The 57671-nt window shown below is 35.4% G+C and carries 50 protein-coding genes (1 of these 50 cut by a window edge); 48 read left to right on the top strand and 2 right to left on the bottom strand.

Features of this window, described 5'->3' with window-relative positions:
* Position 1 carries a 1-nt sliver of a uracil phosphoribosyltransferase gene (gene upp / locus JRC48_RS08330; protein WP_235069137.1) on the top strand. The gene continues 629 nt to the left of window position 1, outside the view, so only 1 of the gene's 630 nt is visible here; the start codon falls outside the window, past its left edge; its stop codon straddles the left edge of the window (only 1 of its three bases is visible, at position 1).
* On the top strand, positions 1-234 hold the full coding sequence (locus tag JRC48_RS08325) for an AtpZ/AtpI family protein (RefSeq protein ID WP_370630362.1): 234 nt from the start codon (positions 1-3) through the stop codon (positions 232-234). Before upp ends, JRC48_RS08325 begins: the two co-directional genes overlap by 1 nt.
* Complete coding sequence (locus JRC48_RS08320; RefSeq protein WP_235069136.1) at positions 231-635, top strand: hypothetical protein; 405 nt, start codon at positions 231-233, stop codon at positions 633-635. The genes JRC48_RS08325 and JRC48_RS08320 overlap by 4 nt, the downstream gene beginning before the upstream one ends.
* A 130-nt stretch (positions 636-765) precedes the next feature.
* The gene (atpB, locus tag JRC48_RS08315) at positions 766-1449 is read left to right on the top strand and encodes a F0F1 ATP synthase subunit A (protein ID WP_235069135.1); all 684 of its coding nucleotides are present in this window, start codon (positions 766-768) and stop codon (positions 1447-1449) included.
* A gap of 57 nt (positions 1450-1506) precedes the next feature.
* Entirely contained in the window at positions 1507-1791 is a 285-nt protein-coding gene (atpE, locus tag JRC48_RS08310; protein WP_055242795.1) for an ATP synthase F0 subunit C, read from the top strand.
* A gap of 68 nt (positions 1792-1859) precedes the next feature.
* Positions 1860-2360, top strand: a complete 501-nt coding sequence (atpF, locus tag JRC48_RS08305) for a F0F1 ATP synthase subunit B (RefSeq protein ID WP_235069134.1) — start codon at positions 1860-1862, stop codon at positions 2358-2360.
* Entirely contained in the window at positions 2353-2895 is a 543-nt protein-coding gene (locus JRC48_RS08300) for a F0F1 ATP synthase subunit delta (RefSeq protein ID WP_235069133.1), read from the top strand. The genes atpF and JRC48_RS08300 overlap by 8 nt, the downstream gene beginning before the upstream one ends.
* A gap of 17 nt (positions 2896-2912) precedes the next feature.
* Entirely contained in the window at positions 2913-4412 is a 1500-nt protein-coding gene (gene atpA / locus JRC48_RS08295) for a F0F1 ATP synthase subunit alpha (RefSeq protein WP_235069132.1), read from the top strand.
* 21 nt (positions 4413-4433) lie between these two features.
* Positions 4434-5291, top strand: a complete 858-nt coding sequence (atpG, locus tag JRC48_RS08290) for an ATP synthase F1 subunit gamma (protein ID WP_235069131.1) — start codon at positions 4434-4436, stop codon at positions 5289-5291.
* A 16-nt stretch (positions 5292-5307) separates the two neighbouring features.
* Complete coding sequence (gene atpD, locus JRC48_RS08285; RefSeq protein ID WP_235069130.1) at positions 5308-6711, top strand: F0F1 ATP synthase subunit beta; 1404 nt, start codon at positions 5308-5310, stop codon at positions 6709-6711.
* 23 nt (positions 6712-6734) lie between these two features.
* Positions 6735-7136 carry an ATP synthase F1 subunit epsilon gene (gene atpC, locus JRC48_RS08280; RefSeq protein WP_235071020.1) on the top strand — a complete coding sequence of 134 codons (402 nt, stop codon included), beginning with the start codon at positions 6735-6737 and terminating at the stop codon, positions 7134-7136.
* 339 nt (positions 7137-7475) lie between these two features.
* Positions 7476-8783 carry an IS1380 family transposase gene (locus tag JRC48_RS08275; protein WP_235069129.1) on the top strand — a complete coding sequence of 436 codons (1308 nt, stop codon included), beginning with the start codon at positions 7476-7478 and terminating at the stop codon, positions 8781-8783.
* Positions 8784-9056: 273 nt separating this feature from the next.
* Positions 9057-9272 (top strand): hypothetical protein, encoded by a 216-nt coding sequence (locus JRC48_RS08270; protein ID WP_235069128.1) that lies wholly within the window; start codon positions 9057-9059, stop codon positions 9270-9272.
* 70 nt (positions 9273-9342) lie between these two features.
* Complete coding sequence (gene spoIID, locus JRC48_RS08265; protein WP_235069127.1) at positions 9343-10326, top strand: stage II sporulation protein D; 984 nt, start codon at positions 9343-9345, stop codon at positions 10324-10326.
* Between the two features lie 53 nt (positions 10327-10379).
* Complete coding sequence (locus tag JRC48_RS08260) at positions 10380-11087, top strand: M23 family metallopeptidase (RefSeq protein WP_235069126.1); 708 nt, start codon at positions 10380-10382, stop codon at positions 11085-11087.
* A 162-nt stretch (positions 11088-11249) separates the two neighbouring features.
* Positions 11250-12245 carry a rod shape-determining protein MreB gene (gene mreB / locus JRC48_RS08255; protein ID WP_235069125.1) on the top strand — a complete coding sequence of 332 codons (996 nt, stop codon included), beginning with the start codon at positions 11250-11252 and terminating at the stop codon, positions 12243-12245.
* 229 nt (positions 12246-12474) lie between these two features.
* On the top strand, positions 12475-13740 hold the full coding sequence (locus tag JRC48_RS08250) for a replication-associated recombination protein A (protein ID WP_235069124.1): 1266 nt from the start codon (positions 12475-12477) through the stop codon (positions 13738-13740).
* 35 nt (positions 13741-13775) lie between these two features.
* On the opposite strand, the gene JRC48_RS08245 is transcribed toward JRC48_RS08250, so the two are convergent.
* Positions 13776-14417, bottom strand: a complete 642-nt coding sequence (locus tag JRC48_RS08245; RefSeq protein WP_235069123.1) for a YigZ family protein — start codon at positions 14415-14417, stop codon at positions 13776-13778.
* Positions 14418-14674: 257 nt separating this feature from the next.
* Here JRC48_RS08245 and JRC48_RS08240 point away from each other — a divergent pair, with 257 nt between their 5' ends.
* From JRC48_RS08240 to rlmD, 20 genes are all read left to right on the top strand, one after another.
* A complete protein-coding gene (locus tag JRC48_RS08240) occupies positions 14675-15541 on the top strand; it encodes a DegV family protein (RefSeq protein WP_235069122.1) in 867 nt (288 codons plus the stop codon).
* A 25-nt stretch (positions 15542-15566) separates the two neighbouring features.
* Positions 15567-16418 carry a DegV family protein gene (locus JRC48_RS08235; protein ID WP_235069121.1) on the top strand — a complete coding sequence of 284 codons (852 nt, stop codon included), beginning with the start codon at positions 15567-15569 and terminating at the stop codon, positions 16416-16418.
* Positions 16419-16731: 313 nt separating this feature from the next.
* Positions 16732-17868, top strand: coding sequence for a YibE/F family protein (locus tag JRC48_RS08230; RefSeq protein WP_235069120.1), 1137 nt, complete (start codon positions 16732-16734; stop codon positions 17866-17868).
* 266 nt (positions 17869-18134) lie between these two features.
* A complete protein-coding gene (locus tag JRC48_RS08225) occupies positions 18135-19544 on the top strand; it encodes an IS66 family transposase (protein ID WP_235069119.1) in 1410 nt (469 codons plus the stop codon).
* 128 nt (positions 19545-19672) lie between these two features.
* Positions 19673-25093: a CehA/McbA family metallohydrolase gene (locus JRC48_RS08220; RefSeq protein WP_235069118.1), complete on the top strand. Its 5421-nt coding sequence runs from the start codon at positions 19673-19675 to the stop codon at positions 25091-25093.
* Positions 25094-25263: 170 nt separating this feature from the next.
* Positions 25264-26193, top strand: a complete 930-nt coding sequence (gene pfkB / locus JRC48_RS08215) for a 1-phosphofructokinase (protein WP_235069116.1) — start codon at positions 25264-25266, stop codon at positions 26191-26193.
* A 48-nt stretch (positions 26194-26241) separates the two neighbouring features.
* Positions 26242-27582: a DEAD/DEAH box helicase gene (locus tag JRC48_RS08210; RefSeq protein ID WP_235069112.1), complete on the top strand. Its 1341-nt coding sequence runs from the start codon at positions 26242-26244 to the stop codon at positions 27580-27582.
* Between the two features lies 1 nt (position 27583).
* On the top strand, positions 27584-27982 hold the full coding sequence (locus tag JRC48_RS08205) for a hypothetical protein (protein WP_235069110.1): 399 nt from the start codon (positions 27584-27586) through the stop codon (positions 27980-27982).
* 208 nt (positions 27983-28190) lie between these two features.
* On the top strand, positions 28191-28739 hold the full coding sequence (gene hpf, locus JRC48_RS08200; RefSeq protein ID WP_235069108.1) for a ribosome hibernation-promoting factor, HPF/YfiA family: 549 nt from the start codon (positions 28191-28193) through the stop codon (positions 28737-28739).
* Between the two features lie 331 nt (positions 28740-29070).
* A complete protein-coding gene (gene secA, locus JRC48_RS08195) occupies positions 29071-31596 on the top strand; it encodes a preprotein translocase subunit SecA (protein ID WP_235069104.1) in 2526 nt (841 codons plus the stop codon).
* A 137-nt stretch (positions 31597-31733) separates the two neighbouring features.
* Positions 31734-32831, top strand: a complete 1098-nt coding sequence (prfB, locus tag JRC48_RS08190; RefSeq protein ID WP_235069093.1) for a peptide chain release factor 2 — start codon at positions 31734-31736, stop codon at positions 32829-32831.
* A 212-nt stretch (positions 32832-33043) separates the two neighbouring features.
* Positions 33044-33523 (top strand): S-ribosylhomocysteine lyase, encoded by a 480-nt coding sequence (locus JRC48_RS08185; protein ID WP_235069091.1) that lies wholly within the window; start codon positions 33044-33046, stop codon positions 33521-33523.
* A 354-nt stretch (positions 33524-33877) separates the two neighbouring features.
* Positions 33878-34561, top strand: a complete 684-nt coding sequence (gene ftsE, locus JRC48_RS08180; RefSeq protein ID WP_235069089.1) for a cell division ATP-binding protein FtsE — start codon at positions 33878-33880, stop codon at positions 34559-34561.
* Positions 34548-35462 (top strand): permease-like cell division protein FtsX, encoded by a 915-nt coding sequence (ftsX, locus tag JRC48_RS08175; RefSeq protein WP_235069087.1) that lies wholly within the window; start codon positions 34548-34550, stop codon positions 35460-35462. The genes ftsE and ftsX overlap by 14 nt, the downstream gene beginning before the upstream one ends.
* A 79-nt stretch (positions 35463-35541) precedes the next feature.
* Positions 35542-36747 carry a murein hydrolase activator EnvC gene (locus JRC48_RS08170; protein ID WP_235069082.1) on the top strand — a complete coding sequence of 402 codons (1206 nt, stop codon included), beginning with the start codon at positions 35542-35544 and terminating at the stop codon, positions 36745-36747.
* 313 nt (positions 36748-37060) lie between these two features.
* Positions 37061-38485: a S41 family peptidase gene (locus JRC48_RS08165; RefSeq protein WP_235069081.1), complete on the top strand. Its 1425-nt coding sequence runs from the start codon at positions 37061-37063 to the stop codon at positions 38483-38485.
* Between the two features lie 181 nt (positions 38486-38666).
* Positions 38667-40640 carry an excinuclease ABC subunit UvrB gene (gene uvrB / locus JRC48_RS08160; RefSeq protein ID WP_235069080.1) on the top strand — a complete coding sequence of 658 codons (1974 nt, stop codon included), beginning with the start codon at positions 38667-38669 and terminating at the stop codon, positions 40638-40640.
* Positions 40641-40693: 53 nt separating this feature from the next.
* Positions 40694-41887, top strand: a complete 1194-nt coding sequence (locus tag JRC48_RS08155; protein ID WP_235069078.1) for an L-serine ammonia-lyase — start codon at positions 40694-40696, stop codon at positions 41885-41887.
* A gap of 542 nt (positions 41888-42429) precedes the next feature.
* A complete protein-coding gene (locus JRC48_RS08150; protein ID WP_235069077.1) occupies positions 42430-43209 on the top strand; it encodes a hypothetical protein in 780 nt (259 codons plus the stop codon).
* A 90-nt stretch (positions 43210-43299) separates the two neighbouring features.
* Complete coding sequence (gene rlmD / locus JRC48_RS08145) at positions 43300-44679, top strand: 23S rRNA (uracil(1939)-C(5))-methyltransferase RlmD (protein ID WP_235069074.1); 1380 nt, start codon at positions 43300-43302, stop codon at positions 44677-44679.
* Positions 44680-45441: 762 nt separating this feature from the next.
* Here the strand turns inward: rlmD and JRC48_RS08140 are convergent.
* A complete protein-coding gene (locus JRC48_RS08140; RefSeq protein WP_128446202.1) occupies positions 45442-46737 on the bottom strand; it encodes an ISL3 family transposase in 1296 nt (431 codons plus the stop codon).
* Between the two features lie 305 nt (positions 46738-47042).
* On the opposite strand from JRC48_RS08140, the gene JRC48_RS08135 reads away from it, so the two are divergent.
* The 11 genes from JRC48_RS08135 (at position 47043) to JRC48_RS08085 (ending at position 57139) form a co-directional block, all read left to right on the top strand.
* Positions 47043-47387, top strand: a complete 345-nt coding sequence (locus tag JRC48_RS08135; protein ID WP_176458991.1) for a GIY-YIG nuclease family protein — start codon at positions 47043-47045, stop codon at positions 47385-47387.
* The gene (locus tag JRC48_RS08130) at positions 47384-47848 is read left to right on the top strand and encodes a DUF6530 family protein (RefSeq protein ID WP_217810802.1); all 465 of its coding nucleotides are present in this window, start codon (positions 47384-47386) and stop codon (positions 47846-47848) included. The genes JRC48_RS08135 and JRC48_RS08130 overlap by 4 nt, the downstream gene beginning before the upstream one ends.
* Before the next feature lie 2 nt (positions 47849-47850).
* Positions 47851-49890, top strand: coding sequence for an AAA family ATPase (locus tag JRC48_RS08125; protein WP_235069073.1), 2040 nt, complete (start codon positions 47851-47853; stop codon positions 49888-49890).
* A gap of 33 nt (positions 49891-49923) precedes the next feature.
* On the top strand, positions 49924-50514 hold the full coding sequence (locus tag JRC48_RS08120) for a helix-turn-helix domain-containing protein (protein WP_068759113.1): 591 nt from the start codon (positions 49924-49926) through the stop codon (positions 50512-50514).
* 434 nt (positions 50515-50948) lie between these two features.
* Positions 50949-52175, top strand: coding sequence for a macrolide efflux MFS transporter Mef(A) (gene mef(A), locus JRC48_RS08115; RefSeq protein ID WP_235069071.1), 1227 nt, complete (start codon positions 50949-50951; stop codon positions 52173-52175).
* Positions 52176-52288: 113 nt separating this feature from the next.
* Entirely contained in the window at positions 52289-53752 is a 1464-nt protein-coding gene (msr(D), locus tag JRC48_RS08110) for an ABC-F type ribosomal protection protein Msr(D) (protein ID WP_235069070.1), read from the top strand.
* 231 nt (positions 53753-53983) lie between these two features.
* Complete coding sequence (locus JRC48_RS08105; RefSeq protein WP_235069067.1) at positions 53984-54853, top strand: nucleotidyltransferase domain-containing protein; 870 nt, start codon at positions 53984-53986, stop codon at positions 54851-54853.
* Positions 54834-55574, top strand: a complete 741-nt coding sequence (locus JRC48_RS08100; RefSeq protein WP_008766909.1) for a class I SAM-dependent methyltransferase — start codon at positions 54834-54836, stop codon at positions 55572-55574. The genes JRC48_RS08105 and JRC48_RS08100 overlap by 20 nt, the downstream gene beginning before the upstream one ends.
* A 37-nt stretch (positions 55575-55611) precedes the next feature.
* Positions 55612-56106, top strand: coding sequence for an HD domain-containing protein (locus JRC48_RS08095; protein ID WP_008981870.1), 495 nt, complete (start codon positions 55612-55614; stop codon positions 56104-56106).
* 128 nt (positions 56107-56234) lie between these two features.
* On the top strand, positions 56235-56600 hold the full coding sequence (locus JRC48_RS08090) for a GrpB family protein (RefSeq protein WP_370630361.1): 366 nt from the start codon (positions 56235-56237) through the stop codon (positions 56598-56600).
* Between the two features lie 44 nt (positions 56601-56644).
* Positions 56645-57139 (top strand): ATP-binding protein, encoded by a 495-nt coding sequence (locus tag JRC48_RS08085; RefSeq protein WP_235069064.1) that lies wholly within the window; start codon positions 56645-56647, stop codon positions 57137-57139.
* Positions 57140-57671 lie beyond the last annotated feature (532 nt).

The raw sequence follows: 57671 nt of genomic DNA, 5'->3' as shown, positions 1-57671 counted from the left end.
ATGAGTCAGCCACAAAAAGTTGTTAAAGCCATGAAGTGGATGACACTTCTTTCACAAGTAGGTATTACGATGATTGCTAATATTTTTGTTGGACTGTTCATCGGGAAGTATCTGGATCAATGGTTAAATACATCTCCGTTATTTCTATTATTATTTATATTTATCGGAGTCTTTAGTGGCATTAAAAGTGTCTATCTGTTAATAATTAAAATAGATAAGAGGGATAAGTCTTGAGTCAATTACAAAATGATCCAATTCGAGTCGTTCCAAGGCGAGTGATACAATTAGCATTAGTATTTACTTTCTTAATAGCAGTCATTACGATGTTATTTAAGTTGCCTATGGTTCATATTCTAATTGGATATTGGTTAGGTGTTATTGTAAATTTAATTAACTTCCGATTAATTGTCATCGGAACAAGGAATGCACTTGAACAGCAAGAAAAAGGTGCTAAATCTATGATGAAGACAAACTTATTTCTTCGTTTAGTGATTTATGCTGGTACACTTGTTGGAGTCGTTTTACTACTTGGAACAGAGGCATTCATTGCAGCTTTCATCGGGATTTCGATGGTACGATTTGCGATTCAAACTGACGGTTTCTTTACGTTTGGCTATGGAAAAAACAAGAAGTAATCGTCGTTGAATATATAACTGATTAGAAAATTAATCATTAATCTAATCAAGTCTCCGATGTTGTTATCGGATTAAAAAAGAAAATATGAGTCACCTTCAGCAAAGGAATCTCTAAGAAAGGAGGTTAAGAATGAGTCCACTACTGATGAATATCTTCATAGGAGATAAAGAGGGAAACATGATTGTTAATCCAACAGTGTTTAACTCAGTTGTTTTAGTTCTTGTGTTATGCGTGTTCTTTATTATTTGTGGAAATGCAGTTAAAAAGGCAGATCCTTCAAAGCCGTCAAAAGGTATTGTGTTGTTCCTAGAGATTTTAGTGACAACGATTGAAGGGTTAGTGGAGCAAACAATGGGTGTTAAGCACTTAAAATTTGCACCATTCATTGGAACATTAGCAGCGTATTTAATCTGTGCAAACTTATTAGGGTTACTCGGATTAAGTGCTCCAACATCGGATTACAACGTTACATTAGCCTTAGCGGTTATTACGATTGTTGTCATGATTGGATCAGGGATTAAAGCAAAAGGAATCGGAGGGTACTTATACGATACGTACCTTGGAGACTTTCCATTCTTATTACCTTTAAATATTACCGGGGAGCTTGCGAAACCAATCTCGTTATCTTTCCGTTTATTCGGTAATATTTTAAGTGGTGGTATCATTATGTCGCTTATCTATCAAGCGCTTGGATGGTTCTCACCATTGATTGCACCAGCTTTACATGGATATTTCGATGTCTTCTCTGGTGTTATTCAAACATTAATCTTCATCATGTTAACTATGATTTGGTCACAAGGAGCAATGGAATAGTTAATCTTGATAAACAAAAAAACAAGAAAATAACGTTCAATTAGGAGGAATTAAATTATGTTCTTACAAACAGTTGCATCTTCAATTTCAAGTGAAGCATTCGTATTAGGTATGTCAGCAGTTGGTGCTGGATTAGCCGTATGTTCAGGGATCGGTACAGGAATCGGACAAGGTAACGCAGCTGGTCAAGCAGCAGCAGCAGTAGGGCGTCAACCAGAAGCAAAAGGTGACGTAATGCAAATGATGATCTTAGGACAAGCAATCGCCGAAACATCAGCAATCTATGGATTCGTAGTAGCGATTATCTTATTATTCATCAACCCACTTGTTAGTTCTTTATAATTCGTAATACTATCAGCGGTTATTGTATGCAGTTATATTAAAGACAGATCAGAAAGGGGGCAACCTACTTGCAAATCTATATCATGCCAGACTTAGTCAATTTTACTTTACAAATTTTATCGACTTTAGTCTTATTCTTAGTGATTAAACGTTTTGCATGGGCTCCTATGAAAGAATTCTTACGTCAACGTCAAGAATTAGTTTCTAAAGAGATTAACCATGCAGAAATGTTAAAAGCTGATGCAATGGCTTTAAAACAGTCTGCTGAAGCACAAGTGCAAGTTGCACGCGACGAAGCACGTGAGATTGTTGAAAATTCTAAAAAACAAGCGCAACGTATGCATGATGAAATCGTGTCTAATGCTCGTAAAGAAGCTCAACAAAGACTATCAAAAGCATCAGCAGATATTGAGCAAGAACGTAAAGCCGTATATGCTCAAATTCGTCAAGATATCGTTGAATTAGCTGTCTCTTCAGCTGAGAAAATGATTGAAAAAGAAATTGATGCTAATGTTCATAATGAATTATTTGATCAATTTGTCGCTAAAGTAGGTGGAAGTCATGAGTAAAATCTCTTCCACTTATGCTCAAGCGTTATTTGATGTAGCACTTGAAGAAAATCTTTTAGAAAACATTAAAGATGACTTAAATGCGATTCGCTCTGTTATGAAGGAGCAGCCAAAACTTATGGAGGTTTTAACACTTCCTAAATTAGATAAAGCTGATAAAAAAGAATTAGTTAAGTCAGTTTTTGAAGCAAGTACATCAAAAGTTTTAGTTGATTTTTTAATGCTTTTAATCGATAAAGATCGTATTAACTTATTAACTGAAATTGTAATGGCTTATAATGAATTAGTGAATAAACACTTTGGTATTTTAGAAGGAACTGTTTATAGCGCTGTTCTTTTAAACGAAGGTCAATTAACTGAATTAACATATACGTTTACAAAAAAACTAAATCAAAAAGTTAAGTTAAATGTAGAAATCGATCCATCATTACTTGGGGGATATAAAGTTAATTTAGGTGACGTAGTTTATGATAATTCAATTAAATTACAACTAAAGAACTTAAAGAACAACTTATTAAATGTTGAGTTAAAATAGAATAGAGGTGAGCATTGATGGCCATCAGACCAGAAGAAATTAGTGCAATTTTACGCGATCAGATTAAAAATTATGATCAAGTATTAGACGTGACTGAAACTGGGACAGTTTTAACAGTTGGAGACGGAATCGCTCGTATTCATGGACTTCAAAATGTCATGTCTGGTGAAATTATTGAATTCGCCTCAGGTGCTGTAGGGATGGCACAAAACCTAGAAGAAGATAACGTAGGGGTTATTATCTTTGGTGAGTACCGTACAATCAGTGAAGGTGATGAAGCAAAACGTACAGGACGTATCATGTCTGTTCCAGTAGGAGAGGCGTTAATCGGACGTGTTGTTGATGCGTTAGGAAATCCAATCGATGGGTTAGGGCCAATCGATACAAAAAAATTCCGTCCAACAGAAGTAAAAGCAACAGGAGTAATGGAACGTAAGTCAGTTCATGAACCATTACAAACAGGGATCAAAGCGATTGATGCTTTAGTACCAATCGGTCGTGGACAACGTGAGTTAATCATCGGAGACCGTCAAACTGGTAAAACAGCAATCGCAGTTGATACAATCTTAAACCAAAAAGGTCAAGATGTTATCTGTATTTATGTTGCCATTGGACAAAAACAATCTACAGTAAACTCAGTCGTAGAAACATTAAAAAAACATGATGCAATGGATTATACAATTGTCGTATCTGCATCTGCTTCTTCGCCATCTCCAATGTTATACATTGCTCCGTATTCAGGGGTAACAATGGCAGAAGAATTCATGTACCAAGGGAAACATGTTTTAATTATTTATGATGATTTATCAAAACAAGCAGCAGCTTACCGTGAGTTATCATTATTATTACGTCGTCCACCAGGTCGTGAGGCATACCCAGGAGATGTCTTCTACTTACATTCACGTTTACTTGAACGTGCAGCGAAATTAAGTGATGAATTAGGAGCAGGATCAATTACGGCTTTACCATTTATTGAAACTCAAGCAGGTGACTTATCTGCATACGTTGCAACAAACGTAATTTCGATTACAGATGGACAAATCTTCTTAAAATCAGATTACTTCCACTCAGGAATCCGTCCAGCAATTGATGCCGGATTATCAGTATCACGTGTAGGGGGATCTGCTCAAATTAAAGCGATGAAAAAAGTTGCTGGGACATTACGTCTTGATTTAGCATCTTATCGTGAATTAGAATCATTTGCTCAATTTGGTTCGGACTTAGATGAGGCAACACGTGCAAAATTAGCTCGTGGAGAACGTACAGTTGAAGTTTTAAAACAAGGAGTAAATCAACCAATTCCTGTTGAAAAACAAGTATGTATCATCTATGCATTAGTTAATGGATTCTTAGACAGTATTGAATTATCTGACATCAGTCGTTTTGAAAAAGAATTCTATTTATTCTTAGAAAACGAGCGTCCACAAATTTTATCACACATTCGCGATACAAAAGATTTACCAGATACTGATTTATTAAACGAAGCGCTTGAAAGCTTTAAAGCCGTTTTTAATTAGTAAGAAAGGCGGTGGACAAGTATGGCTCAATCAATGCGTGATATAAAAGATAAGATTACTTCGACTCAAAGTACAAGTCAAATTACAAAGGCCATGCAAATGGTTTCAGCTGCTAAATTAACAAAATCTGAAGCTAAAACAAAAAACTATCACCATTATATGCAAACACTTGAAGAGATGGTGCGTAATATTTCTAGTTCATCTAGTATGCGCCATCATCCATTTTTCAAAGCTAAACGTGAGAAAAAATGTGTAGGTTATTTAGTTATTACCTCAGATCGTGGATTAGCTGGTGGATATAACGGAAATGTTTTGAAATTAATGCAAAGTGAAATCGATGCTTTAGCTAAAGACGAATATAAAGTTTATATGGTTGGTAGTAAAGGATTCGATTACGCTAAACGTGCTAATTTAACAGTTGAAAATGATTTTGTGTTCGTACCGGATGACATTGTGTATCAAGATATTAAACCAGTTGTTGATCATGTGATCAATGATTACATGGCTGGGAATTTAAGTGAAGTAGTCGTTATTTACAACAATTACGTCTCTAAAATTTCTCAAGAACCAACGACAAAACAAATCTTACCTTTAGAGCCGAAAAAAGCTGAAAAATCAAAAGCTCAGTATTCTTTCGAACCTAAAGAAGAAGATGTGATTAATGCTATTTTACCAAAGTATTTAGAAGGTACTATTTATGGATTAGCAATCACAGCTAAACTTTCAGAGCATGCATCACGTATGAATGCGATGCAAAATGCAACAGATAATGCACAAGAGATTATTAAAGATTTACAATTAGTTTATAACCGAGCAAGGCAAGCATCAATCACTCAAGAAATCACAGAGATTGTTGGTGGGGCTGCAGCTTTAGAATAAAAGGAGGTCATCATAAATGGCAACAGGTCGTATTGTAGCCGTAATCGGACCAGTAGTAGACGTAAAGTTTGATTTAGATCAACTACCTGCTATTTACAATGCCTTAACTGTTGATTATCAAGTTGATGGGGAACGTAAATCATTAACACTTGAAGTTGCTGTGCAACTTGGTGATGGTGTTGTACGTACTGTCGCAATGGATGCAACAGATGGGTTAGTCCGCGGATTAGAAGTTGTCGATACAGGAAGTGCAATCAGCGTTCCAGTAGGAGATGTAACTTTAGGACGTATTTTTAACGTATTAGGTCAACCAGTTGATAATAAAGGAGAAGTAGCAGCGGATGCTCCTCGTGAGGGAATTCATAAAGAGGCTCCTAAGTTTGATGAGTTATCAACAAATGTTGAAATTCTTGAAACAGGAATTAAAGTTGTTGACTTATTAGCACCTTATATTAAGGGTGGAAAAATCGGATTATTCGGTGGTGCCGGAGTAGGTAAAACTGTATTAATTCAGGAATTAATTAATAACATCGCACAAGAGCATGGTGGGATTTCGGTATTCGCAGGTGTAGGAGAACGTACTCGTGAAGGGAACGACTTATACCATGAGATGACTGAATCAGGAGTAATTAACAAAACTGCCATGGTATTTGGACAAATGAATGAACCACCTGGTGCACGTTTACGTGTTGCTTTAACAGGATTAACAATGGCTGAGTATTTCCGTGATGAAATGAAACAAGACGTATTATTATTCATCGATAACATCTTCCGTTTCACACAAGCAGGTTCTGAGGTTTCTGCCTTATTAGGACGTATGCCATCAGCGGTAGGATACCAACCAACATTAGCAACAGAGATGGGACAATTACAAGAACGTATCACATCAACAAAACAAGGATCAATCACTTCAATCCAAGCTGTATACGTACCTGCGGATGACTACACTGACCCAGCGCCAGCTACAACATTCGCTCACTTAGACGCAACAACAAACTTAGAGCGTCGCATTGCTGCGATGGGGATCTATCCAGCAGTAGACCCATTAGCATCAACATCACGCGCTTTATCACCAGATATCATTGGTCAAGAACATTACGATGTAGCTCGTCAAGTTCAGATGACTTTACAACGTTACCGTGAATTACAAGACATCATCGCTATCTTAGGTATGGATGAATTAAGTGATGAAGATAAGAAAGTGGTACACCGCGCACGTCGTATCCAATTATTCTTATCACAAAGCTTCCACGTTGCAGAACAGTTTACAGGATTAAAAGGGGCTTATGTACCAGTTTCTGAAACGGTTCGTGGATTTAAAGAAATTCTTGAAGGAAAACATGACGATTTACCAGAAGAAGCATTCCGCTTAGTTGGAACAATCGAACAAGCTATCGAAAAAGCTAATAAGATGAAATAGTGTGAGGTGGTACTGTGTCAGTAATGACGATTCGCGTAGTAACACCAGATAAACTTGTATTCGATGGAGAAGCAGAACGCGTCTTTGCTCGTGGAATTGATGGAGATTTTGCTGTTTTACACAATCATATTCCAATGATGACACCTTTAGGTGTTGGAGAGTTACGTATTGATATGAATGGAGAAAGTTCATATATTGCCATTGATAGCGGGATTTTTGAGGTATCTAATAACCACATTAATGTCTTATCAAATGATGCGATGATGGCTGAAGACATTGATGTTGCACGTACTAAAATGGAACTTGAACGTAATGAACGTCAAAAACAAAATGCTAAAACACGAGAAGATTTAATTCGATCTGAAATGGAAATTACAAAACTTCTCAACCAAATACGAGTTGGTGAAAAAAGAATCTCTGGATAAAAAAGAAGGCACTTGCCTTCTTTTTTTATTTACAAAAGACTCGTTTAATCTAATAAGAAGAATAGTTTTGAATCATCATAATCCTTCATATGAGGTGAAGATATGGTGTTAAAACAGATAGTTATAATTAGTTAAAATAGATTTTATACTAGAATAAATTCTAACCTAAATTATTCACCATAAAAATGTAAAAAGCGTTGAGTCCTTAGTGGAATCAACGCTTTTTATCTATTTTTTATTTCACCTTTTAAGTGAAGCATTTTGCTATGAAAATAATCTCTCATTTGATATCGTTTTAATTGCTAAACCAAAACATATTTAAGGAGAGATTACTTTTTTATGATACATCAAGACCAACTTCATTTCAATAAAAAGATTAAATTTAATTTTAAAGGTGGAGATTTAACGTCGGATGCAGGACTTTTATTAATCCAAGAATTTATGCATCACGTGAAGTTTCCAGAACTATTGAAACAACATTTTCATTTAGAAACTGATCAAGCGATTCGAACTCATACGAATCATGAGCTTTGTCTTCAACAAATCTTTCAAACGATTGCCGGTTACCACTGCGCTGATGATGCGGATGAATTGCGAGTTGAACCTTTATTGACAACTTTGCTTGATAAGCCCTCGTTAGCTTCTCAACCAACTTTATCTCGTTTTACTCATCGATTGACGCAGGAAACAAGTAAGCAATTTGAACTCATCAATCAAAAACTCCTTTCGCAATTTTATCAAGTCGAAGCTCCTAATCATTTTATTTTTGATGTGGATTCCACTCATTTTCAGACCTATGGTCATCAATATGGGAATGCCTTTAATGCTCATTATCAAGCCCAAGGGTTTCATCCCCTCATGGTTTTTGATGGAATGACTGGAGACTGTTTAAAAGTTGAGCTTCGTGCGGGGAATGTCTATACTTCAAGGAATATCGTTTCTTTTATTGGTCCCTTATTATCACGCTATCAAAAGGAGTTTCCATCGAGCTATCGACTCGTTCGCGGAGATAGTGGATTTGCTCATAAAGAACTTTATAAGTTATGCGAAACGTTAAACACAAACTATGTGATCCGTTTAAAGGCAAATGCCACTCTCTATCGTTTAGCTAAAGAAGTAACGGATGTTTTTTTCGAAGAGTGTTCGCTTCAATATTCTCAACAATTCTATGGGGAGTTTGACTATCAGGCAAAGAGTTGGAATCACCCAAGACGTGTCATTGTTCAAGTGAGACGAAAAGCAGGTGAACTCATTCCCGATTATTTATTTTTAGTGACGAACATGGAAACAAGACCAGAGATGGTTGTTAGCCTATACGCTAAACGTGGGACGATGGAAAACTATATCAAAGAGTGTAAAAATGGATTTAGAATGGATAAAGTGAGTCATAAATACTGGATGACTAATGTCAACCGAATTCAACTCGTGGTGTTAGCCTACAATCTCATCAACGGATTCAGACGATTAACGTTACCTCATGAGTTTTCTAAGATGCAGATTGAAACCTTACGCACTAAACTCATTAAAATCGCTGCAAAACGAGTGAAACAATCACGAAGAATCGTGTTCAAACTCTGTAGTCACTATCCCTACAAAGAAATTTTTCATCACTGTTTAAAAACGATCCAGTTGATTCAGTTAGAGTAAGTGAGTGGATTCGTTCTTTGAAAACGAAATATTTTTTAGAGAAACACATCACCAAGGGGGGAGTCTACCCTTTTTTAGGGAGCTGGAGTATTAATTTACCCAAATTTAAGATCAAAACGATAAAAAGCTGTGGTTTAGGCTAAAATTTAGTCTACCCACAGCTTTGTTTGAATGATCATGAATAATTCAGGTTCTAAATTTCTTTAAATAAACGAATCATACCTGTAAAATAAAACTTAAGAATAAAGCTCTATTGTTTAGGAGGGAAAGATGATGAATATTAAAGTTTATTTTATGATTATCTTCTATATTTTAATGTTACCGATTGTTTTTAAAGTTTTAATGTCTTTGAGGTTAGAACAACTTTTTAAAAGAGGAACAGGAAAAAGTGAAATGATTCTGTTGTATTTTATATTAACAGTCAGTATTAGTAAGTTATTTTTAGATTATTTTGTGGATATCTTTACTTTAATTAAAGAAATTTTTTAAGAATAAGCATATTACCTAATCTCGAACATACATTGAAATAGTATGTATTTCAAAAGAGATAGGTGATTATATGAAAAAAATTGTAGTAGCAGTCGTTATTTTTCTTGTAACATTAATTTCAATTCCACTCTCATTTCAAGTCATTTATCAAGCTAAGACAACGGGTGAATTAATTGAAAAACCAATAGGTTCATCTTCTATTGAGAAAAATCAGCAAAATAATACAGAAACAAGCGGATCAATAGCAAAAGAGCAAACGGTGACTGTTTTTCGAGAAGAAAAAAATGAGTATATTGATCTTCCGTTAGAAACTTACTTAATCGGGGTTGTTTCAGGAGAGATGCCAGCTTTATATGAACTTGAAGCTTTAAAAGCGCAAGCAGTGGCAGCAAGAACGTATACGATGCAGCTACTCAACTCTCAAGATGCTATTTATGATACCGTCAAACACCAAGTTTATTTAGATAATGAGCAGTTAAAGGAAAAATGGAAGGATAAGTTTGATATCTATTATGAAAAGGTGTCTCAAGCGGTGATGGAAACAGCTGGTCAAGTCATTACCTATGAAGAAGAACTGATTAAACCTTTTTATTTTTCAATCAGTAATGGATATACAGAAAATTCAGAGGATTACTGGTCAACTGCATATCCTTATTTAAAAAGTGTGAATAGTGAATGGGACACAACTGCTCCAAATTATGAGGTAGAAACTGAGTTTACAATCGATCAACTTCGTATTAAATTTGATAATAATAAGTTAACAAAAGATAGCTTTATCATTTTAAATAAAACAGAGGGGAATAACGTAGATGAGATTTTAGTAGGGGATAAAGTCTATTCAGGACGTGAATTTAGAGAAATTTTAAGTTTAAGATCAGCTGATTTTTCTCTTAATTTTTCTGACAATAAAGTGACAATTACGACATATGGATACGGTCATGGTGTTGGAATGAGTCAATATGGAGCCAATGAATTAGCTAAACAAGGCAAAACTTATGATGAAATCATTAGTCATTACTATCAAAATGTAAATATAATTGAAAAATATTACTAAAAATGAATAAGATGGTAAAAAAGTACTCATCATAACGGTGAGGTGATGACTATATGAAATTCAAAGAAAGAATGACAAATTTAAAAAACAAAAAATTATTCAAAAAAATCGATCCAATTAGTTTTGCGTTAGTCGTATTATTAGGAGCATCAGCAACGTTCGCAGGTGTTCAATTAGCACTAACTGGAATTAATGATCCAGCAGTATCTAATCCATCTGATGTTGTTTATACAAATGAAGATGGAACAACAACGGTTAATAAAACAACAGATGCTGAAACAGTTGCTTTATTACAAGAAGTAATTCAGTCTCCACTTGAAGGTGAAGATGTTATTGTAGCAAAAACATTCTATGATCAAACAGCAGATACATCTGTTCAAGTGAATAGTATTTTTTCTTACCAAGTAGGTGAGACAATGTATACACATGAATCTAAAGGTGTAACATTAAAAACTTCTGACAATGAAGCTACAAACGTTGTTGCAGCTTTATCTGGAACAGTTTTAAATGTAAAAGATGAAGTACTAAAAGGTACAGTTGTGACAATTGAACATAAAAATGGTGTTCAAACAGTTTATACTGGTGTTTATGATGTAGCTGTTAAAGCTGGAGATGAAATTAAACAAGGTGCTGTCATTGGTAAAACAGGACTTTCACAATTAGAACCTGATTCAGGTAATGTTGTGCACTTTGAAGTGATAAAAGATGAAGTTAAAGTCAATCCAGAGACAGTGATGGATAAAAAATTAGGTGATTTATAATAATAAAAAAGCACTAATGAAAATTAGTGCTTTTTTTGTTGAAAAATAATTTTTAGATTTTAAAATCTATAGTCGTACCTATATAATTGTGATAAAATATAAAATAGTGATGAATTATTTAGACATACTAATACTGAAAAATTAGTTTGGAGGAAGGAAAGTATGCTATTTTCGAAAGATATCGGAATTGACTTAGGTACTGCTAACGTATTAATATATGAAAAAGGCAAAGGAATCGTTCTTGAAGAACCATCTGTTGTATCAATTGATGCTCAAACAGGACGTATGATTGCCGCTGGTGAAGAAGCGCGCCAAATGCTTGGACGTACACCTGGAAAAATTGAAGTTGTTCGCCCAATGAAAGATGGAGTTATTGCTGACATTGAAGCGACAGAGATGATGTTAAAACATTTTATTAATTCATTAAATATTAAAGGAATGCTTTCACAACCTCGTATTATGATTTGTTGCCCAACTAACATCACATTAGTTGAAAAAAATGCTATTCGTGAAGCCGCAGAAAAATGTGGGGCACGTGAAGTTTTTATTGAAGAAGAACCAAAGATTGCAGCATTAGGGGCTGGAATGGACATTTCAAAACCATCGGGTAACATGGTAATTGACGTAGGTGGTGGAACAGCAGACATCGCTGTTTTATCATTAGGAGATATCGTAACGTCTGCATCAATTAAAATTGCTGGTAATCGATTTGACCAAGATATTGTAGATTACATTAAAACAAACTATAAGTTATTAATCGGTGATCGTACAGCAGAAGAAATTAAAATTAGTGTAGCTACTGTTTATCCAGAAGGACGCGAAGAAGAATTACAAGTTCGTGGACGTGATTTAGTATCAGGATTACCACGTACGATTACGATTTCATCAACAGAAGTTGAAGAAGCATTACGTGAATCAGTACGTATTATCGTTCATGCAGCAAAAAATGTACTTGAACAAACTCCTCCAGAATTATCAGCTGATATTATGAATAAAGGAATTGTATTAACTGGTGGTGGAGCTTTATTACACGGATTAGACCGTTTATTAGCAGATGAACTACATGTTCCTGTCTTTATTGCAGACAATCCATTACATTGTGTTGTTGTTGGAACAGGAATCATGCTTGATCATATTGATAAAATTCGCCGTCGTTAAGGTGATTAAAAAAGCTTCAGACACTCGTCTGAAGCTTTTTTATCATCAATAATATTTTATGAATGATATATAAGATCAGATTGATTTTTAAAGAAAACTTTTGACTTCAATTGATAAACATTCATTTTCTTTAAAAGGAATCATTATTTAAAATACTCATTTATTTTTGTATAAAAGAGATAAAAAGCAGGATGTTTACATCATAATAAATTAAAGAGAGGTGAGATAAGTGAAGCCGTTAGCTGATTTAATTCGTCCGAAAACATTAGACGAGGTCGTTGGGCAACAACATCTAATTGGAGAGAATCAGATTTTAAGAAAATTAATTGAAGTCAATCATATCCCAAATCTTATTTTTTATGGGCCTAGTGGGACCGGAAAAACAACTATTGCTAATATTATTGCGAGTCTTTCAAACAAAAAGATTTATAAGTTAAATGCGACGGATGCTAAAACAGAGGATATTAAACAAATCATTCAAAGCCTCAATACACTTGAAGGAATGAATGGAATTTTTTTATACTTAGATGAAATCCAAAATTTTAATAAAAAACAACAACAAACGTTATTGAAATATATCGAAACGGGTCAAATTACTTTAATTACAAGTACGACTGAAAATCCTTATTTTACGATTTTTAGTGCGATTTTAAGTCGCTCAACGATTTTAGAGTTTAAGCCGCTAACAAAAGAAGAAATCGTTGAAGGATTGAAGCGAGCAGTTGAACTAGTTGAATCAGAGTTTTATTTATATCCCTTAACTTATGAGGATGAGGCATTAAATTACATTGCTAATGTCGCAAATGGTGATTTAAGACGAGCACTTAATGCATTAGAAATTGCACTTTATCCAAACTGTCGTACAGAAGGATTTATTTTAGATTTGAAAGTAGCACGTGAGTGTACAGTAACAGCTGGATTTTCTTATGATCGATTTGGAGACCAACATTACAATACCATAAGTGCTTTTCAAAAATCGATTCGCGGGAGTGACCCAGATGCGGCGATTCATTACTTAGCTCGTTTAATTCAAGCAGGTGATTTGACTTCTATTTGTCGACGATTACTTGTTATTGCAGCTGAAGATGTTGGATTAGCTTATCCACAAGCAATTTCAATTGTCAAAAGTTGTACAGATGCAGCCATGCAGCTTGGGTTTCCTGAAGCTCGAATTCCGTTAGCTCAAGCCGTGATTTTACTTGCGAATAGTCCAAAATCCAATTCAGCGATTTCAGCAATTGATGAAGCATTGTCTGATTTAAAAACTGGAAACATTGGAGATATTCCAAATCACTTAAAAGACGCTCATTACGTAAAAGCTAAAGAATTAGGGCATGGCGTTGAATACAAGTTTCCACATGATTATCCTAATCATTATGTGAAACAACAGTATTTACCTAATCGTTTGAGAAATAAAACTTATTATGAACCAGCCCTCAATAAAATAGAGCAGGGATTTGTTGCTTATCAAAAATTTATTAAAAACGGTCATTAAAAAACCATTATCCAACGATTGTGGATAATGGTTTTTTATGCTTCACGATGATAGGGAACTTCTTTGAATGAGGTATCACCAGAAATAACTTCAACTTTACCATTTGTAATATCAATGATCCAAGTGGTAAACGTTTCTTCAGCATCTACATCAATGAGGACTTCAACTGAGACTTTATCCGTATAGTGTACTTGACTAATTAAAAAATCTGTTCCTTCTAATCGATTTTGAATCGTTCCAAGTAAATTGTAGTCTGCTTCTATAAACATCGTTTTCATCGTTTTACGTTCAATAACACCAAGTTCTTTAATCGCTTCTGAAACCGACTTTCCATATGTACGAATTAGTCCACCAGCCCCTAGTTTAATTCCACCAAAGTAGCGAGTCACAACGACCACGCAATTTTTAATTCCTTGTTTACGAAGAACCTCAAGCATAGGAACTCCTGCCGTTCCACTTGGTTCACCGTCATCATTTGCTTTTTGAATTTCATTGAAATCTCCGATTTGATAAGCAGAGCAGTTATGAGTGGCATTCCAATGAAGCTTTTTAATCTCTTTAATAAATTCCATCGCCTCTTGATCCGTATAAACCCGTTTGACATGACAAATAAAACGAGATTTATCGACAATAATTTCATGTTCACCATCTTGAGCGACCATTAAATAACGTTCCAAAGACATCACCTCAATTAGTTTGTTTTTATTATAACATAAAACAGTAAGTCCTTTGATATAACTTTAGACATGATTTTTATAAGGAGCATCCGTTAATCTATTAAATCTACATAGGTAAGTTGACATTTTTGATTTTTTCGCTAAAATATAAAGAAGGTTTGAAAATAAAACTATTTTTTGTCCATAATGATTAGTCGTACATTTTAGTGAAGTGAAAATATGCTATAATAATGATAGATAAAATAATGAGGTGGATTATGAAAGTCGCTATTGTAACAGACAGTCTTACTAACTTAACTTCAGTTGATTTAGAACGATATCCAGACGTATATTATGGATATTTAAATGTTATTGTTGATGGTAAAGCTTATGCAGAACAAAAAGAGATTGATAATGATCGATTATTTCGTATGATTGATGAAGGTGCCAACTATTCCACATCACAACCAGCACCGGAGGAGTTTGTTCAGTTATACACAGACTTAATTAAAAAGTATGACTATATTTTAGGATTATTCTGTACAAATAATGTAAGTGGAACGGTGAACTCAGCACGCATTGCAAGTACGATGATTGATGGAGCTGAAAATCGTATCACAGTCATCGATACGAATACAGCATCAATCGGAGTAGAAAATGTATTAATTCGTGTGTGCCAGCTTTTAGAAGAAGGGAAAAGTATTGACGAGGTTATAAAAGTCGTTGATTTTTATAAAACGCGTGGTCCTATGTACTTATACGTGGATGACTTGAATACATTAGTTCGTACAGGGCGTTTATCAAAAACAGCAGCTAGTATTGGAAATTTATTAAATATTAAACCTATCATCGGGTTATCGGATGGTAAATTAGACGTTTTTGATAAAGTACGTACGAAAAAGCGTGTGTTTAAGTGGATTGTTGAACGTTTACGTGCAGATGTTGAAAAATCAGGAAAACAAATTGTTCGTATTACACACGTTAATGCTATTGAAGGTGCTAACGAATTAAAAGCATTAATGGAAGAAGCATGTAAAGAATTAGTAGAGGTACATGTAGGAAACGAGATTGGGCCAGTTATGGCGATCCACTTCGGACGTGGTGGAGTAGGAGCCTGCTGGATGCCTGAACAATATAATATATAATTAAACTATCTTGGGAGGTAAAGATATGGTAAAAGTTGCAATCGTATCTGACAGCACAGGATGTATTCCTGCTGAAGAACTTAAAGCATTAAATATTCATATAAACTATATTTCAATTGTGTTTGGAACAGAGTCTTACCGTGAATTTATTGATATGACACCCGAAGAATTTATAGATCGTTGTGCAAACTATAGTGGATTACCAACTACATCACAACCTTCACCAGGGCAAACGATCGAATTATATGAATCATTATTTGCACAAGGATATGAAGATATTATTCACATTAACATTTCAAGTCAGTTAAGTGGAAGTCACCAAACAGCGAAAACATGTGCTGAAATGGTCAATAAAGATCATATTCATGTCTTTGATTCACGTACTGTCACGTATACACAAGGAATGTTTGCGGTTTATGCAGCGAAAAAAGCACAAGAAGGTGCTTCAGCACAAGAAATCCTTGAATACTTAGAAATGATCCGTGAAAATAATCAATTCTATGCAGCGATTAATGATTTAACGAACTTACGTAAAGGTGGACGTTTATCAAACGTTGAAGCAGCAATCGGAAGCTTACTACAAATTAAACCAATTTGTCAAATTCAACCTGATGGAACCTTACAAGCTATTGAAAAAATCCGTACGTTTAAGAAATCATTAAAACGTTTAATCGAAATTGGTAAAGAAGCTAATTTAACAGAAGATTATCAATTAGTCGTTATGCATATTGGAAATGAAGAAGGAGCAAAAATCGCTCAAGCTGAATTACAAGCAGCTTATCCAAATCATGAAGTTAAAATTTATCCAATCTCACTTGTTGTTGCCGTTCATGGTGGACCAGGTGCTGTAGCTATTGGATGGGTTAAACATAAATAAAAATGAGACTATCTCAAAAGAGATAGTCTCATTTTTTATTTAACTTAGTGTGTTACTTTTAAAAATGTGGAAAATTCTTAAAACATAGTAGATGATCCTCTTCAAATTTTTAATGTGCTTTAATGATTATTGATGTGGTAGATTTAAAAAATTTTAGGTCATACTTATTCGCAATAGACAGAGATAACTTTATCAAATATCAATAATTGCAATATTTTGTTATTTATTGTAGTGGTGTATACTTAATAGGTATAACATTCCATTTTTATTGAAATGTATGTTAGAGGATTAGACACAACTAGGAGGATTTTTAATGAGAAATTGGAGTAGAGAAGGATTACCTTTAGTATTGGTTATGATTGTTTCAGGATTTATTGTTTGGATTTCAGGATTAATTTTTGAAGGTGGATATTTACCGAATCGATTAAATCGTGACGTTCAATATTACGGTGCAACGGTATTAGAAGTTCAAGATGAAGATCTTGGGCCTGATAACTATACCGAAGAATTTATAGTTGGTATACAAGAAATACGTGTAAAGTTAACAGATGGGCCATATGAAGGAAACGAGTATACATTTAAAAATCATATTAGCCGCTTATATAACACAATTGTTAAACCGGGAACAAATATTATTGTCGGTGCTTATTTAGATGAAGGAGAAATTCTTGATTTGACTGTTAGTAGTTATAAGCGCCACCACGTATTAGTTTTATTAGGAGTTATTTTTTGTGCCTTAGTCACGTGGATTGGGAAATTTAAAGGTGTTAAGTCATTAGTCTCTTTATTCTTTACAGGAATTTGTGTGATTTTTTTAATGTTACCGTTAATGTTAGGAGGAATGCATCCTGTATTAGCTGCTCTTATTATTGTTGTTTTAAGCACATTAGTCACTTTATGGTTAGTAGCGGGATTAAACAAAAAATCTCTGACTGCTATTTTAGGAACATTAGCAGGTGTCCTAATTGCAACATTAATCGCTTATATTTTCAGTGACTTAGCTCATTTATCAGGTGGAACAATGCAAGATACTGAGGCATTACTTTATGTATCTGAAACGAGTAAGCTTCAGGTAAAAGGATTACTGTTAGCATCAATTTTAATCGCTTCTTTAGGAGCTGTAATGGATGTAGCTATGTCTATTTCCTCTTCGATGTTTGAATTAGTTTCTGTTAACTCAAAATTAACGATGAAAGAATTAATTCAAAGTGGAATGAATGTCGGAACAGATATGATCGGAACAATGACTAATACACTGATCTTAGCCTTAGCTGGAGGTTCATTAACTACTGCTATTTTAATTTACTCCGCAACAATTAGCGAAATGCAGTTAATTAACTTAGATGTTCTTGGAACAGAGTTAGTTCAGGGATTAGCTGGAAGTATTGGAATTGTTATTACTGTTCCAATCACAGTTTTAATTGCCGCCTATATGTATAAAAAAATATAGTTAAAGAAAGCTATCTCACAATGAGATAGCTTTTTAAATTCTATAATTTTACAAAATAATTAATTTATTACAAAAAAATAACAAAAAAATTGAGTTAATTTGGTATAATTTGTTTTAGTTGTGTAACTATTCAGCCACCAAGTAAATGAATTCCATTCCTTGGTGTTTTTGTTAATGATATGTAGCTCTCGTGAATAACTTACCTATTTGTAAGATTTACGTTATAATATCCTTACTATTCCAACTTTAGAAGAAGGTGTCATCTCATGTCAGAATCTGAAATCATCAAAGTTTATCAGGAGGGGATTCAATCCGTTATTAGTTTAGTTCAAGGACTTTCCACTCAAATCTCTGAGTTATCTCAGACTGTTTCAGATTTAGATGCTCGCCTTAAGAAACTTGAAAAACAATCAAATCAAACCAGTCAAAATAGTAGCTTACCTCCGTCAACCGATGGTTTTAAAAAGACAAAAAGTTTGCGTCAACCTTCAAATAAAAAACCGGGTGGTCAAGTCGGACATCAAGGTTCAACCTTAAAAATGATAAAAGATCCGGATCATGTCGTCACACATCATCCGAAAACTTGCCAAGGGTGTGGGTGTTGTTTAGAAAACGTTGAACCTCAAAAAACGATTCGACGTCAAGTTTTTGATTTACCGAGCTTAAGGCTTCAAGTGACTGAGCATCAATCCCAAATTAAAGTATGTCCTAACTGTCACTTTAAAAATGAAGGACTATTTCCGAAACATGTCACACAACCGACACAATATGGGCCACATTTAACAAGTGTATTAACTTATTTCAGTCACTATCAATTGATTCCTTTCAACCGTCTGAAACAATTGACTCAAGATATTTTCAAAGCGACCATCAGCCAAGGAACACTGGTGAATATGACGAAACGATGTGATGAGTTATTAGAAACGACTGAAGCCTCAATCAAAGAAAATCTTTTGGCATCAAATCATCTTCATTTAGATGAAACAGGCTGTTATGTCAATGGAAAGAGACACTGGCTTCACGTGACTTCAAATCAAAAATTCACGCATTACTTTGTTCATGAAAAGCGTGGCTCTCAAGCCATTGAAGCCAATGGCATTCTTCCCTCTTTCAAAGGAACCGTCATCCATGACCATTGGACCCCGTATTTTAAATATGATGATTGTACGCATGCTTTATGTAACGTTCATCATTTAAGAGAGTTTAAAGGAATCATCGATTTTGAGAACCAACAGTGGGCAAAAAACATGACGAAATTATTACTTGAAGCTAAAACTTATTCAGAAGAGACGGAATATCCTTTACCCTTATCTAAAATACAGGAGTTTGAGAAACGATACCAACAAATCATCGAAGAGGGTTACCGTGAGAATCCTTTAAAACTGCATGAAAAGAATACGGATTCCGTTCGATTACTCAATCGTTTATCGAAACGACAAGAAGAAGTATTAGAATTTCTGTATCAAGTTGAAGTTCCGTTTGATAATAATTTAGCTGAGCGTGATGTCCGAATGACTAAAACTAAACAAAAAATATCCGGATGTTTCCGAACAGAAAAAGGTGCTCATTGTTTCGCCCGAATCAGAGGTTTCATCTCTACTTGTCAAAAGCAAGGATTAAATATTATCGAAAGTATTGAAACCATTTTAATGGGAAATACGATTCAATTTTCATAACATTCACAAGGAGTACTTCACTAAATGAGCACTCCTTTTTGTGATACTCTTTTCTACTAGGCTGAATAGTTACTTAGTTGTTATAAAAGGCCAATCATATAACAGCAAATAAATAAGTGGAGGATCATATGAGGACAGTATTTTTTAAAAAGATGCTAAATAGTACGTTAGCTTTTAGTATCGTAACATCAGGAATAATTATTCCAAGCCCGAAAGTCTACGCACAGGAGATTTTTTCGGAAGTAGAACAATCTTTAATCTTTAAAGAAGGTTTTGATAACTACAAGGTAGAGATGCCTGAAGGTTGGGTGGAAGCTAATACAAAGGTAGAGCGTCCAATTTATAATAATATTGCACAAAGTGGTGAAAATGCACCTGCTGTAAAATTAGAACAAAGCGGACAGACATTAACATCACCCATCTTTAAATTGGAATCTCAAGGGAAATTATCGTTTTTAACAAAAGGAAATGGTGGAAACAATGGTTTCACATCACAACTTATTGTTGAAGTTTTAGAAAATAATGAATGGAAGATTATTTTTGAAGATGTTATTACCGAAGAAAAAGAGACATTAACATTTGATCTTTCACAAGCCGTTACTCAAGTTCGATTTGGAATTAAAAAATCATTAGGAAATATTTCAATCGATGATATTGCTATTTATGGAACGGGAACAATGGGAGAAGATTCAACAGAAGAAACACCAGGCAACGATTCAGAGTCTAAACCAGAAGTGGATGCTTATGGTGAATTAGTTGTATCTGGTGCCTCAACACTTGAAGTTGGAATGACTTCGACATTACAAGTGACAACGACTGAAGGAGAAGTAGTCTCAGATGTTACATTTGAATCAACAGAATCAAATGTTTTAAAAGTTAATGATGCAGGAAAAATGCAAGCGTTAGCGACAGGAGTTAGTCAAGTTGCTGCAACAACAATGATTGATGGTAAGAAATATGTCGGACAAAAACGTATTGAAGTGACAGAAAGTAAAGATTATCCTGTTACTGTTTTTAACGAAGGATTTAAAGATTTTCCTAAACTAGCTGAGGGATGGGAAACTAACTCAACAAGTGACGATAAGTATAATTCTGGAAACGTAGCAGCTCCTTCCGTTAAATTCTCTAAAAAAGGACAATACATTACAACTGAGGAGTTCCGTTTAGTTGAAAATGGATTATTGAAATTTGCAGCTAAAGGAAATAGCTCACAGGCAAGTGGTACAACAGTTTTACGTGTACAGTATCAATCAAATTTCAAAGATGAGTGGAAAGACTTAGCGATGTTTAACTCATTTGAAGCGAAATACGAAAACTACGGAGTTCGTATTCCAGAAGATGCAACACGTATTCGAATTTATATTGAAGAAAAAGGACAAATGAATATTGCCTTTGATGATATGAGCTTATATGCACAAGCATTAGGGGAAAAAGAAGAGGATACTGAAGCGCCAGTCATTTCGTTAGTTGATATCGTAGATTCAGGAAATTTAGATTATGATATGACTGTTAAAGCTAAGGTAACAGATAATCGTAAAGTGGGAGATGTCACGTTATTTTATCGCGTGATTGGAACAGAAGATTTTAAATCAGTTCCAATGGGATTGATAGATGGTGTTTATCAAGGTGTTATTTCTAAGAAAGAATTAGATGCTAAAGGAATTGAATATAAGATTGAAGCTTCTGATATTGAAGGAAATAAAGCAACCTCAGAAACAATGACAGTTAAAGTTTCATCAGATGATTACACGAAACCAGAAATTACATCAGTTTCACCTGCTGATAACGCAAACTTAGGTAAAAATAAAACACCTAAAATTTCAGCTAAATATTGTGATCGTTCAGGAATTAATATCGATTCAATTAAGTTATTCTTTAATGAAAATGATATTACCGATAAAGCAGTAGTGACTGAAACAGAACTAAGTTACCAAGTTGATGAAGCATTAGAAAATGGAACTTATACAGTGAAGTTACAATTAGCAGATAAAGCAGGTAATGAAACTGAAAAAGAGTGGACATTTAAGGTAGCGGATGTGGCACGAAACTTATACTTTGGTCAATTACACTCACATACTAATTTATCAGATGGTGCTGGATCAATTGATGATGCTTACACTTATGCTAAAGATAAAGCCGGTGTAGACTTCTTAGCTGTAACAGACCACTCAAACTCGTTTGATAATGATACAGAGGCAAATATTGCTGATGGATCAATGAGTGAGAAATGGCAAACTGGATTAAGTGCGGCAGATAAATATAATAAAGATCATGAGTTTACAGCTATTTATGCCTATGAGATGACATGGTCAGCAGGTACTGGAAAGTACGGTCATATGAATACATTCAATACACAAGGATTCGAAACTCGTACAAATGCTGCGATGAATTTACGTAATTATTACGAAGCTTTAAAAACCCAATCACAATCTGTTTCACAGTTCAATCACCCAGGGACAACATTCGGAGATTTCGTAGATTTTGGTTTTTATGATGAAGAAATTGACGAGTTAATTACATTAATTGAAGTTGGAAATGGTGATGGACCAATTCGCAGTAGTGCACACTTCCCATCATATGAGTATTATACACGTGCATTAGATAAAGGATGGCATGTTGCTCCTACAAACAATCAAGATAATCATAAAGGTTTATGGGGAAATGCCAATACAGCTCGTACAGTTATTGAAGCTGAAGAGTTAACACGCGATAGTTTATATGAAGCGATTCGTGAACGCCGCGTTTATTCAACGGAAGATGAAAACTTACACATTTCCTACGAGTTAAATGGGGCAACAATGGGATCAATTTTATCTGAACAAGATTCAGCTGAAGTTTACATCAAAGTAATGGATCCAGATGCTTCAGATACAATTGATAAAATTCAATTAATTACAGATGGTGGACGTGTTGCTCATGAAATTACGGATGTTGATGCAACAGAGAAAGAGTGGGCATTCTCATTTGAACCAGAAGTTTCATCAACATACTACTATGTTAAAGTAACACAAAATGATTTAGATATCGCGGTAACGGCTCCAGTGTGGATTGGCGAAAAAGAAAATGTTGGGATTTCAAGTGTAACAGCAAGTTCTTCAAAATTATTAGTTGGAGATGAGGTTACAGTTGATGCAGTTGTTTATAATAATGAACCAACTGCTATTACAAATGTAAAAGTAGAATATTTCTTAAATGGTTCAACAACAGCTGTAGCTAAAGATGTTTTAGCAAATATTGCTCCGTCAGATACAGCAACGTTAAGTGCTAAATTTCCACTAACTAAAAAAGGTAAAAACGTAATCGAAGCGGTCATTACATTAAACATTAATGGCGCAGAACGTACTTATACAGAGCGTATTGAAGTAAGAACATTTGATACAACTGAAGTTAGTCATGTTTTAATTGATGGAAGTAAGGAAAATGGCTATGTGACAGGAACTTATCCAGATAACATGAAATATGTAACGGAGCTAGTTGGTCAAGAAGGTGGAATTGTTAAAATCAATAAAGAGACGATTACCCCAGAAATATTAAACGGAATTGATGTATTAATCATTACGGATCCAAGTGATAAGTTTTATTATAGTGATGATGAAGTTTTGGCAATTAAAGCTTTTGTTGAAGCGGGTGGAGATTTAATTATTACGTCTAAAGCAGATTATAAAGATGCAGAAGGAGAATATCAAAACGCCACTCAAGGAAATAAAATTTTAGAATCAATTGGAGCAACTATTCGTTTTAATGACGATCAAGTCATCGATCCAGTAGAAAATGGTGGACAAACTTATCGTTTATACTTTGATGATTATAATGAAGAAAGTATTTATACTAAAGGAATAGACTTTGGTAAAATCGAGCAAGGAAATGCTAAGAATACGGACTATAAATTTAGTTTCTATAGTGGAAACTCAGTATTAATTCCACAAGGGGCAAAAAATATAGATGCTGTTGTGCGTGGACACGAAACAACACAAAGTGATGATGCAGATAAAAAAGGTGATAATACACCTGTTTCTGGAAATGATATTATTGCTTTAGCGGTTGAAACGTTGCCAAACGGTTCGAAAATTGTGGCTTCAGGTGTGACGTTCTTCTCAGATTTTGAAGCTGATCCAAACCGTGATTATTCAAATCGTACGATCATCAAAAATCTTATTAATGATTTAGCTCCAGCAAAAGCAGCACAAATTACACCGATTGCTGAGTTACATGTTGATGAAAACGGAGATAATGAACCGGATTTAAAAGGTGAAACTCGTACGATTGAAGGAATCGTAACAGCTGGAAACTCAAATCCATTAACATCATTCTTCGATGTTGTTTATGTACAAGATGAAACAGGTGGAATTACAATTCATCCGATTGCTAATACAAAGTTAAAATTAGGGCAAAAGGTACGTATTACTGGAGTCGTTGGATCATATGAAGGGGATACGCAATTAGGTGAAGTTCAAGAATTAACTGACGTAGAGATTATCAATGAATCGATTAACTTAGTTGACGCAACAGCTTTATCAACAGCAGACAGTATGTTAGAAAAGTATGAAGGATTACTAGTATCTGCTCAAGGAATTGTTAAATCAATTGATGTAAAAGCCGGAAACATTATTATTAACGATGGTTCGGGAGATGCTCGTGTTCATATCAACGGATATATTGGTGGTGGAACATCAGGAGATCAACCTGAAACATGGTCATCACGTATTCAAGTAGGTGATACATTATCAGTTATTGGTTTAGCAGCCGAAGATGCCGCTGGAAAACGAATTCGTGTACGCGATACAGATGAAGTTATTGTAGTTAACGAGTCACAAGATGCGGAAGTAAATGTTCCACAATCATTAAAAGATAAAATTGATACAGGTGTGTTATTGCCAGTCTCAGGAGATGCAACTAAGGAAAATCCACTAGTGTTGCAAGTAGCTGATAATGCAACAGTAGAATCAATTAAGAAGTTAATTGATGGATATGAAGTCATCGTAAAGATTGCTAACGCACGTCAAGAGATCACTTATAACTTAATATTAAAGAATTCACAAGACACGCATTATTTATCGTTAATGGTTTCACCAAGTAATACTGAAGTCATTAATTATTTAAATCAGTTATTAGACAATAATGAAAACGAAAATAATGGCGAAAACGGAAACAACAACGGAAACGGAAATAACAATGGAAACGGAAACAACAACGGAAACGGAAACAACAACGGAAACGGAAACAACAACGGAAACGGAAATAACAATGGAAACGGAAATAACAACGGAAACGGAAATAACAACGGAAACGGAAATAACAACGGAAACGGAAATAACAATGGAAACGGAAACAACAACGGAAATGGAAATAACAACGGAAACGGAAATAACAACGGAAACGGAAACAACAACGGAAACGGAAACAACAATGGAAACGGAAATAACGCTTCTATAGTAACACCAGAAACAGGGTATGGATATTTAATGAATTGGTTAGTAGTAGGAACGATTCTTTTAGTGATTGGATATACTATACAATTAACAAATAAACGTCACTCTAAATCAGAGTAATCATATTTTTGAAGAAGCTATCGAACAATGGGTAATTAAGTTTATCTAACTTCGATAGCTTCTTTTTTATTTTCTTAGGTTATCAGACTGTTTAACTTTAGGTTTGTCTCATCTGTGATAAATGAATAGATTAAACATGAGCATACTAAACTCAAAGGAGTGTGAGGTTAGTGATTACAACTGTAACGTTAAATCCTGCATTAGATAAATTAATGCAAATTGATCATATTGAGATTGGTGAAACCAATCGTGCTGAACTTTTAAGTGCATCTGCTGCCGGAAAAGGAATCGATGTTGCTAAAGTTTTAAGAGATTTTAATCATGAAGTGAGTGCAACTGGTTTTTTAGGAGGAATGGTCGCTCCGATTTTTAGACAATGTTTTGAAGAAGAGAAGATTCATGATCATTTTGTCTCAATTGCTGGAACAACTCGAACAAATATTCAACTATTCGATACAAAAGGAAAGCGAACTGAATTACTTGAAAAAGGTCCTAAAGTTGATGCCCATGAACTGAATCAATTACTACAAAAAGTAGAAAAACTAGCAAAGCAAAGTACGGTTGTCGCGATTTGTGGGAGTGCTCCTCAAGGGATTGATGAATCTTATTTTAAAAAGCTTATTCAAGTAGCGAAAGCAAATTGTGATCAAGTCATTGTGGATACATCAGGCCCTTTACTAAAAGTAGCCATTCAAGAAAAAGCAAAATTAATTAAACCAAATAAAGATGAAATGCTTGAGCTAATGAATCAAAAAACTGCAACAGATGAACAAATGATTGAATATGCTCAAAATATTTGTAAAAAAGGCATCACTTATGTTTTAGTTTCACTTGGTAAAGAAGGTGCGATGCTTGTTTCTGAGCATGGGGTTTGGAAAGGTAAAGCACCAGAAGTAGAAGTGAAAAGTACACTTGGTTGTGGAGATACAGTTGTCGCCTCAATGTGTCTTTCATTGACGGAAGGAGACGATCCATCGACAATGCTTCAAAAAGCAATTGCCTTATCAAGTGCAAATGCAATGACGTTTGAGACAGCCCATGTGATCCAACAAGATTACCAGTCGTTATTACCTCGCTGTCAGGTGGAAAAAATTAAATAAAAGAAATGAATCACCTGTAACGTAGGTTATGTTAGAGGTGATTTTTTTATGGTCGATGTGAGTGGACGAGAATGGACGGAGGAGGAGTACCTAAAAAGGATAAAAGAAGGCGTTGTTCAGGAAAAAAATGTTGTGAGAGTTATAGGAGTAAATAATAAAAGATGCGAGCGTTGTTTAAATGAATCAGATGAATGGTTCGGAACCTTTTTATATCACGAGAAAACCATTACTTACTGCCGCCAATGCTTAGACTTTAAGATGGTAGACAGTGAGCATTATCTCTATCGGTCATTAATTAGGGCCAGTATTTCTAAAAATGCACATGTATTAAACGCTGACTTTAAATTATCTTTACTTCAGCAAAAAGCTTCTAATTTTTCAAAGTCAATTTTAAATAAGAATGAAGTTGGCTTGATCTGGGCTGTATGTGGAGCTGGGAAAACGGAAATGATGTTTGAAACGATATCTCTTGCATTAAAGCAACAAAAACGAGTGTGTTGGGCGATTCCAAGAACGGATGTTGTGATTGAGTTAGTTCCCCGTCTTAAAAAAGCTTTTCCACATGCTAAAGTGATTGGTCTTCATGGACATTCCGATGAGAAAAATGATTATGGAGATATTGTCATTAGTACCACTCATCAATTGATTAGGTTTTATCAAGCCTTTGATTTATTAATTATTGATGAAGTGGATGCCTTTCCTTATACGTTTGATGAGATGTTACCAAGATTAGCGAAAAAAGCTTGTAAGCCAACCTGCGCGACTATTTATTTATCTGCAACCCCTTCAAAAGCTGATCAAGTAGCGATTAAAAAGGGGGCGCTTAAATGTTGTTTGATTCCTGCTAGATATCATTTGTATGCGCTCGATATTCCTAAGTTTCAATGGGCTGGAAATCTTGAGCGAGCTTTGAAAAAAGGATTACTTCCGCATGTCGTTTTAAAATGGATAAGGAACAAGATTATGACGCAACGACGAGCCCTTTTATTTGTTCCAACGATTGAAGCGGGGCATCTTCTTCAACAAGCATTGAAGAAATTGATGAGGTTAGAAGTTGATTTTGTCTATTCAAGTGATAGTGACAGACTCGAGAAGGTGAAGAAATTTAAAGAAGGAATGGGGCAATTTCTTATTACGACAATGATTTTAGAGCGTGGAGTGACCATAGCTAATATTGATGTAGCAATTTTTTGTGCTGAACATGAGGTATATGAAGAAAGTGCTCTTGTACAAATTAGTGGAAGAGTGGGGAGAAACCCAAGCTATCCCCATGGAGAGATTGTGTTGTTTCATTATGGAGTGACTCAGGCGATGGATAGCGCACGCGAACAAATTAAGCGAATGAATCAAATGGCTCAACAACAGGGTTTGTTAAAGGAGGAGCGATGAGATGAACTGTTTAGTCTGTCATCAAGAGATCACTATCCAAAGATTTCATGATTTTTTATCTATTGGGCCTCTAAAACTTTGTTGTCGCTGTGAGTCAAATTTTATTTTTAAAAAAGACGCCGTTTTATTTGAGAATAACGAATGGCTTCAAGGTGTCATCACTCGCTTAGGAAAAGGAGATGTAATCTTAATTGATTTGTTTTTTCCAGCTCTTGAAAGGAGGATTAAGAAGCAACTGAAAAAAGGAAACCAAGTGACCATTCTAGAGATTGATAGTCAGGCACCTTATCCTTGGTTTTTCATTTTAATCGAGCAAGTGAAACAAAGACTTCCGTTGCCAGTAGACATATTAATCGTTTCAAAGGAATTATCTAACGATCAAACGATAAGATTATACTAAGCGTATCCATTAAATTTTTATAATCGTTTTCTAGGTATAAATAGGTGGATGACTGACTAAACTTAAATAAGAAATATTAATACAATAAAGAAATTTTCAATTAGATTTTTAAGAAAAAAGTTACGTTCGACAAAAATCGGAAAACGCTTTCTATTACTTCGGATTTGTATTATAATAAAAGTACATCAGATAGATAGGAGTGATTCTAATGAGAATTCAAATTAGGGGAGCTAATCGTTTTGTAGTCACAGATGCAATTAAAAATTACATTGAAGAAAAGGTAGGCAGTCTGCAGCGATTCTTGCCGACTAATCAAGATTTAGAGGCTCGCGTCTACATTAAGATTTATGATGTCATTCAAAAAGTGGAAGTTACGATTCCAGGAAATCAATTTATTCTTCGCGCTGAAGAAGAAAGTGATAATTTATATGCAGCGATTGATTTAGTGGTAGATAAATTAGAACGTCAAATTCGTCGTCATAAAACAAAAGCAAATAAGAAGATCCGTGAACGCGAAGGAATTAGTAATTATTTTATCAATATGGATGATACACCAGAAGTTTATAATAAACATGATGAGATTCCTTATAAGATAAAAAATGTTCATTTAAAACCAATGGATGTTGAAGAGGCGATTATGCAATTAGAGTTATTAGGTCATGATTTTTACGTTTATCGAGATATGGAAGTCGATACTGTTTGCGTCGTATATCGTCGTAAAGATGGAAAATATGCCGTTATTGAAACTAATCACTAATAAAGAGAACAAAAAGACTATCTTAGATAGTCTTTTTGTTCCATCTGAAGTTTTTTAAAAGCTGTCTTAACTAAGAGACAGCTTTTTATATGAGTAAAGTCGCCATTTAAGATTCGAAATTCTATTATAAAAACTAAGTATTTAATCAAGTCTTGAGATCAAATTTATGCCGTAGGAGTAAAGTGAAAAAGAATATAGGTAAAAATTAGGTCACATTGTGTCCAAGTGGGGATTTTTTATGTACATGTTTACTTAAAAGTGGTAACATTATGTTAATAAAAAGAGTATTAGCTAACTAGGGTTAGTTAAAGATAGACAAGGAGCGATGATGATGATTGCAGCTATTAAGAAAATGTTAGATCCAAGTGTGAAAGTACTAAAGCGCGCCGATAAATTAGCCGATGAAGTAATTGCTTTAGAACCACATATGCAACAACTAACAGATGAGCAACTTCAAAATAAAACATTAGAGTTTAAAGAGAGAATTGAAAAAGGGGAAACATTAGATGACTTATTAGTTGAAGCATTTGCTGTTGTTCGCGAAGCATCAACTCGTGTACTAGGAATGAAACCATATAAAGTACAGATTATTGGGGGAATTGCTTTACACGGTGGGAATATTGCTGAGATGAGAACGGGTGAAGGTAAGACATTAACTTCTACCATGCCTGCTTACTTAAATGCGTTAGAAGGTAAAGGGGTTCATATCATTACCGTCAATGAATACTTAGCTAGTCGTGATGCGCGTGAGATGGGAGAACTATATCGTTGGCTTGGGTTAACGGTTGGATTAAACTTAGCAGGAATGCCATCTGAAGAGAAAAAGAAACAATATGCTTGCGACATTACGTACTCAACAAATAATGAATTAGGGTTTGATTATTTAAGAGATCACATGGTTTTATATGCAAAACAAATGGTACAACGTAAATTAAACTATGCGATTGTTGATGAAGTTGATTCTATTTTAATTGATGAGGCACGTACACCGTTAATTATCTCAGGTGGACAAAAGCGTACGGCAAATCTTTATGCTCATGCGGATCGATTTGTTAAAACATTAAAAGATGAAGAAGATTATAATATTGATATTAAAACAAAAAATATTCAGCTAAATGAAGGTGGAATTGAAAAAGCTGAACGTGCCTTTCGCATTGATAACTTATATGATATTAAGCATGCCGTTTTATTACACCACATTAATAATGCCTTAAAAGCAAATTATATTATGGCTCGTGACGTAGACTATGTGATTCAAGACGATGAAGTCGTGATTGTTGACCAATTTACGGGACGTTTAATGAAAGGTCGTGCCTATTCAGAAGGACTTCATCAGGCGATTCAAGCGAAAGAAGGCGTTTCAATTAAACAAGAAACGTCAACATTAGCGACGATTACGTTCCAAAACTTATTCCGCTTATATAATAAGTTATCAGGAATGACAGGAACGGCAAAAACAGAGGAAGAAGAGTTCCGTAATATTTATAATATGATGGTTGTTGAAATTCCAACGAATCGTCCAATTGCGCGTGTTGATGCCCCAGACTTAGTCTATAAGGATATGAATGCAAAATTTAATGCGGTTGTTAATGAAGTCATTGAGTGTCATAAAAAAGGACAGCCAGTCTTACTTGGAACAGTAGCAGTTGAAACATCAGAGTATATTTCACAGTTATTAAAACGTAAAGGCATTCCTCATAACGTATTAAATGCGAAAAATCATGAACGAGAAGCAGAAATTATTATGGATGCTGGAAATAAAGGGGCTGTAACAATCGCCACGAACATGGCAGGGCGTGGAACAGATATTAAGTTAACAGATGAAGTAAAAGCGTTAGGTGGATTAGCTGTTATCGGAACAGAGCGCCATGAATCACGCCGTATCGATAATCAGTTACGTGGACGTTCAGGTCGTCAAGGAGATCCAGGTTATACTCGTTTTTATTTATCGTTCCAAGATGAATTAATGCGTCGTTTCGGTTCAGATCGTATGCACGTGATGGTTGATAAATTAGGGATGGATGAAAATGAACCGATTGAAAGTAAAATGGTAACTAAAGCAGTGGAATCGGCTCAAAAACGTGTTGAAGGTAATAACTACGACATGCGTAAAAACTTACTTGAATATGATGATGTCATTCGTCGTCAACGTGAAGTCATTTATGGACAACGTCAAGATATTTTAGAAACAGAAGATTTAACAGACATTATTTTTGGTATGGTGGAATCATCTGTCACACGTTTAGTTCAAACATTTTCTTCAGCAGATAGCTCTGAATCTAAAAATAAAGAAGCTAATCAGTATAATTATGAAGGGCTATTAAACTACTTAAATACGAACCTATTCCCGATTAATAAAGTTCAATTATCTGATTTAGAAGGAAAAACAGAAGAAGAAATGATTGATTATGTAGCGAACCTTGTTAAAGACGATTATCGTGAAAAAGAACAATCAATTGATCCATCAATTTTCCATGAGTTCCAAAAAGTTATTGTATTACGTGTGGTTGATACACATTGGATGAATCACATTGATGCAATGGATGCTTTACGACAAGGAATCCATTTACGTTCTTATGGACAAATCAATCCATTACATGAGTATCAAAGTGAAGGGTTTGAAATGTTTAATCGCTTAATTGAACGAATCGAAGATGATGTAACACGTTATATTTTACGTGCAGAAATTCGTCAAAACTTACAACGTGAAGAAGTCGCAAAACCAACAGCTACAAATAGCGGAAAAGAAGAGAAAAAACGTCCAGTCACTCGTAGTGCACAAAAAGTGGGTCGCAATGAGGAATGTCCATGTGGAAGTGGAAAAAAATATAAACAATGTTGTGGAAAAGAAAGCTAGAAGTTATTTGCTGAATCAGATAACTAACTTCTGATGCGTCAAATTAGTTCAACTGGTCATCTTGATTAGTTGAACTAATTTTGCATTTAAATAAATAATTTATGACATAAAAGTTGACATAAAGAAGTGGTGATAAAATGGAAATTCATGAGATAAGAGCAGAAATCAAAAAGATGTCTGAGCGTATTGCTCAATTTAAAGAGTCACTAAATGTAGATCAAAAAGAATCAGAGATTAAAGCGTACGATGATCAAATGCAAGCTCCTGGTTTTTGGGATGATCAACGAAAAGCTCAAGAGACTATTAATGCAGCTAATGTTTTAAAAGATAAAGTGAATACATTTTACACATTAGATGGCGAAGTAGAAGATTTAGCCGTTGCTTTTGAACTCCTTCAAGAAGAAGCAGATGAAGAATTACAAAGTGAGCTAGAACATCAAATTAGTGAAGTGAGTGAGAAGTTAAATCAATTTGAGTTAGAGATTTTATTAAGTGGCCCATATGATGCTAATCATGCGATTTTAGAGTTACATCCAGGTGCAGGTGGAACGGAATCACAAGACTGGGCAGAGATGTTGTATCGTATGTATACTCGTTACGCAGAACGAAAAGGATTTAAAGTGGAAGTATTAGATTATTTAGTTGGCGAAGAAGCGGGAATTAAAAGTGTAACGATTAAAATTAAAGGTAATAATGCTTATGGGTATTTTAAAGCTGAGCGTGGAGTTCATCGTTTAGTACGAATTTCACCATTTGATTCAGGTGGACGTCGTCATACTTCATTTTGTTCATGTGATGTCATGCCTGAATTCTCAGGAGACATCGATATTGAAATCCGTGCGGAAGATTTAAAAGTGGATACGTATCGAGCAAGCGGTGCAGGTGGACAACATATCAATACAACCGATTCAGCCGTACGAATTACTCACTTACCAACGAATACAATTGTGACTTGTCAGAACCAACGTTCTCAAATCAAAAACCGTGAAGCAGCCATGGAGATGTTAAAATCTAAATTATATCAACGTAAATTAGAAGAACAAGAGGCTGAATTAGCAAAGATACGAGGAGAAGTAAAAGAAATTGGTTGGGGAAGTCAAATTCGTTCTTATGTGTTCCATCCTTATTCACTTGTGAAAGATCATCGAACATCATATGAAGTAGGAAATGTTCAAGCCGTTATGGATGGAGAATTAGACGGATTTATTGATGCGTATTTAAGACATAGTATTTAATTGAGTTGTGGATAAGAGAATAAAATTAGAGATAGAGAAAATTCACACTCACAGCTCAGTGACATTTAATACATCTTCCTATTTCAAAGATAGCTCAACATCTTCTATTTTTAACAGTTGAAGGATATTTTACTGTATCTCTAGAAAGATTTTAAAATTCAACGTATAATAGGCAAAGATGATAAGTATTTGAAAGAAGGAGGGAATCATTCATGAAAAAGATTCCAAGTTTTACAGTTAACCATGATGATTTATTACGTGGTATTTACGTATCACGCCAAGATATAATTGGACAAGAAATCGTTACAACTTTTGATATCCGCACTAAATTACCCAATCGCGAACCTGTAATGAATACAGCCGAAATTCATACAATAGAACATTTAGGAGCTACATTTTTACGTAATCATGAAACAGCTGCTGATCAAACCATCTATTTTGGACCGATGGGATGTCGTACAGGATTTTATTTAATTTTAAAAGGTGATTTAAAGTCATCAGATATTGTTGAATTAGTTAAAGAAACATTTGAATTTATTGCAAATTATGAAGGTGAGGTTCCAGGTGCGAGTGCACGTGATTGTGGAAACTACTTAGATATGAACTTACCGATGGCTAAATATGAAGCTAAAGTTTTCTTAGAAAATACATTAAATCAAATAACAGATGCAAATTTAAATTATCCAGCTTAAAAAGAGAGATACCTTACAAGGTATCTCTCTTTTTAATGTTTAATTCCTATCATTCTTTGGTGATTAAGATCTTAAACTCTAAATTCATTTTATCTAAACATTAGATGTTATTTCTATGTAATCTAAATGAAAATATGGAAAAAATGTAAAAAATATTGAGTTAGATTAGTTATGTCAGTGTTTTATTCGACAGGATATATAAATGTAAAAGTGATTATGTTAAAATATTATTGTTAGATTTTAAAAAATATTCATGAATTTTGTTAGTAGTTGTTGGCAATTTCTTGATAAAAAGTGAAAGTGTCATTAGATATGTTATAATAAATAAGACGTCTAGAGATAGGTGGGGAGATTATGATCGAATTTACAAATGTCAGTAAGAAGTATGCAAACGGAGTCATTGGACTTCATAATATAAATATTCAAATTGAATCAGGAGAATTTTTATTCGTTATTGGCCCAAGTGGGGCTGGAAAATCATCTCTTTTAAAGATGATTAATCGTCAAGAAAAAGCAACAGGTGGCGAGTTAATCGTTAAAGGGGTTAATGTAACGAAGTTAAATCGTTTTAAAGTACCAAAATTACGTCGTCAAATCGGTGTTGTCTTTCAAGATTTTAAATTACTACAAAAAATGACGGTTTATCAAAATGTTGCGTTTGCTCTAGAAGCGATTGGACTACCAGGAAAAGAAGTTAAAGAAAAAGCGATTAAAGCCATTGAGTTAGTAGGATTAAAAAATAAAATGCGTTTTTATCCAAATCAATTATCTGGTGGAGAGCAACAACGTGTAGCCATCGCTCGTGCGATTGCGAATAACCCAGATATTATTATTGCAGACGAACCGACTGGAAACCTGGATCCAGAAAACTCAACTCAAATTGTAAACATTTTAAAGAAGCTAAATAAAGAAGGAAAAACCATTATTATGGCGACTCATGACCATGAATTAATCTTTGAAAAAGATTGTCGTGTTATTACGATTGATCATGGAACAATCTTTAGTGATGAGGTGAGAGGTTATTATGAAGCTAATTAGACAACTTTTCCGTTACATTCGTGATGGATTCAAAAATATTTGGAATAACTTATTCATGTCACTTTCTTCAGTCATTACACTAACGCTAACGTTAAGTTTATGTGCGTTATTTGTATTATTTGCTTATAATACGCGTAATTTTACAGAACAAGTCGAAAGTGAAATTAAAATTTTTGTTGAATTTTCAAAGGATGCAACAGAAGAACAAATTACAACAGCACTAGAAACGATGGAATCAGATGAGCATGTCGCTGAAGTCATTCATGTAACAAAAGAGGAAGAATATGCTGACTTTATTGACCGTATTGGTGAGGATGATCCGGAATTAGCGGTGTTCTTTGAAAATACAAGTGAAGATAATCCGTTACCTGATATCGCGATTGCTGCTGCCGACGATGTGAAAAATGTTGATAAAGTTGCTAATACGATTAAAGAAATTGATGGAATCGCCTACGTTGACTACGGTGAAGAATCATCGTTAGCTGCGTTTACTAATATTACAAACATTATTCGTCAATCATTTTCAACAATCGTTGTTATTTTATTAGTATTAGCGGTATTCTTAATTCAAAATACAATTAAATTAACGATTTATGCACGTAAAAATGAATTGAAAATCATGAAGTTAGTAGGAGCCTCTGTATCACATGTGACGGTTCCGTTCTTAATTGAAGGTTTAATCATCGGAATTTTAGGTGCCGTAGGTCCTATTTTGTTTACGATTTATGGTTACCAATTTATATACGAATTATTCGGAGGCGTATTAGTGATTCCAATGTTACAAATGACAGCACCTTTTCCAACCGTTTATCAACTAGGTGTTTTAATTGGAATTATTTCAATTATTGTTAGTTTACTAGGAAGCTTTTTCGCCGTTATCAAATACTCGTTAAAGATCTAATTTAAAATTAATTAACGTCATATGATTTAAAAAGGTGAGAGATATTTTGCTACTCATATAGATAAGGGAGAGAGACTGTATGCCTAAAAAAATAGCTACTGTTTTAAGTTTAATTGTAGCGTTTAGCTTAACTCAACCAAGCTCTTTCACTTCAAAGGCAGCCACAACTTGTTCTACAAAAGAAGAGTGTAATGCAATTATTAGTGAAGCACAGAGTCAAATTTCAGACTTAAAAGGAAAAGAAGCAGAGATTCAAGAAGAAATCGAAATTGTTGAAGGAAATATGGGAACAACGATCCAAAAAATTTCTGAAACAGAAAATGCGATTGAAGAGTTTGAAAAGAAAATTATTGTTAAAGAAAATGAAATTAAAAATAGTGAAAATGAAATTAATCAACTAGAAAATGAGATTAAAGAATTAAAAGAGGTTGTTGCAGAGCGTATGCGTGTTTCACAGCGTTTATCTCGAGCAAATACGATCTTACAAGTTCTTTCTGAATCAGAAAATTTAGTTGATTTAATTCGTCGATTACGTGTGGTGAATCATTTCGCTGAAAGTGATGCCGAAGCGATGGATGAGCTAAGTTTACTCGTTAGTCAGCAACAGGCGATGTTAGCTACGTTAAAGGTACAAAAGCAAGAACTTGCTTCTAATAAAGAAGATTTAGAGAGAGAACGTCAAACGTTAACGGCTTATCAAGAACAATTAGAACAACAAAAAGAAGAGCTAGCTAAACAGATGCAAGAATTAGAAAGTGAACGTCTATCAGCAGCAGAAATTCTTCAAATTGCTGAAGAGCAAAAGAAAATTTTAGAACAAACGCCACCACCAGTTATTTCAAATGGAAGTTCATCGAGTGGAGGGGTTGTGAGCGGAACAGGTTTTATGATTCCATTAGCAACAGGATATGTTAGCTGTGAATATATGTGCTATCCAAATCATACAGGAATCGACTTAGCAAACTATGGGGACACATCAACACCAGTTTACGCTGCGCAAGCAGGAACGGTCATTCGTGCAGGATGGCATAGCGCTTATGGAAATCACGTCATGATTACACATAATGTAAACGGTCAAGTTTTAACAACGGTGTACGCTCATATGCACTCAGCTCCTTATGTTTCAGTAGGACAGCAAGTTTCTCGTGGGACACAATTAGGAACAATGGGGAATACAGGAAACTCTTTCGGGGCTCATTTACATTTTGAGATTTATGAAGGGTATTATAATTATCCGTACGCTGTAAATCCAAGAAATTATATTAGTTTCCCATCATCATGGTAAAATAACAGGACATGTAATCATTTTACATGTTCTTTTTTTATAGAGTGATAGAGGATCAAATAGATGAAATAAATCGTTTGAGTTACTCAAAATATTCGGAAGTGAAAAAGAGAAAATTATGACAGTCTTTGTATAAAAATGTTTATTTTATAAAATAACCACAATATAAACTAATTTATTCCAATTTATCATCATGACAAAGAAAATAAAAATTGATAAAATAGAGATAATTCTATAGAGTTTACATTTTATTGGTATCGTTAGGAAATGATATAAAGGTTATAGAAGATTTTGAGTTAAAAGGAGTGATTATATGAAGCGTAAGAAAATTTTTCAAATCTTGGCAAGCTTCTTTTTAGGGGTTATCGTCACATTACTATTAACACTAGTGTTTCCTGCTAAAAAAACGATGCAAACAATTGTTTCTCCGGCTAATTATGGAGAGACAGCGGCTATTAATCAAGTATATGAAGCATTAAAAACGTATCATTATTTTTATGAGGGTGATAGTCAGGCCTTAATAGATGGAGCTATTGCTGGAATGATTGATGCATTAGATGATCCACATTCAACTTATTTTACAATGACTGATTATGAAAATTTTGTTGAGCATTTAGAAGAGACTTATTCAGGAATCGGATGTGAAGTCACTAATATTAATGGCTATACCATGATTGTTTCTCCATTTCCTAATTCACCAGCAGATGTGGCTGGAATTTTAGCGAATGATTTAGTCGTGGAAGTAGATGGAGAAAATGTAGTCGGACAAAGTTTGCAAGATGTAACTAATAAAATTAAAGGACCAGTCGGTTCAACGGTTACCTTAGGAATTCAACGAAATGATAATACAGACTTAATTTACATTGAGGTAACAAGACAAGCTATTGATCAAGAAACTGTGAAAACAGAGTTAATTCCAGTCGGTGAAGAATCTATTGGCTACTTACAAATCTCAACATTTGGTGAAAACACAGCGAATGAATTTAAACAAGGAATTGAATCTTTAGAAGAACAAGGAATGACTTCGTTAATTGTTGATTTACGTAATAACTCAGGAGGTTATTTAACAAGTGTTGTTGAAATGGTTGACTATCTATTACCAGCAGATAAAGTCATTACAACGATTGAAGGTCGTGAAGGTGGGGGAACAACCTACAAAACGTCAACTGAAGGAAAAGACTATCCGATTGTGACCCTAATTAATGAAGGAAGTGCTTCAGCTTCAGAAATTTTTGCAGCAGCTATGAAAGAAGCCGGAGGCTATGAAGTAATTGGAACGACTTCTTACGGAAAAGGGACAGTACAAGTTTCAATGCCACTTGATGATCACTCTTCTTTAAAAATTACAACTCAAGTATGGAAAACACCAGATGGAAACTGGATTAATGAAGAGGGAGTTACACCAACCATTGAAGTGGAAGCACCTGATTTTTATTACTATTATCAAGTTTATTTAACAGACGGAAAATCGTTAGCGTACGATATGGTTGATGCATCGATTCAAAATGCACAAAATATCTTAAATACGTTAGGTTATCGTGTCGATCGAACAGATGGTTATTTCGATAAATCAACACAAGAAGCCGTTAAAGCATTTCAAAAAGATTCAGGCATTGAACCAACAGGAGTCATCGATGGTAAAACTGCAGGTGATTTAACTCTTGCTTTAAGAGATAAAGTTCGTGATAAACAGTACGATACTCAACTTCAAAAAGCGATTGGAGTCTTACAACAATAATAAAAATAGGAAGATAATTATTATCTTCCTATTTTTATTGTGATGAGTTAATCAAGAGTTGCTCATAGTAAGTAAGTGAGTTTTATTTTTAGTGAAAGTCAATCTCTTTAAACCTGGATTTAAGATAATAGAAGTGCCTATTGAGATATGATATAATGAGGATAATGTGAGGTGACAGTTTATGACAAATGGTAAGTTCGAGATTGTGTCTAAGTATGCACCATCAGGTGATCAACCAAGAGCAATTGAGGAGTTAGTTGAAAATATTAATCAAGGTGTCAAAGAACAAGTGTTATTAGGAGCAACCGGTACAGGAAAGACATTTACAATTGCAAATGTCGTACAGGCTGTTAATAAACCGACATTAGTATTAGCACACAATAAAACATTAGCTGGTCAGTTATATAGTGAGTTAAAGGAGTTTTTTCCAAATAATGCGGTTGAGTATTTTGTGAGTTATTATGATTATTATCAACCAGAAGCATATGTCCCTTCATCAGATACATTTATTGAAAAAGATGCAAAAACAAATGATGAGATTGATAAATTACGCCACTCAGCAACGGCTGCTTTACTGGAACGTAATGATGTCATCGTCGTTGCATCCGTTTCTTGTATTTACGGGATTGGAGATCCACAAGAATATAAAAGCATGATGGTATCGATTCGTGTAGGAATGGAAATGGAACGCAATGAATTGCTTAACGAACTCGTTCGTATTCAGTATCAACGTAATGATATTGATTTCCATCGTGGAACATTCCGTGTACGTGGAGATGTTGTTGAAATCCTTCCGATTGCGACTGAAAAAAATGCGATTCGTATTGAATTCTTTGGAGAAGAAGTTGATCGTATTCGCGAAATTGATACATTAACAGGTGAAGTTTTAAGCGAACGTAAACACGTTGTTATTTTCCCAGCGTCTCACTTCGTGACAGGAGAGGAACGATTAAAGATTGCGCTAAAAAACATTGAAGAAGAACTTGAAGATCAAGTCAAATATTTTGAATCAGAAGGAAAGCTTCTAGAGGCGCAACGAATTGAACAACGAACGAGATACGATTTAGAGATGTTAGCAGAGATGGGATTTTGTTCGGGAGTAGAAAACTATTCAGGGCCACTTTCATTACGTGAACGTGGAGCAACACCTTATTGCTTACTTGATTTCTTCCCCGATGATTGGTTATTAGTTGCGGATGAATCTCACGTGACGCTTCCACAGGTTAGAGGAATGTATAATGGCGATCGTGCTCGTAAGGAAACTCTTGTTAATCATGGCTTCCGTTTACCTTCTGCACTTGATAACCGTCCGCTACAATTTGATGAATTTGAACATAAAATTCATCAAGCGATTTACGTATCAGCGACACCAGGTGATTACGAATTAGCACGTACAGATAAAGTCATTGAGCAAATCATTCGTCCAACGGGGTTACTTGATCCAATTATTGAGTTGCATCCAAGTCGTGGACAAATTGATCATTTAGTTGGAGAAATTTATAAACGAATTGAAAAAAATGAACGTGTGTTAATTACAACATTAACAATTAAGATGTCAGAAGAATTAACGAATTACTTAAAAGAGTTAGGAATTAAAGTAGCCTATTTACACTCTGAAATTAAGACGCTTGAACGAATTGAAATTATTCGTGATTTACGAGTTGGAACGTATGATGTTTTAGTAGGAATTAACTTATTGCGTGAGGGATTAGATATTCCAGAAGTTTCACTTGTTGCTATTTTAGATGCAGATAAAGAAGGATTTTTACGTAGTGATCGTTCGTTAATCCAAACGATCGGACGTGCGGCCCGTAATGCAGAGGGACGTGTCATCTTATATGCTGATAAAGTAACAGGATCCATGCAACGCGCCATGGATGAAACAGCACGTCGCCGTGAAATTCAGGAAAAATATAACGAAGAACATGATATTACTCCAATGACCGTCCGTAAAGACGTCCGAGATGTCATTCGAGCGACTGAAATTGTTGAAAAAGAGGCCATGTATGATAAAAAAATGTCTCGTAAAGATAAACAAAAATTAATGCAAAAGCTTGAAAAAGAAATGAAAGAAGCAGCGAAGGCACTTGATTTTGAAACAGCAGCAACACTTCGTGATGCTATGCTTGAATTAAAAATTGAGTTAGGTTTATAATATTTAATAAAAAATGGTAATTAATAAGTAAAGATAAAGGATGGGGCAACATTATGGAAAGTTTACGTGAGTTATATAAAGTAGGAAATGGACCGTCGAGCTCGCATACGATGGGACCTGCTCGTGCGGCAAAAATCTTTATGGAACGTTATAAAGAAGCGGTATCATATGAGGCTATTTTATATGGAAGTTTAGCAGCAACAGGAGAAGGACATTTAACAGACTATATTATTATTAAAACAATGGAACCAAAACCAGTAAAAATTACTTGGCGACCAGAAGACTTTCGTCCGTTTCATCCAAATGCCATGCAGTTTATTGCCTATAATGAAGCGAATGAAGAATTAGGAACTTGGACGGTTTATTCTGTTGGTGGTGGATCAATTATTGAAGAAGGACAGGCTCGTGACGAGGTTGAATCTGTTTATCCTAATACAACGATGAATGAAGTGTTAGAAATTTGTAAAGAAAAGAATTGGACATTAGCTGATTATGTTTATGAACATGAACAAGAAGTTAAGCCGTATTTAGAAGAAATTTTATCAGTTATGCGCGAGAGCTTAATGAATGGATTAGTCGAAGAAGGAACATTACCTGGAAAACTAAATTATCCACGTCGTGCGAAGCAATTTTATGAGCATGCTAAATCAGCACCAGATGATTTATCTATCTTAATTTATGCTTATGCTCTAGCGGTGTCAGAACAAAATGCTTGTGGTGATGTAGTAGTAACCGCACCAACTTGCGGAGCATCAGGTGTTTTACCAGGTGTTTTATTTGCCTTACAAGAGCGTGAAGGATACACAGATGCACAGTTAATCGATGCGTTAGCAGTGGCAGGATTAATTGGGAATTTAATTAAAACAAATGCCTCTATTTCAGGAGCAGAAGTGGGGTGTCAAGGAGAAGTGGGATCAGCTTGTTCAATGGCAGCAGCGGCAGTAGCTTTCTTAAAAGGAGCTTCTAATCTACATTGTGAATATGCAGCAGAAATTGGACTTGAGCATCATTTAGGAATGACTTGTGATCCTGTTTATGGTTACGTTCAAGTTCCATGTATAGAACGTAATGCGGTAGCCGCCAAACGTGCCTTTGATGCAGCAAAATACGCGATGTTAACCGATGGATACCATACCATTACGCTTGATCAAGTGATGCAGACGATGAAAGAAACTGGTCACGATTTAATGGCGAAGTATCGTGAAACAGCTCAAGGAGGACTCGCAAAACATTTTGCAGAATGTTAATGGTTACTAGGTTTTATGAATTTTTAATGGTATAATAAAGACGTATATCAGTTCCAATTCGTTTTTAGTAAGATAAAAACTTGGGATTCTATTATGAAAATACCTTATAGTGAGAAGCTCATCATTGAAAAACGTTAAAATCCTATGAGTGGTGAATCTATTTTTTGAAAATAATAGTTGCCACTTAGTGATGGTTTGATCGATCAACTAAGAACGATATCAAATGATAAAAGACATTTTTGTTTCTATATAGAAACAGAAATGTATTTCATTATTGTACATCAATCTTAGTTGAGCAATTGCTTTAATACTAAGGCAGACTATAGGCCAGCTAAAAGTTTTCCGATATGAAAAACTTATCTGGACTTATATATATACATAGCGAAATATATTTCACATTCTAAGAAACAGGCTTAGTAGATTAGGCTTTTTGGTATAAAGGCTAACTATAGTAGCGCTAAAAGTTTTTCAGCTATGAAAAACTTATCGCTACTTATATATATAGCATGGTAAGAATGATGAACAGTAAAGGAAGTGATCGTATGGCAAATGAAGAAGCTAAAAAAACAGATAAAAAACGTCATTTAACGAAAAAGCAATCTGTTTTATATAGTTATATTGGAATTTTAGCAGTATTGACGATCTTATTTGGATATAGTGTTTTAAATTATTTTTACTTTGAACCATTAAAGGCAGCAGGACAACCTATTTATGGATATCGTACCGAAAATCTTGAGCCAATTAGTGATGCGATCATCGATAAGGTTAAGCAAGTAGGAGTCAATCAAACCGGTGTTGAAAATGTAGATATCACAGTACAAGGTCCTGTTATTTATTTTGATGTACGTGTTAGTACAGGTGTCAAGTTAGAAACCGCGCAGGCGGCAGCCGAAGCAACGGTTAATGAGTTTTTATCTCAAACGGGTGAAATAGCTAATCAGTATACGTTACAACTTGTTGTTTCAACAGGGGATATTGATGATCTTAAAGCAACAAATCGTGAAGAAGAGTTGGCTTATGTGAAGGAGCATGATGTAGCAATTGTTGAATTGATTGTTGCAGATGCTGAAAAATATCCAACGGCAGCTAAAATTAATCGTGCACAGCAAAATATCGATTTGATGAAAAAGTCTTATCCAGAAGAAGCCGATGCTTTTCAGGCACGTATTAATGAATTAACAGAGTTAACTGCTGAGCAAGAAGAAGCATTAGGTGAAGTTCCAGTGTTAGAGGTGGATCAAACCATTCAACAATCAGATATTTCTAATTATCCAAGTTGGGGTGCTTACGATAAAGAAACACAAACATTTGAATGGCAATAAGGGTGGGGAGACAATTTGTCTCCCTCTTCTTATGAATCGTTCATTTAATAATCCATGAAATAAACAATTGAAATATATAGGTGATAAATGATGTCAAAGAAAGTAATACCCGTTCAAAAAAATGAATATTACGATGTTAAAATTGAAAGCTTAACACACGATGGGTTAGGAGTTGCACGTGTGGAAGGATTTCCGATTTTTGTTACAAATGCTTTAGTTGGTGAAGAGATTAATATGAAGGTTACGCTTGTCAAAAAGACGTATGCCTTTGGACGCGCGGTTGATTATTTTGTAAAAAGTCCGGAACGTGTGGAACCAGCTTGTGGGATTTATAAACAATGTGGTGGTTGCCAAGTTCAACATTTAAGTTATGAAGGTCAACTTCAAATGAAGCATGATACGGTTGTTAATCAATTAAAACGTATTGGACACATTGAAAATGCTAATGTTTTACCGACAATTGGAATGGAAAATCCAAATCGCTATCGTAATAAAACACAAGTTCCATTTGGCTATGAGAATGGTGAGGTTGTCGCAGGATTTTATCAAAAACGAAGTCATGAAATTACAAATATGAAATCTTGTTTAATTCAAACCGATATTTCAGATCAAATTGTCGATACGATGCGTGAATTATGTCGTGATTTAAATATTGATCCATATAATGAATCATTAAATCTTGGCGTATTACGTCATGTGATTGTTCGTGTCGGATTTAAAACAGATGAAATCATGGTGACGCTTGTTACTCGTACCAAAACTATACCACACGTTGAGACTGTTATTGAAACGTTAGTGAATAAATATCCACAAATCAAGAGCATTGCTCAAAATATTAATCCAAAAGTGACAAATGTTATTTTTGGGGATGAAACGAAAATCTTATATGGAGAGCCATATATTTATGATGAAATGAACGGCATCCGATTTGCGATTTCGCCACGCTCATTTTATCAAGTAAATCCTGTGCAAACGGAGACACTATATTCAAAAGCGGTAGAATTTGCAGGATTAACAGGAAATGAAGTCGTATTTGACGCTTATTGTGGAATTGGAACCATTACTTTATTCTTAGCGCAACATGCTAAAGAAGTCTATGGTGTTGAAATTATTCCTGAAGCTATTGAAGATGCCAAGATGAATGCAAAACTTAACAATTTTAATAATGCTCAATTCGCAGTAGGAAAATCGGAAGATATCATTCCAATGTGGATTGAAAATGGAATCATTCCAGATGTGATCGTTGTCGATCCACCTCGTAAAGGATGCGATAAAACACTTTTAGATACGATGTTAGAAGCTAAACCTAAACGTATCGTTTACGTTTCATGCGACTCATCAACATTAGCTCGTGACTTAAAAATCTTAATCGATGGCGGATATAACCTTGAAGTCGCCCAACCTGTCGATATGTTCCCACAAACAGCTCATGTCGAGGTCGTGACTATGCTTACACGTAAAGACGTGTAAGCATTAGCCCGACCCGATGCAATAGCTTCACCACGAAATCGAGCAAGGTGATGAGTGAGTGGACTGAAGCCACTTGCGCGAGACAGTATTTGAGTTAGATTTTGTAATATGTAATTAGCGCCACCCAATGCAGCAGCGTCACTGCGAAAATGAATGAAAATGAAATTTGAGTAGATGTAGCTACCTCGGCCAGTGTGTCTACATAAAGTTGTATAAGTATTTGGGAATATCTTCTGCAATAGATTCCCCTCGAAGTTGATCAAAGTGAAGACTGATTGGCATGAATCTACTGCGCGAGAAGTTACCTGACTCGTTCTACGAAGTAAGTATTAGCCCGACCCGATGCAATAGCTTCACCACCAAGTCGAGGAAAGGTGATGAGTGAGTGGACTGAAGCCACTTGCGCGAGACAGTATTTGAAGTAAGTTTATGTTAGTCCTACTAATTTTTTATTTTGTAAAATTTTAGTAGGACTATATGCAGACAAGCTAAGAAAAGAAATGAGCTTATCAAGATAATAACTGATAATAAAAAAGTATTTTTTCTTAATGCTTGCTACCACCGATGCAAGGGTTCATCAACAAATCCTGTGTGAAATGGATATCCTCCATTTATAACTGTGGAAGTATTAAATGGTAAGTAGATGATATAGAAAAAGCGTTGATTCTTTTAAGATTCAACGCTTTTTTAATTTTTAGGGCTCTTTGTCAACTGGTGTGGGTGAAGAAATTTTATACCTGTAATCGTGAGGGATTAAGCTGCTCATTGAGCAGTTTGATTCCTTTTATTTTTTTGTTCAAAGGTGTACTTATGGATAATCAAAATTCTAGCTTTGAAATGATAGAAACTACGGTATCCAAAGGCCATGCGTTTAATCACTTTAATCTTGTTATTAATCCCTTCAAGCACTCCATTGGTATAAGATGTTTCAATCGTATTTTTGATATAATCTTGGTAGTTAGTTAATGTTTTTAAAGCTGTTTTCATTTCAGGTGAAAGTAAGTCAGAGGGGTTTTGAATGGCATGATGAAAAGCATCAAAGTTGCGAAGTTTGATGGCCTGTTTGATGGTTTGATAGAAGTCATAAGTCGCTTTTAATTCAGGATCTAAAGCGAGTAAAAAGTCGATGATTTCTTGTTGAGAAATCTGCTTTTTGAAACAGTTAGAATAGAAATAGTGGGTAGAATGGATATCCTCTTGGGCTTTTAATAAAAGGCGCCAATAATGTTTGAATTTATTGTAGAATTCTTTGTTTTGGTTCATGAAACGAATACGAGTTTTATTGAGGGCACGAGATAAAAGTTGAACGACGTGGAACTTATCTAAAACAATTTTAGCGTTGGGAAACACCTCTTTAATGAGTGTCATATACGGAGCATACATATCAATAACAACGTGAGTTACACCTTCACGGGCCTCCTTAGAAAATCGCATGAAATAAGGTTTTAAAGTGCTTAGACGACGGTCTTCAACGATATCAATTAACTTCCCATTAGAAGCATCACAAAAAATGAATGACATGGCCCCTTCCGCTGATTTGACCGACTTAAACTCATCAAAACAAAGCACCTTTGGAAGAGAGTTAAAATGAAGGGGTTGTTCCTCGTACGATGTATGAATGATCCGATTGACCGTTGAATGGGATACGTTGAGTTCACGGGCAATATCTGACTCGGATTTTTTATGGCTAGCCTCTAGGAAAATGGCTTGTTTAAGGGGATTAGAAAGGTAACAATTAGATTCTACGAGAGAGGTTTTAAGCGTAAAGGTACGATCACAATGACGGCATTTATAGCGTTGCTTTTTTAAATCGAGATAGGTATCAAAGCCAGAGAGTTTCATCATCTTAATACGAGAGGTTTTGAAGCCGTGTTTAATGATTTGTGAGTCAAAGAGATGACCACAGTTGTAACAATGGGTCGGTTGAAAAGAGAGGATACCAGAAATGACCTTAGAGCGGATCCCGTTAATCTGAACATCTTCCATCCAATTTTCTGAAAAAGTAATATTTTTATCTTTTAAATCGAGTAAAGTTAAGATACAATTATTGTGAGACATAAACCCAATCCTTTCGTGTTTTTTTGGTCAATTACATGGTATAGAATTTGGGACGTGATGTCTCTTTTTTTATACTTATTTTTTATTCCAAATAAAAGAAGTGTGGGAATCACCCACACCAAATATTATAGAACCTTTATAATACTTATGTCATACAGGAAATTGAAAAAACTTAACGGCAAGTTGCACAAGCTACTATTTTTTATAAAATACTGTCTGTTGGATAATTCTGGATTCATGTAGTCTACGGAGCGTGGATTATATTTTGAGATACATTGTTTTATACTAGAGTCGAGGTGAAAATGATGGATACAAAAAGAAAAAAAGAGCTTTTAGAAGCCTATAAAAACAGACATCCTGAAATGGGAGTAATATCTTACCGTTGTAAAGAAACTGGCGAGGTATTTTTGGGTATCTCCAAAGATACAAAATCAGACTTTAACAGCACTAATATGAAATTGGCAGCCAACTGGCATCCTAATAAACGATTACAGGAACTCTGGAACAAATATGGCTCGGAAGGCTTTGAACTATCAGTTATTAAAGTGTTAAAGTATGATGACCCACATGAAGATCATACAGCAAAATTAGAAAGTTTGAGAGAACAGTGTCTCGCTGCTGATCCAAATGCAAGGAGGATATGGCGATGAATGAAAAAGTTGTTATGGTGTCAAATGATTATGACCGTATAGATGGCAGAAATGCTTATCAATCTGACATCAAATGTTTAACGTTAGGTGCGCCTATGCGGGAAGAAAATAAAAAAATGCAAATTGCCGCACAGATTTGGAAAAATGATAAAGATGGTGAATTGATTTTGGCCCAGGAGCTGCCCATCCATCAAATATTTGATTTGATGATTTTTTTGTCCAGGACATTGCTTTACTTCAAGGAGGCTTACCGACTCCCCCTTTTATATGACCCGGAAAAACCCACAGTGGAACGAGTTGGAGTACAAGGTGGGGTATTACCAGTAGAAGTGTGTGTAGACAATCAAAATATCAATGAGGACATCAAAGCATTTGCCCAAAGTTTAAATGATTTAGGAGAAATAATTGGAGAACGCAGGCGAGTGCTTAGCCGCATACTAGAAGAGTTGGAGTGTTACTAACAATGAAAAAGACTTGTATTTTGTCACCGGACAGGCAGCTGACTGAAGAGGAACAGTCGCTTGTCTGGAAAAAGCCGCCTTCACATATTGAAAGTGAAGCAGAAAAACGAATATATGAAGAGATCGTACGAAATTGGAATTGCGGTGAAATGAAAATTAGCACCATTTTGCTGGAAGGGGATGCTGGTTCGGGAAAAACCGAGATTGCCAAAGCTTTATCTGCTGATTTTAACCTGCCTTATACGAAAGTAACCTGTTTTGCAGATATGGATAAATCCGATGTCCTGGGTGCGATTCTTCCGGTGCTGTCAGAAGAAGATGGTCATTCTGATAAGGTTGAATATCGCTATTATCCTTCTGAGATTGTTCGTGCATATGAAAATGGATGGCTCTTGGAGATTCAGGAACCGACAGTGATTCGGGATGCTGCTGTTTTAATGGCGCTAAATTCCGCATTAGAACCAGATGGCAGTCTAAACTTGCCAACTCGTATCGCGCATCGTCACCCTGATTTTATTGCGGTTATCACAACAAACCGCGGTTACAATGGCTTCCGGCCCTTAAATGAAGCTTTGCGAGATCGAGTGCAGCATGCAGAAAAACTAGATTTACCGCCTAAAGAAGTGATGATGGAGCGGGTTAAAGCTAAGACCGGTTATGAATCTGAACCTGTACTATCTCTTTTAGCTGAAACGATTATGGTGCTGGATGAGACAGCCCGCGCCAATACCATTAAAGGTGTGGCCGGTATGCGTTCTTATATCTTTTGGGTGGATGCCGTTCAAAGTGGTGCCTCAATCCAAAAAAGTTTATATTATAAGGTGTTATACAAAATCACGACCGATCCGCAGGAGCTTGTTATTTTAGAGCAGGCACTGGCTAGTCATGGCTTGACAGAAAAGCTTGAGGAAATGGATCACATCTGTCAATCGCAAAAAGACGGAGAAAATCCTGAAGTAATGGGACTTAATATTACCGAAAACGGAGAATTCTCGGCCAAGACAGATCAAGCTGATAAAAATGCAGTGCGTCTGAGAAAATCAGAAGACAGTGAGGGGCATTCTGATACGAGCAGTGATAAAAATACTGATATTTCAAGCAATGATAATGGAGAAAATGGCACTCCATTCTATCATGAGCTCGATAAATCAGATACAACCGAATTACAAAAAAAAGAATTTCGTAAACAGTTGAACAGGGAAGCACGGCAAAGTGTTCAAGGAAGTGTCCATGAAGATATTAAGTTGATTGTCCATCGTCCGGAAGTTACCTACCAGAACAGGGAAGAGTATAACCGTATGATGACAACTTTGATGCCAGTTATTCGGGAATTAATCAGAAAAACAAATCCGCTGTTGGAGCATGAATTATCTGCTGAATTCGCGAAACCGAGGTTGTATGGCACAAAATTTTGTGCGGATCAGGTTGCCTCTATGGATTTTCGCACATTTGCCTGCAAGCGTCCGCCTGAGGAAGAACCCTCTATTGCGGTTGCTCTCAGGATTGATGAATCGGCTTCGATGTCAGCCTTTGGCCGATTAGAAGCTGCAAAGCAAGCTGCTGTTGCCTTGTATGAATTTTGCACAAGATGCGGTATTCCAATCATGGTCTACGGGGATACAGCAGACCGTTCCAAGCTTGAGCAAATGTCCATCCATGCCTATGTAGACTTTGAAAGCAAAGATGCAGATGAAAAATATGCTCTTATGAACATTCAGGCTCGCAGCAACAATCGGGATGGTATGGCATTGTGCATTATTTCCGATAGATTGCTTAATGCGCCCCAAAAATCCAAATTAATAATCAGCATCAGTGACGGGCAGCCTAAGGCTATGCCTGATTATTCAGGTGAAAAGGCAGCGTATGATATGAAAGATACTTTGCAGGAATTTAGGCGAAAAGGCATCCAGTTCCTAGCTGCAGCCATTGGACAGGATAAGGAGGCCATCCGAGAACTTTACGGTGCTGAAAACACACTGGATATAACCGATTTGAAGCAGCTTCCAGCAAGGTTGGTACAAATAATCGCAAGGTTCATGTAGTATGATATACTAAAGAGAAATGGAGGTGGTGGCATGGACTGTGTGAAAATAGGCAATTTAATTGCCAAGCTACGAAAGGAAAAAAAACTTACCCAGAGAAATATTGCAGATGCACTGGGTATTCAAAATAAAACTGTTTCAAAATGGGAATGTGGTTTAGGATGTCCTGACCTATCGCTGTGGCCAGAACTATCTACTATTTTGGGTGTTGATATGAAACAGATGATGGAGGGTGAAATCACATCAAATAAGCCGGACAGCGGCAATATTGATAAAGTACGTTTTTACGTCTGTCCTTCCTGTGGAAATATTTTGGTGAGCACAGGAAGTGCCTCTATCTTCTGCTGCGGAAGAAAGTTAGAACGTATCTTGCCTACTGTTGCAACTATTGCACCAAAAATCACGGTAGAGGAAATAGATACTGATTACTTTGTCACTTTTGACCATCCAATGACCAAAGATCATTATCTTTCTTTTGTGGCCTGTGTTAAAAGTGACAGAGTATTTCTAAATCGCTTGTACCCAGAACAAAGTCCAACTTGTAGGTTTCCTATAACTACCGGTGGCAAACTATTTGTTTATTGTATTAAGCATGGCTTATCGGTATATTCAGGTAATCTATAATTAAATCAATATTATCTTCCTGAGATGTATATGTTTGTTGTACTGTCCGTGGCTTTTTTCAATTTTAAACGTTGCTTAAAACAACTTATTGTGTTAAAATATATGCTGATACAAATAAGAGTTTAGGAGGAACCGAAACTATGACAGCCTCAATGCGTTTAAGATAAGCTGGCAATAAAAAAAGCAGAATCTTATCCCCGATGATAGGCTTTTTTGTTGTGCTTATTTATACGATATTGAGCATTCATTAGTTACGGTGAGATATAAGTTATTTAACTATACCTTTATTTAACTATGTCTTTAATATGAATGTTTCCAAATTGTATGTATGCAGACCAAAAGCCACATTGTGGATTTAGGCCTGCATTTTTTATTGCCTAGAATGCTATTCAAAATAGAAATTCAAGCAAAATAATATGCAGGAGATAATATCAATGGAAAAATACAACAATTGGAAACTTAAGTTTTATACAATATGGGCAGGGCAGGCAGTATCATTAATCACTAGTGCCATCCTGCAAATGGCGATCATTTTTTACCTTACAGAGAAAACAGGATCTGCGATGGTCTTGTCTATGGCTTCACTAGTAGGTTTTTTACCCTATGCGGTCTTTGGACCAGCTATTGGTGTATTAGTGGATCGTCATGATAGGAAGAAGATAATGATTGGTGCTGATTTAATTATCGCAGCAGCTGGGGCAGTGCTTGCTATTGTTGCATTGTATATGGAGCTACCTATCTGGATGGTTATGGTAGTATTGTTTATCCGTAGCATTGGAACGGCTTTTCACACCCCGGCTCTCAATGCGGTTACGCCACTTTTAGTACCAGAAGAACAGCTTACGAAATGTGCAGGCTATAGTCAGTCTTTGCAGTCTATAAGCTATATTGTTAGTCCGGCGGTTGCAGCACTCTTATACTCCGTTTGGGAACTAAATGCTATTATTGCCATCGATGTATTGGGTGCTGTGATTGCATCTATTACGGTAGCAATTGTACGTATTCCTAAGCTGGGTGATCAAGTGCAAAGTTTGGAACCAAATTTCATAAGAGAAATGAAAGAAGGAATTGTCGTTCTGAGACAAAACAAAGGATTGTTTGCCTTATTACTCTTAGGAACACTATATACTTTTGTTTATATGCCAATTAATGCACTATTTCCTTTAATAAGCATGGATTACTTTAATGGAACACCTGTGCATATTTCTATTACGGAAATTTCCTTTGCATCTGGAATGTTAGCAGGAGGCTTATTGTTAGGAAGATTAGGGAGCTTCGAAAAGCGTGTATTACTAATAACAAGTTCTTTTTTTATAATGGGGGCCAGTTTAGCCGTTTCGGGAATACTTCCTCCAAATGGATTTGTAATATTTGTAGTTTGCTGTGCAATAATGGGGCTTTCGGTGCCATTTTATAGCGGTGTGCAAACAGCTCTTTTTCAGGAGAAAATTAAGCCTGAATATTTAGGACGTGTATTTTCTTTGACCGGAAGTATCATGTCACTTGCTATGCCAATTGGGTTAATTCTATCTGGGTTCTTTGCTGATAGAATCGGTGTAAATCATTGGTTTTTACTATCAGGTGTTTTAATTATTGGCATTGCCATAGCTTGCCCCATGATAACTGAGGTTAGAAAATTAGATTTAAAACAAAATTCATAGGAGGGACCATATTTATGTATTTAATTTTCATGTAATTCTTCCTGCTAAAATCGCAGGGTTTTCCCTGCGTACAAGCAAAAGAAAACATGCGATTATAGACAGGAGGAAATGTTATGGAATTGATATTAAAAGCAAAAGACATTCGTGTGGAATTCAAAGGACGCGATGTTTTAGATATAAATGAATTAGAAGTATATGATTATGACCGTATTGGTTTAGTAGGAGCAAATGGTGCTGGAAAAAGCACTTTACTCAGGGTACTTTTAGGAGAATTAACTCCCCCAGGATGTAAAATGAATCGTCTGGGTGAACTTGCCTATATTCCCCAGTTGGACGAAGTAACTTTGCAGGTGGAAAAAGATTTTGCACTTGTAGGCAAGCTCGGTGTTGAGCAATTAGATATACAGACCATGAGCGGTGGTGAAGAAACAAGGCTTAAAATAGCACAGGCCTTATCGGCACAGGTTCATGGTATTTTAGCGGATGAACCTACGAGCCATTTAGACCGTGAAGGAATTGATTTTCTAATTGGACAGCTAAAATATTTTACAGGTGCACTGTTAGTTATTAGCCATGACCGCTATTTTCTTGATGAAATAGTAGATAAAATATGGGAACTGAAAGATGGCAAAATCACTGAGTATTGGGGAAACTATTCTGATTATCTTCGTCAGAAAGAGGAAGAACGCAAGAGCCAAGCTGCAGAATACAAACAATTTATTGCGGAACGTGCCCGATTGGAAAGGGCTGCGGAGGAAAAGCGAAAACAGGCTCGTAAAATAGAACAGAAGGCGAAAGGTGCTTCAAAGAAAAAAAGTACTGAAGGCGGAGGGCGTTTAGCTCATCAAAAATCAATAGGAAGTAAGGAAAAAAAGATGCATAATGCCGCTAAATCCCTAGAGCACAGGATTGCAGCCTTAGGAAATGTAGAAGCTCCGGAAGACATTCGCAGAATTCGTTTCAGGCAAAGTAAAGCATTGGAGCTCCACAATCCATATCCTATTGTCGGTAAGGAAATTACTAAAATATTTGGAGATAAGGTACTGTTTGAAAATGCATCTTTTCAAATTCCGCTTGGAGCAAAAGTGGCTCTAACTGGTGGTAATGGAACAGGTAAAACAACGTTAATCCAAATGATCTTAAACCATGAAGATGGAATTTCTATTTCACCTAAGGCAAAAATAGGTTACTTTGCACAAAATGGTTACAAGTACAACAGTAATCAGAAAGTCCTGGAGTTTATGCAGGAGGATTGTGATTACAATGTTTCAGAAATCCGTTCCGTGCTAGCATCAATGGGGTTTAAACAAAACGATATTGGAAAAAGTTTATCTGTTTTAAGCGGCGGCGAAATTATGAAATTATTGCTAGCTAAAATGCTTATGGGTAGATATAACATCTTACTAATGGATGAACCCAGCAACTTCCTTGACATACCAAGCTTAGATGCTTTGGAAATACTAATGAAGGAGTATGCCGGAACTATAGTGTTTATCACCCATGACAAACGGCTGCTTGATAATGTGGCTGATGTGATTTATGAAATCAAAGATAAGAAATTAAACTTAGTCCGATAATTAATTTACTTTTCGTATTTGACAGATCGTAAGTAGGCCAGTGAAAGAGGTTATTGATTTTATCTAAACGTTAAGTAGGTTAGACCTCTAATCAGGGAAAATAAGGCCTTCAAGATGAATTTTGAAGGCCCCCTTTCCATAGAAATATACGTAAAGCATAAGGAACACATGGCAAAAAAGGCGTTTCTCAGCATGGGATATAGCTTTTGATATTGAAAGGAGTGATTCAGTATGATAGATAATATTATTCAATCAGTGACAGAAAAATTATCCTCTTTGCCTTATATAGAAGGCATCGTATTAGGGGGTTCCCGTGCAAGAGGTACCCATACAGAGGATTCTGATATAGATATCGGAATCTATTACAAATCAGAATCATTTGACCTGACAGCGATTAACCAAATTGCTACAGAGTTGGATGATGAGAATAGAAACGACCTTGTTGTACCTCCCGGAGCGTGGGGTGATTGGATTAATGGCGGCGGATGGTTAGTTATAAACGGGTATCATGTTGACTTGATTTTACGTGATATAAAACGGGTGGAACAAATAATCAAAGATACGGAGCAAGGAATTGTTACTGCCAATTATCAGACTGGGCATCCCCATGGTTATATAAGTGCTATGTATCGTGGAGAATTGGCGATCAGCAAGATACAATATGCTAAGAATGAACGCTTATGCGAATTAAAAAATCAGGCAGAAATTTACCCTGGTGCTCTAAAGAAGAACTTGATAAACTTTTTTATATTTGAAGCAGAGTTCTCTTTAATGTTTGTAAAAGCAAATGCGGGAGCAGAGGATAAATATTATATTGCAGGCCATGTTTTTCGTATTATTTCATGCTTAAATCAAGTACTATTTGCATGCAATAATGCTTATTGCATTAACGAAAAGAAAGCTATAAAACTGATTGAAACTTTTGAATATAAACCTAAAAAATATGCCGAAAGGGTAAATCATATTTTTGAAGTACTCGGTCTTTCACTTTTTGAATGCTACGATATGACCGAGAAGCTTTATAAAGAAGTGAAAAAAATTGCAACGGAGATAAATAACTTTTTAAACGAGGGGAATTCAGATGAAAGAAAACAAATATGATGATAATATATTTTTTCAAAAATACAGCCAAATGAGTCGCTCACAGCAGGGACTAGCCGGTGCAGGAGAATGGGAAACATTGAGAAAGCTGCTGCCGGATTTTAAAGATAAGCGTGTGCTTGATTTAGGATGCGGCTATGGATGGCACTGTATTTATGCGATGGAACACGGAGCGTCTTCTGTTGTAGGTGTTGATATTTCTCATAAAATGCTCGAGGTAGCCAAAGAAAAAACACATTTTCCACAGGTTGAATATAAATGCTGTGCTATAGAAGATGTGGAATTCCCAGAGGAGAGTTTTGATGTAATATTAAGTTCACTTGCGTTTCACTATGTAGCAGATTATGAGATTTTAGTAAAAAAGATATATAGAATACTGAAGTCTGGTGGTAAGCTAGTTTTTACGGTTGAACATCCTGTTTTTACTGCCTATGGAACACAAGACTGGCATTATAACGAAAAAGGAGAAATACTGCATTTTCCGGTGGATAATTATTATTATGAGGGCAAACGGACAGCTGTGTTTTTGGGAGAAAAGGTTACAAAATATCATAGAACACTGACCACATATCTAAATACACTGCTTTCAAATGGTTTTATAATAAATCATATTGTGGAGCCACAGCCGCCGGAAAACATGATGGATATTCCGGGGATGCAGGATGAAATGCGCCGTCCCATGATGCTGATTGTATCGGCGAACAAAAAAGTGGATAGATAGAACTAAAACACCTATAAGGTATAAATGGAGGTAATTTATGTTTAAAGAAAAAATTATTATAGAGATGAAAGAAGTATTCAAAGAAATTCCTTTTGGCATAGAGCATACTCTCAAAGTTTTGAAAAATGCAGAAGATATAATGAAAGGAGAAAATATCGGAGAGGAAGAAAAAGAATTCATCAGTATTATTGCTATACTACATGATATTGGTGCGGTTGAAGCACAAAAAAAATACGGTTCTATTGATGGTGTCTATCAAGAAAAGGAAGGACCAGAAGTAGCGAAAGAAATATTAAAAAAGGTAGGCTATAACAAAAATATTGATAGAATATGCTTTATAATAGGCAACCATCATACTCCATCTAAAATTGATGGACTTGATTTTCAAATACAATGGGAAGCTGATTTGCTTGAAAATTTAACGGTTATGGATAAAGAAAAAGAACAGGAAAAGATAAAAAAGTGTATAGATGAAAACTTTAAAACAAACACAGGAAAAAGGATAGCTTATAATCGCTTTATTTTAGATTAGTAGTAGATTATTACAGTTATGTATTTTATATCGCAAAGAAAAAATAGTAGTTAAGTTTAACCCTAGATAATAAGCAGCAAAGAAGTGCGATAAGATGATATCTAATAATACCTCCATGCCTACAACGGATGATGAGTTGCAAAAGAATACGGTTGGTTGTTAAGGATTCTGCTGATGAGTCATCCTACGTTCCAGTGTTGGAAGCGGCCGGATATGTGCTACAGATTCGAGAACCTGACTGGTTTGAGCATCGTTTGTTTAAAGGACCGGATACCGATATTAATCTGCATGTGTTCAGTTTGGGCACATCAGAGATTGATAGAATGTTACGCTTCCGTGATTGGTTGCGGACTAATGATACTGATCGGGACAAATATGCACAAGTCAAACGAAGCTTGGCAAAGAATAAATGGAGGCATGTCCAGCACTATGAAAATGCTAAAACATCAATAGTACAGGAAATCATGAAAAGAGCGAATAGTAATAATGCTTAAGGAGAGTGTCATGTTTTCTTGGTTTGTTATAGGAGTTTATATCAATGAAAAATACAGTAGATAATTTGTCGAAAAGTAAAGTTATTTTAATGTGCGGCCCTGCGGGATCAGGTAAATCAACACTAGCAAAAAAATTTGAAAGTACCGGGATGACAATACTATCTTATGATGAAGAATCATTCAAACGAGGTTTTAATGAACATCCTTTACCTCAGGAGGTTTTAGAAGATATTAAAACCTATCTTGATGAAAAACTAATTTCACTTATCATGCAAAACATTGATATTGTTCTCGATTATTCATTTTGGTCTAGAGAAATGAGAAATGAATATATTTCATTATTAAAGAAATACGACATAGAACCCAAAATCTATTATATAAAGACACCTAAGGAAGTGTGTATGGAACGTATTCGAAAAAGAAACGGAAATCATCAAAATGATATCATATTGACGGAGCAAACAGCTTCCACTTATTATGATCATTTTCAACCCCCAACTGATGAAGAAGGTGAAGTTATAGTAGTCGAGGGATATTAATATTGTGGTTTTAGGCATGGAAATTGTACTAGATGATAAGTTTTGTCAAATTTTTTTAAAGATATACTTCCAACAAGGGGATACCAGCTTCAGGTGATATCATTATTGTCATCTCAGAGCAGGAGGTAGTATTGATTCAGCCGGAAGAATAAGTGGCGATGCAATGAATACGATGAATGCATTATTGAAATAACAGGAAAAAACTTACTGAAATACGTTATGTTTATTCTTTTGACAACTCTACTCAATCATGATTATGCAATTAGACACGTTATTTTTTATCATGAATGGATATGTTCCCGTCTTCCGATAGTACTAAAAACGCAGTGGATATGTTTCCGAGAACGAACATACTCAAATGACATTTATTCTGTCCTCTCAAGCCATGTCGAGGTCGTGACTATGCTTACACGTAAAGACGTGTAAGCATTAGCCCGACCCGATGCAATAGCTTCACCACGAAGTCGAGCAAGGTGATGAGTGAGTGGACTGAAGCCACTTGCGCGAGACAGTATTTGAGTTAGATTTTGTA

This window comes from Turicibacter sp. TJ11 (genome assembly GCF_021497505.1).
Lineage (GTDB): Bacteria > Bacillota_I > Bacilli_A > MOL361 > Turicibacteraceae > Turicibacter.
This window is presented reverse-complemented; position numbering and strand designations above follow the sequence as displayed.

Coding starts and splice junctions, on each gene's coding strand:
- JRC48_RS08325 (WP_370630362.1), top strand. CDS start 1: ATGAGTCAGCCACAAAAAGTTGTTAAAGCCATGAAGTGGATGACACTT.
- atpB (WP_235069135.1), top strand. CDS start 766: ATGAGTCCACTACTGATGAATATCTTCATAGGAGATAAAGAGGGAAAC.
- atpE (WP_055242795.1), top strand. CDS start 1,507: ATGTTCTTACAAACAGTTGCATCTTCAATTTCAAGTGAAGCATTCGTA.
- JRC48_RS08300 (WP_235069133.1), top strand. CDS start 2,353: ATGAGTAAAATCTCTTCCACTTATGCTCAAGCGTTATTTGATGTAGCA.
- atpA (WP_235069132.1), top strand. CDS start 2,913: ATGGCCATCAGACCAGAAGAAATTAGTGCAATTTTACGCGATCAGATT.
- atpG (WP_235069131.1), top strand. CDS start 4,434: ATGGCTCAATCAATGCGTGATATAAAAGATAAGATTACTTCGACTCAA.
- atpD (WP_235069130.1), top strand. CDS start 5,308: ATGGCAACAGGTCGTATTGTAGCCGTAATCGGACCAGTAGTAGACGTA.
- atpC (WP_235071020.1), top strand. CDS start 6,735: ATGACGATTCGCGTAGTAACACCAGATAAACTTGTATTCGATGGAGAA.
- JRC48_RS08275 (WP_235069129.1), top strand. CDS start 7,476: ATGATACATCAAGACCAACTTCATTTCAATAAAAAGATTAAATTTAAT.
- JRC48_RS08270 (WP_235069128.1), top strand. CDS start 9,057: ATGAATATTAAAGTTTATTTTATGATTATCTTCTATATTTTAATGTTA.
- spoIID (WP_235069127.1), top strand. CDS start 9,343: ATGAAAAAAATTGTAGTAGCAGTCGTTATTTTTCTTGTAACATTAATT.
- JRC48_RS08260 (WP_235069126.1), top strand. CDS start 10,380: ATGAAATTCAAAGAAAGAATGACAAATTTAAAAAACAAAAAATTATTC.
- mreB (WP_235069125.1), top strand. CDS start 11,250: ATGCTATTTTCGAAAGATATCGGAATTGACTTAGGTACTGCTAACGTA.
- JRC48_RS08240 (WP_235069122.1), top strand. CDS start 14,675: ATGAAAGTCGCTATTGTAACAGACAGTCTTACTAACTTAACTTCAGTT.
- JRC48_RS08235 (WP_235069121.1), top strand. CDS start 15,567: ATGGTAAAAGTTGCAATCGTATCTGACAGCACAGGATGTATTCCTGCT.
- JRC48_RS08230 (WP_235069120.1), top strand. CDS start 16,732: ATGAGAAATTGGAGTAGAGAAGGATTACCTTTAGTATTGGTTATGATT.
- JRC48_RS08225 (WP_235069119.1), top strand. CDS start 18,135: ATGTCAGAATCTGAAATCATCAAAGTTTATCAGGAGGGGATTCAATCC.
- JRC48_RS08220 (WP_235069118.1), top strand. CDS start 19,673: ATGAGGACAGTATTTTTTAAAAAGATGCTAAATAGTACGTTAGCTTTT.
- JRC48_RS08210 (WP_235069112.1), top strand. CDS start 26,242: ATGGTCGATGTGAGTGGACGAGAATGGACGGAGGAGGAGTACCTAAAA.
- JRC48_RS08205 (WP_235069110.1), top strand. CDS start 27,584: ATGAACTGTTTAGTCTGTCATCAAGAGATCACTATCCAAAGATTTCAT.
- hpf (WP_235069108.1), top strand. CDS start 28,191: ATGAGAATTCAAATTAGGGGAGCTAATCGTTTTGTAGTCACAGATGCA.
- secA (WP_235069104.1), top strand. CDS start 29,071: ATGATTGCAGCTATTAAGAAAATGTTAGATCCAAGTGTGAAAGTACTA.
- prfB (WP_235069093.1), top strand. CDS start 31,734: ATGGAAATTCATGAGATAAGAGCAGAAATCAAAAAGATGTCTGAGCGT.
- JRC48_RS08185 (WP_235069091.1), top strand. CDS start 33,044: ATGAAAAAGATTCCAAGTTTTACAGTTAACCATGATGATTTATTACGT.
- ftsE (WP_235069089.1), top strand. CDS start 33,878: ATGATCGAATTTACAAATGTCAGTAAGAAGTATGCAAACGGAGTCATT.
- ftsX (WP_235069087.1), top strand. CDS start 34,548: ATGAAGCTAATTAGACAACTTTTCCGTTACATTCGTGATGGATTCAAA.
- JRC48_RS08170 (WP_235069082.1), top strand. CDS start 35,542: ATGCCTAAAAAAATAGCTACTGTTTTAAGTTTAATTGTAGCGTTTAGC.
- JRC48_RS08165 (WP_235069081.1), top strand. CDS start 37,061: ATGAAGCGTAAGAAAATTTTTCAAATCTTGGCAAGCTTCTTTTTAGGG.
- uvrB (WP_235069080.1), top strand. CDS start 38,667: ATGACAAATGGTAAGTTCGAGATTGTGTCTAAGTATGCACCATCAGGT.
- JRC48_RS08155 (WP_235069078.1), top strand. CDS start 40,694: ATGGAAAGTTTACGTGAGTTATATAAAGTAGGAAATGGACCGTCGAGC.
- JRC48_RS08150 (WP_235069077.1), top strand. CDS start 42,430: ATGGCAAATGAAGAAGCTAAAAAAACAGATAAAAAACGTCATTTAACG.
- rlmD (WP_235069074.1), top strand. CDS start 43,300: ATGTCAAAGAAAGTAATACCCGTTCAAAAAAATGAATATTACGATGTT.
- JRC48_RS08140 (WP_128446202.1), bottom strand. CDS start 46,737: ATGTCTCACAATAATTGTATCTTAACTTTACTCGATTTAAAAGATAAA.
- JRC48_RS08135 (WP_176458991.1), top strand. CDS start 47,043: ATGGATACAAAAAGAAAAAAAGAGCTTTTAGAAGCCTATAAAAACAGA.
- JRC48_RS08130 (WP_217810802.1), top strand. CDS start 47,384: ATGAATGAAAAAGTTGTTATGGTGTCAAATGATTATGACCGTATAGAT.
- JRC48_RS08125 (WP_235069073.1), top strand. CDS start 47,851: ATGAAAAAGACTTGTATTTTGTCACCGGACAGGCAGCTGACTGAAGAG.
- JRC48_RS08120 (WP_068759113.1), top strand. CDS start 49,924: ATGGACTGTGTGAAAATAGGCAATTTAATTGCCAAGCTACGAAAGGAA.
- JRC48_RS08105 (WP_235069067.1), top strand. CDS start 53,984: ATGATAGATAATATTATTCAATCAGTGACAGAAAAATTATCCTCTTTG.
- JRC48_RS08100 (WP_008766909.1), top strand. CDS start 54,834: ATGAAAGAAAACAAATATGATGATAATATATTTTTTCAAAAATACAGC.
- JRC48_RS08095 (WP_008981870.1), top strand. CDS start 55,612: ATGTTTAAAGAAAAAATTATTATAGAGATGAAAGAAGTATTCAAAGAA.
- JRC48_RS08090 (WP_370630361.1), top strand. CDS start 56,235: ATGATGAGTTGCAAAAGAATACGGTTGGTTGTTAAGGATTCTGCTGAT.
- JRC48_RS08085 (WP_235069064.1), top strand. CDS start 56,645: ATGAAAAATACAGTAGATAATTTGTCGAAAAGTAAAGTTATTTTAATG.